This is a genomic window from Corynebacterium sp. (genome assembly GCF_030538285.1).
In the GTDB taxonomy this organism is placed as follows: Bacteria; Actinomycetota; Actinomycetes; order Mycobacteriales; family Mycobacteriaceae; genus Corynebacterium.
Window position 1 is genome coordinate 1 of the sequence record NZ_JAUNUG010000020.1, and the last position, 52,587, is coordinate 52,587.

The following is a 52,587-nucleotide window of genomic DNA, read 5'->3' on the forward strand; positions in this document are numbered from 1 at the left end:
CGAGCTCCTCCTCGATGATCTCGTTGCACAGCTCGATGCACTCGTCGCAGATGTACACACCGCCGCCAGCGATGAGCTTCTTCACCTGCTTCTGGCTCTTTCCGCAGAAGGAGCACTTGAGCAGGTCGGCGCTTTCTTGCATGCGTGCCATGAGGGTTATCTATCTCGCTTTGCTCTACGCGGACTTCGAACAGGTTCCCCACCACTGTAGTCGGCGGGTCAAGCCAGGAGCGGTTGCCACGGGGCGATGCTTATCGACGCCCGCCGCCTCAAAAGCGCCCGCCTCCCCCGGGGGCGGGGAAACGGGCGCTTTGTAAGGTTTTCAGGGCCGGGCCGCACAGGCGGGGCTAAAACCCCAGGTCGCGGAAAGCGAAATCGCTCCGGGCCCGGAAAATCTCACCAGACCTAGAGGCCCTCGGCGACCTTGAAAGGTGCCTCAGTGACCTCGCGGACGGACTCGACGGTCTCGCCCTCGGCGCACTGCACCAGAGTGAGGCCCTCGACCGCGTCGACGGTGAATACGGCGTAGTTGGTGACGATCATGTCGACGCACTTCGCGCCGGTCAGCGGCAGAACACACGCGGGCAGGACCTTGGAGTCGCCCTTCTTGGTGGTGTGGTCCATCATGACGATGATCTGCTGGGCGCCGTGGACGAGGTCCATGGCGCCGCCCATGCCCTTGACCATTTTGCCGGGGATCATCCAGTTGGCCAGGTCGCCGAACTGGGAGACCTCCATGGCGCCGAGGACGGCGACGTCGACGGCGCGGGAGCGGATCATGGCGAAGGAGTCGGAGGAGGAGAAGTAGGAGCCACCCTCGGTGATGGTGATGGTCTCCTTGCCGGCGTTGATGAGCTCGGGGTCGAGCTCGTCCTCGGTGGGGTACGGGCCGACACCGAGGATGCCGTTCTCGGAGTGGAGGACGACCTCGAGGCCTGCGGGCAGGTAGCCGGGGATGAGGGTCGGCATGCCGATGCCGAGGTTGACGTACTGGCCGTTCTCGAGCTCTTCCGCGACGCGGGCGGCCATCTGTTCCTTGTTCCAGGTCATTACTGGGTCACCGTCCTGTTCTCGATACCGGTCTCCTGCTTGCCGACCTCGACGACGCGGTCGACGAAGATGCCGGGGAGGTCGACGTCTTCGGGGTCGATGACGTCGACAAGCTCTTCCACCTGGGCGATGGTGACCTTGCCGCTCATGGCGGCGTCGGGGTTGAAGTTCATGGCGGTCTTGTTGAAGACCAGGTTGCCGTAGCGGTCACCCTTGGCGGCGTGGACCAGGGCGAAGTCCGCGCGGATGGATTCCTCGAGGACGTAGAGCTGGCCGCCAAACTCGCGGGTTTCCTTGGGCTTGGAGGTCACGGCGACGGTGCCGTCTTCGTTGTAGCGCTGCGGGAGGCCACCTTCGGCGACCTGGGTGCCCACACCGGCGGTGGTGTAGAAGGCGGGGATGCCGGCGCCGCCGGCGCGCATGCGCTCGGCGAGGGTGCCCTGCGGGGTGAATTCGACGGTGAGCTCACCGGCGAGGTACTGGCGGGCGTATTCCTTGTTGGATCCGAGGTAGGAGCCGATGGACTTGGAGATGCGCTTGTCCGCCAGCAGCAGGCCGAGGCCGAAGCCGTCGGTGCCGAGGTTGTTGGACACGATGGTGAGGTCGGTGGCGCCCTGCTCGCGGAGGGCATCGATGAGTCGGGCGGGGATGCCGACCAGTCCGAATCCGCCGACGGCGATGGTCACGCTGTCGGGGATGTCGGCGACGGCCGCATCAACTGAGGGGAGGGTCTTGTCAAGCATGGCTCAGACTGTACACTGGTGTTCAGATAATGCACAAGGGTTCACATTGTGAACCTCCCGAGGAGAAAGGAGCCGACCATGGCCAGCCCTGAGACACCGAATGTCCAGTCGCTCGTCCGCGGTCTGGCGGTGATCCGCACGTTCAACGCTGATCGCCCCCGCCAGACGCTCGCCCAGGTCGCTGAGGCCACCGGACTGGCCCGCGCTACCGCCCGGCGTTTCCTGCACACACTGGTCACCGTCGGTTATGCCTCCACCGACGGCACTGAATTCTGGCTCACCCCCCGGGTCCTGGAACTCGGTTACAGCTACATGTCAGGCCTGGGGCTGCCCGCGATTGCGCAGCCGCGCCTGGAGGAGCTCTCCCGCCACATCGGTGAATCCTCCTCCCTGTCGGTGCTCGACGGACATGAGGTCGTCTATGTCAACCGCGTCCCGGTGCGTCGCATCATGACCGTCTCCATCACCATCGGCACCCGCTTCCCCGCGTACGCCACGTCCATGGGCCGCGTCATCCTGGCAGGCTTGCCCGCCGATGAGCTGGAGCGATACCTGGATACGGTGGAGTTTGAGGCTTTCACTCCGTCCACGCTTACCGACGCCGCCGCCCTCTACACCGAGCTCTCCCGCACCCGGGAGCAGGGCTTTTCCATCGTGGACCAGGAGCTGGAGCCCGGATTGCGGTCCTTGGCAGCACCGGTGCACTCCCCTGCTGGGAAGGTGGTGGCGGCGGTCAACGTCTCGACGCAGACCGCCGTCCATGACCTGGAGGAGCTGCACAACCGTTTCCTCCCGGCACTTATTGATACCGCTGAACTGATCACCGCCGACCTGGCGGCCACGGAACTTTTCTAGGAAGGACTACCCCTTATGACTAACCCCACTGACATCGTCATCTGCACCCCGCTGCGTACCGCCGTCGGCGCTTATGGCGGACAGTTCGTCGGCGTGCCCGTCCAGCAGCTGGCCGCCACCGTGGTCAAGGCCGTCATGGAGCGCTCTGGCCTGAAGGCAGAAGACGTCGATGACCTCATCCTCGGCCAGGCCTCCCCCAACGGCGCCGCCCCGGCACTGGGCCGCGTCGTGGCACTGGACGCCGGCCTCGGCGAGACCGTCCCGGGCATGCAGCTGGACCGTCGTTGTGGTTCCGGCCTGCAGGCCGTGGTCACCGCCGCCGCGCACGTCGCCGCCGGTGCTGCTGATGTCATCATCGCTGGTGGCGCCGAGTCCATGTCGCGCACCGAGTACACCGTCGACGCCGACGTCCGCTGGGGCAAGAAGGGCGGCAACATGGTCTTCCGCGACCGCCTCGCCGAGGCCCGTGAGACCGCCGGCGGCAAGAACCACCCGATCCCGGGCGGCATGATTGAGACGGCCGAGAACCTCCGTGAGGAGTACTCCATCGCCCGCGAGGCCCAGGATGAGATGGCCGTGGAATCCCACCGCCGTGCCGTCGCCGCGCAGGAAGGCGGCATCTTCGCCGAGGAGATCGTGCCGGTTGAGGTCCCGCAGCGCAAGGGTGACCCGCTGGTCATTGACAAGGATGAGCACCCGCGCCCGGATTCCACCCTGGAGAAGCTGGCCAAGCTGCGCCCGATCATGGGCCGCCAGGACGCCGACGCCACCGTCACCGCAGGCAACGCCTCCGGCCAGAACGACGGTGCCGCCGCGATGATCGTCACCACCCGCGCGAAGGCCGAGGAGCTGGGCTTGACCCCGTCCGTCGTGCTGCGCGGCTGGGCCGTGGCCGGTGTCGCCCCGGAGACCATGGGTATCGGCCCGGTCCCGGCCACCAAGAAGGTCCTCGACCGCCTTGGCCTGACCCTGGAGGACATGGACCTCATCGAGCTCAACGAGGCCTTCGCCGCCCAGGCACTGTCCGTGCTCTCCGAGTGGGGCATCGCCGCCGACGACTCCCGCCTCAACCCGCTGGGCTCCGGCATTTCGCTGGGCCACCCGGTCGGCGCGACCGGCGCCCGCATGCTCGTCACCGCTTCCCACCAGCTGGCCCGCACCGATGCCAAGACCGCTCTGGTCACCATGTGCATCGGCGGCGGCCAGGGCCTTGCGGCGGTCATCGAGAAGGTGGAGGCTTAAACCATGATCCTGCACTCCGTTTCCTACGGCCCCGAGTCCGATGCCGAGCCGGTCGTCTTCCTCGGCTCCATCGCCTCCACCACCGACATGTGGCTCCCGCAGCTCGACGAGCTGTCCAAGACCCGTCGTGTCATCGCCCTCGACCACCGCGGCCACGGCCAGTCCCCCGACCCGGATGTCGCGCCTGGTGACACCACCTTCGACCACCTGGCCGAGGATGTGCTGAGCACGCTGGACCAGCTCGGCGTCGATAAGTTCCAGGTTGTCGGCCTGTCCCTGGGCGGTGCCATCGCCCAGTACATGGCGCTAACATCCCCGCGTGTGACCCGCGCTGGTTTCCTGTGCACCGCCGCCTACTTCGGGGGTCCGGAGAAGTGGAACCCGCGCGCCGAACTCACCCGTGCGGAAGGCTTGGAACCCATGGCCGACGGGGTTATCGATTTCTGGCTGACCAAGGACTTCCAGGCCGCCCACCCCGCGACCACTGCCCGCTACCGCCGCATGGTGGTATCCACCCGCGGTTCCGGTTACGCCTCCGCCTCCGACGCGTTGGCCCACTGGGACATTCGCGAGCGCCTTGCCGAGATCACCGTCCCGGTCCTCGTCCTGGCGGCCTCGGACGATCAGTCCACTCCCCCTTCCGCGCTGAAGGCCATCGCCGAGGGTGTTACCGGCGAGGCGACCTTCGTCGAGGTCTCCCCCGGCGCACATGTGCCGACCATCGAGGTGCCCGAGCAGGTCACCCAGGCCCTGGTCGAGTTCTTCGGCTAAACCGCCGCTTATCGACGCCGCCGCCTCCTCGTTTCCGGGGAGGCGGCGGTGTTGTTAAGTGCGGATGTTGAAGGTCTCCGGAGGGTGCCCGGTGGTGAGGCATGCGACCTCACTAACTGCGTCCTCGAGTTCGGCAAGCGTGCGGGCCTGTGTTGTCTGTTGGAGTGTGGGAATATCAGCGATCCACCAATCGCCTTCCTGGCGGATCTCCACGTCCAGGGTCTGCGTTTTACTCACCACTCCAACTCCTCCGATCCGGCCGCAGGGCCTTCCTCACGGGCCTGCCGAACGGACTCGACCAATCCAGGAATCTGCACCAGCCGTTCCGTTTCCCGGCTGCCCCAATCGTCCAGGTCCGACACTTTGCCCACCTTCCCTGACAAGCGATCTTTTCGACTGACGATACCCTCGCACGGACGCCCAGTACATGGGGCGGCGACAGATGGGACTAATCCCATGGATAACCCAAAATGCGCCTTAAACATCCCCAGAAAAGCCAGGGCATGCGTCCCCGGCAGCTCATGCGCCCAGGCACGGCCCCCAGCTTGCCTACCCTGAATCGGACTCCATCTTCGCCGATCTCGTTTCCGACCTTGACGATGAGGAACATCCCTAGAGCGAGGAGAGCCCAGGCCCCTCTCGTCTGACACTCGCCACATTTCCCCGCGGCTGCCGACCCATCGACACACCCCGCTTGGCCATGACAGACCGATAAACACAGCGCCTTGGGAAGCTCTAAGTGGTCTACCGTGCACCTGTGTTCATTGCCTACCAATCGCCCATTCCCCCCGTCCGACCTGGCCTAATATCCAGTCACACAGACTGTGTACATAGGTAGGGTTGACACAACCTGTGTACATAGGCTAATCTCTAAATCAGTTCAAACGAACAAACACAAAAAAGATAGAAGGAAACACCATGTACGTACGACGCCTCGTCCTCATCGATGTTGAGAACTTCAACGGAGGACCTGTCCAGACCCCTGCCCAGGCCCGTTGGTGCCGACGAATGATTGACAACTGGATTAAGCCCAAGGATGGCGACATTGTCGTCCTGGCCGCAGACGTCACCACGGTGACCAACGTATATGCCGGATGGCCCTCCCACCGAGTCCTTCCCGGATACGGAGACAACGGTGCAGACCTCCAGCTCCTGGGGGTCATGGAGGAGGACCTCGCTACCAGGTTCACCGAAATGCTCCTTGTCTCCGGAGACCGAATCTTCGCCGAGAAGGTGTCTTGGCTGGCCGGCCAGGGCCTCCACACCACCGTGTACGCCCATCAGACCCGCCTCGCCAAGCGACTCGCGTTCGCCGCCGCCGCGGTGATCACCACCACGGCCCCCTCCACTTCCACAGTCGACTCTCTCCCCGTTCCCCGAAAGGTTCATTAAATGACCGCCCCCGCTGGCCGCCTGGCTATCAAGGACATCGCCGCGCTGGCAGACGTCACCCGCGCCGCCGTGAGCAACTGGCGAGCTCGGCACGAAGACTTCCCCTCTTCCACTGCGGACTCCAATGCCCGTCGCCCTTTGTTTGACTTCGACGAGGTGATCGTCTGGCTGGAATCCAAGGATCTCCTCCCGGAGGGGGCAGCCAAGAAGCAGACCCAGGTTCAGCTCTTGGCTCTTGCAAATACCCTGCGAGGTGTTCTCCCCCCTACCGAGATCTCCCCGGTCTTCCTCTACCTGCTAGCCCTGCGTAAGCAAGCCACCACCGGCACGAACTCGACGACCTGGCAGTCCGTCGTCGCTGCAACCAGCGGGGATGAGCTGGCGCAGATTCTGGAGGACGTTCCCTCCCCTACGGGAACACCGCTCGTTCACGATCTGCACATTGCCGACCGTATCAGGGACACCTTCTCTGATGAGCATGTCTCGAGTCTGACGCTCGGTATCGACAATCTGAGAATCGAGGATTACGGGCACGCTGCCCAGCTGATCATTGATGCCTTTCTCGGTCTCGGCGGCCGAGGCAAGGACAGCGAATTCGGCACCTCGAAATCGACCTCATCCACCCTCCTCGTCAACGCCGCGAATACCACCCTTGCTGACGGAGATACTCTGTTCGACCCAGCGTGCGGCATCGGAGGGACCCTTCTCGCGCTGAGTCGGGAGGCCGAGAGGCTGACCATTACTGGCAGTGACATCAACCCCTGGGCAGTAGCCATCGCGGAGCTCCACGCTTACCTCGCTGATGTCCCTGCTTCGTTCACCCGGGCGGACTCTCTGGCACAAGATCCCCACGAACACCTGCAGGCCACCAGCATCGTGATGGAACCCCCCTTTGCCATGAGGGTGGATCGATCCATCCAGCAGGATCTGTTGGCGAGAGCAGGTATTGATGTGTCTGGCAGCTTTTACAGCGAGGACGCCTTCCTCCTCTACGCATTGACTCACCTTGCCCCCGGTGGGCACGCGTATGTTCTGACCCCGACAGCATCTGCCTACCGACGTCAGTCGGTTCAACTACGGCAGACATTCGTAGCCCATGGCGTTGTGGAAGCGGTGATCCAAATGCCTCCGAGGTTGCTGTCCTACTCCGTTATCCCCACCGTGCTGTGGGTTTTGCGGGCCCCGGAGTCGACACCAGACACCACGGTGTTGATCGCCGACGCCAGCAACGCAACCTTCCCCGAAACCCAAGTCGGAGAGTGGCTGGCGGACATGCGGTCAGGTCGCGACACTTCGATCCCCAGTAAGCAGCTCACCCTCGCCGAATTGATCACGAACGAAGGCACGTTGCTTCCAGCCCAGCTGCTGCGCGAAGTACCCGACCAGCAGGAAGTCCGGGACAACCTCCACCAGTCAGTGTCCGACATGATCGCGACCCTGGGATCTCTCCAAGGCATGGTGCAGGTCCGTGAGGGGCTTTTCGAATCGCTACCTAACTCCACGCGCACGGCAAGTCTTCAGCAGCTCATCGAGGCCGGTCTCATCACTCGTCTCCGCGGCACCTACAGGCCCTCCAAGAGCGAGACTCCTGACACGGGTGTTCCCGCCAGCCTCGCGCATGCCCGGGCTCAGCACCGCAACATCGAGGAAGTCCAGGTGCCGAAGGACTCCTTGTGGTTGGAGGACCGGGACATCCTTGTTCCGGACCTGGCCGGAGTGCCCGCCTGGGTCTTCCATGCTGACGGTTCCCGCTGGGTTGTTTCCGACAATGTAACGATCCTACGAATTACCGAACCCGAGCTTGACCCCCACTACTTGGCTGCCTGCATCAACGCCTCGTTCAATGAGGCAGCCGACCTCGGAACAACGATCCAGCGCCGAGACTTCCGACAGATCGAGATCCCGAACCTCGACAGCACACGTCAGACCGAGATTGCTGACTCACTGCACAGGTTGGCAGCTCTCCAAGCCGCAGCTGAGACGCTTTCTCAGCAGGTCAACACGGCAGTGGATGCAGCGATGAATCTGGTCCGCTATGGCGGCGACACCACCTAGATCCGCCGCACACCGCAGCGCCCGGCTCACACACGGGCGTTCGACCAAAGCGCAGGGTGTCGGCAGCCATGTCGGTACCTGCCCTTAAGCTACATAAACCACCTCAATATAAGGAAAAGACTTTGACCCCGAAGACCACGGGCGAGGCTCTGCCCTCGACCATGAAGGAACTGAAGGACACTCTCTGGAAGGCCGCCGATAGGCTCCGCGGCTCGATGGACGCCTCCCAGTACAAGGACGTCATCCTTGGCCTGGTGTTCCTCAAGTACGTCTCTGACGCTTTCACCGAACGTCGAGCCCAAATCCGCAAGGAACTCGCAGCGAACGGCATGACGGAAGAGCAGATCGACATGCTCATTGACGATGTCGACGAATACACCGGCCACGGCGTGTTCTGGGTTTCAGCAGAAGCCCGCTGGGAGTACCTGGCCAACAACGCCAAGGGACTCCCGGCCATGAACGGTCAGGCGCCGAAGAGCATCGGTGAGCTGGTCGACACCGCCATGAACCTGGTCATGGACCACAACCCCACCCTCGCCGGCACATTGCCGCGCATCTTCAACCGCGACAACGTCGACCAGCGCCGCCTCGGCGGGCTGATTGATCTGTTCAACACCACCCGCTTCACCGGACAGGGCCCCGCCCGTGCTCGAGATCTCCTCGGTGAGGTCTACGAGTACTTCCTGGAGAAGTTCGCTCGCGCGGAGGGCAAGCGCGGCGGCGAGTTCTACACCCCGGCCGATGTTGTCCGGGTTCTCGTTGAGGTTCTGGAGCCGACCAGCGGACGGGTCTACGACCCCTGCTGTGGTTCGGGCGGCATGTTCGTCCAGACGGAGAAGTTCCTCGATGCCCACAACGAGGACCGCACCGCTATCTCGGTCTACGGCCAGGAACTCAATGAACGCACCTGGCGGATGGCCAAGATGAACCTGGCCATCCACGGACTCAACGGCAACCTCGCTCCCCGCTGGGGAGACACCTTCGCCCGAGACCAGCACGCGGACATGCAGGCCGACTACACCCTGGCCAACCCCCCGTTCAACATCAAGGACTGGGCACGCAACGAGGAAGACCCCCGCTGGCGCTACGGTGTGCCCCCGAAGAACAACGCCAACTACGCCTGGATCCAGCACATCATCTCCAAGCTGGCCCCCGGCGGCTCCGCCGGCGTGGTCATGGCCAACGGATCCATGTCCTCCAACACCGGTGGCGAAGGCAAGATCCGTGCCGAGCTGGTGGAAGCCAACCTTGTCTCCTGCATGGTGGCACTTCCCACCCAGCTGTTCAGATCCACCGGCATCCCGGTGTGCGTCTGGTTCTTCGCCAAGGACAAAACCACTGGTGAGCAAGGTTCCAACGACCGCACTGACCAGGTCCTTTTCATTGACGCCCGCAACCTCGGCACAATGATCGACCGCGCGGAACGAGAGCTCACCACCGAGGACATCGCCAAGATCGCCGACACCTTCCACGCATGGCGCGGCACCCCATCCGCCGAGAGTAAGACCTACGAGGATGAAGCCGGTTTCTGCTACTCAGCCACCCTGGAAGAAATCAGGGACGCTGACTACGCCTTGACACCCGGGCGCTACGTGGGTGTAACCGACGTCGAGGACGATGGCGAACCGATTGAAGAGAAGATCTCTCGTCTGAAGAAGGAACTCTTTGAGCAGTTCAAAGAATCCGAGCGGCTGGCTGCCGTGGTGCGTGAGCAATTAAGGAAGATTCACTGATGTTTCCCCGTAATTGGAACCTACGCACTGTTGAAGACCTCTGTCTCCGAATTACCAGCGGGGGCACTCCAAAGCGCTCAAACCCTAACTACTATGAGCCTGGCACAATACCGTGGATTAAAACAGCAGATCTAAACGATGCTTATATTCACCAATACAGCGAGTATATATCGGAAGCGGGACTTCGAGAATCCTCTGCAAAGCTGCTCCCTGCAAACACAGTGCTTATGGCTATGTACGGCGCTACGGTCGGAATGCTCGGCATGCTCACTGAAGAAGCAACCTGTAACCAAGCTTCCTGTGCATTAATTGCGGATCCAGCCGTTTGTGACCACCGGTGGTTATTTTATGCACTGTTAAATGATAGAGATTTCATTATTTCGCAGGCTACAGGAGCTGCTCAGCAAAATTTGAGTGGAAAAACTATTCGTCAGTTCCAATACCCCACTCCCCCCCTCAAAGAACAGCAGGCCATCGCAGAAGTTCTCGGGGCTCTCGACGACAAGATCGCAACCAACATCAAATTGGGTCGCAGTGTAGAAGATCTAGGAGCGGCCCATTTCTCCGGCTTAGGACTAGATGTCGAACCAGCCGGGGAGGGCATCTCGTTGGATAGTCTGTTCGATTTTAACCCTCGCAGAACCGTTTCGTCCGAGAACCCGACCATCATCGCTATGAAAGATCTCCCCACAGCCACCCCACTGGTGGAGGAGTGGACCACCGGTTCCCGAAAAGGTGGAGCTCGATTTAAGAACGGCGACACTCTCATCGCCAGGATCACCCCCTGCCTCGAGAACCGTAAGACCGCTTTTGTCGATTTCTTGGGTGACGGGGAGGTCGGCATTGGATCAACCGAATTCATCGTCATGAGGTCAAAGAACAATCTTCCACTCGGAGTGTCTTACTTCATGGCGATCAGCGAGCGCTTTCGTGATTTTGCAATCCAAAACCTTATAGGCACCTCCGGCAGACAACGAGTATCAGCCGCGGATCTCGCCAGACACACCATATCCCCGGTCGACGCAACTAAACTGCAGGAATTCGGCAGTTGGGCAGACGATAATCTCGCGTTCTTGGGGACCCTGCGCGAAGAAAACCGCACTCTCGCAGAGATCCGCGATGCCCTCCTGCCTCCGTTGATGTCGGGCAAGCTCCGGGTGAAGGACGCAGAAAAGGTTGTCGAGGACGCAGTCTGATCCGCATCTAGCGTCGACTGGGCTCCTTCATGGCCTGAGCAGCAGCCGGCGCTGGATAGAGTTAAGTCAACGACCTAACAGAAGAAAGCAGGAAGGGCATGCAGAGCAGCTTCTCCGAGGCCGACTGGGAAATCCTCGTCCTCGACCAGCTCGGGGAGCACAGCTGGCTCCCCACCCATGGTGATGCCATCGCCCCGGGTACCGGGGAGCGTGACTCCTGGGCGGAGTTGCTCATCCGCCCCCGCCTACTGGTTGCTCTGCGCCGGCTGAACCCTGATGTGCCAGATCAGTACCTCCAGCAGGCGTGCGCTGAGATCGCCGCCCCAACGTCGCAAGACGCGATCACCGAGAACCATCGCATCCACAAGATGTTCGTCGACGGCTACCGCATCTCCTACCTTGATGACGACGGCATCGAGCACAACCCCACCCTGCGGATCATCGGCTCAGAGGAGTACGGCAACGACTTCCTCGCCGTCAACCAGGTCACCCTCGTCCACGGTGACTACCGCCGTCGCTTCGACGTGGTGCTGTACTGCAACGGCATGCCCGTGAGCATCATGGAACTGAAGAAGGCTGGTGCCCACACTGCGGATGTGGCTGCTGCCCACGCCCAGCTGCAGACCTACCTGCGCGAGTTTCCCATGGCGTTCCGGTTCTGCGTGTTCACCTTCGCCTCCGACGGCCTGGACGCGAAGTACGGCACCCCGTTCACCCCGCTCAACCACTTCTCTCCCTGGAACGTCGACGATGACGGCAACCCCGTCCCTGCTGGTAGCACCAGCAATGGTCAGGCAGTGCTGCCGATTGAAACCGCCATCGACGGCCTGTACAACCCCACCCGGTTCCTCCAACTCCTACGCTCCTACACCGCCTTCGACGCCGGCGCGGACGGCCTGGTCAAGCGGATCGCCAAGCCACACCAGTACTTCGCCGTCACCAAGGCTGTGGGTTCCACGATTGAAGCTGTGCGGACCAACGGTAAGGCCGGCGTAGTGTGGCACACGCAGGGCTCGGGCAAATCCATGGAAATGGAGCTCTACACCGCCGCTGTCATGCGCCAACCGGAGCTGAAAAACCCCACCATCGTTCTGGTCACCGACCGCACCGAACTCGACGGGCAGCTCTACTCGGGCTTTGCCCGCTCCCAGCTGCTTCCCGACACCCCGCAGCAGGTTGCGACTAGAGCACAGCTGCGCGAGGAGCTGACCGGGCGGGGCACCGGCGGCATCTACTTCACCACCCTGCAGAAGTTCGGCCTGACCAAAGAAGAAAAGGATTCCGGCACCGAACACCCGCTGCTCAGCGACCGTAAGAACATCATCGTCATCGTCGATGAGGCTCACCGCAGCCACTACGACGACCTAGACGGCTACGCCCGTCACCTCCGCGATGCCCTGCCCCATGCCACGCTCATCGCTTTTACCGGCACCCCAATCTCGTTCGAGGACCGCAACACCCGCGAAGTCTTCGGTGACTACATCGACATCTACGACCTGTCCCGCGCGGTCGAAGACGGTGCCACCGTCCCCGTCTACTTCGAACCTCGACTGATCAAAGTCCAACTGGCCACGGACGTCACCACCGATGACCTGGATTCCGCGGCTGCTGAGGCCACCGCCGGCCTGGCCGACGAAGACAAAGCCAAGATCGAGCAGTCCGTGGCCGTGGTCAACGCCGTCTACGGCGCCCCCGACCGACTGGCTACCCTCGCCAAGGATCTCGTCACCCACTGGGAGCAGCGCCGTGACGCGGTAGCACCGTTCATCGCTGACCCCGACGGGACACCCATTTTCGGCAAGGCCCTGATCGTCGGGGCCACCCGAGAGATCTGCGCCAACATCTACACCGCGATCACCACCCTGCGTCCCAACTGGCATTCCGACGAGCTCGACAAAGGCAAGATCAAGGTCGTCTACTCCGGTTCCGCATCCGACGCTCCCCCGGTCTCGGACCATGTGCGCCGCCCGTCAGCCAACAACACCATCAAGGAACGGTTGAAAGACCCGGAGGATGAACTCGAGCTCGTCATCGTCAAGGACATGATGCTCACCGGCTTCGACGCCCCTCCCCTACACACCCTCTACCTCGACCGGCCGCTCAAGGGTGCGCTGCTGATGCAGACCCTTGCCCGCGTCAACCGCACCTTCCGAGGGAAAACCGACGGTCTCCTTGTCGCCTATGCCCCGCTGGCGGACAACCTTGCCCGGGCCCTGGCCGAGTACTCCCACACGGACCAGGCCCGCAAGCCTGTCGGCAAGAACATCGAGGAAGCTGCCGCCCTGGTCAAGGTCCTCGTCTTCCGGATCCGGGAACTGCTCATCGGTTACGACTGGCGGGCTGTCCTCAACCAGCCAGGGCCCAAATCGTTCCTCAATGCGGTCACCGGCGCAGTGAACTTCCTCCGCGATCCATCCAACCCCGGCAATGCCACCGCAGAGGACGAATCAGAGAAGCTGTCCGTCCGCTACCGGCACACCGCCGGACAACTCGCCCGCGCCTGGGCACTGTGCACCGGGTCCGGACAGTTGGAGGAGCTTCGCCCCGAGATCCAGGTGTATGAGGAAATTCGGGTGTGGATGGGCAAGTACGACGCCCAGGACCGCGCCAGCCGAGGTGAGCCCGTTCCCGAGGACGTCCAACGCATGCTCGGACAACTCATCGCCTCCGCCACAGACGCCACTGGCGAGGTCCTGGACATTTACGCCGCAGCCGGCATGCCGAACCCGTCACTGGATGACCTGACACCGGAGTTCATCGCCAAGACACAGCAGGCACGCAACCCCCAGCTGGCGATCGAGGCCCTGCGGGCGTTGATCGCGGAGGAATCACGTCGGTCAACACGTAACAACGTCATTCGGCAGCGGGCGTTTTCCGAGCGGATCACCGAGCTGATGAACAAGTACACCAACCAACAGTTGACCTCGGCGGAGGTCATCGCCGAGCTGGTGGCCCTGGCCAAGGAAGTCGCGGAGGAAGCCAACCGGGGAAAGCAGTTTGATCCCCCGCTCAACGGTGAAGAGCTGGCCTTCTACGATGCTGTGGTCCTAAATGAGTCTGCCTTCAATGGTCAGGGGCCGAGCGTCCTCGCCGAGATCGCTCGACAGTTGGTTGCAGTCATGCGGCGCGACGTGCGTACCGACTGGACCGTCCGAGAGGATGTTCGCGCCAAACTGAGGTCTTCGGTGAAACGCATCCTCGTCCTCAACGGGTATCCGCGGGACAAGCAGCCGGAGGCAATTAAGCAGGTAATCGAGCAGATGGAGATGATGACGCAGGCTGCATAGCCCAAGACAGATCGAGATCTCGTGCCCACACGAGTACTGTTCGCCGCGAATCAAGCTATCGGCGAACACCCGTTGTTTGACGCGCGCCGCGAGTTGGCTGCACCATGGCCGCAAGTGGGGGCCGCTTGTTTCCCGTGACGGGATCGATTCGTCGAGGATCCACAGGGACGCCGGATGAGTCCAGCTTTTTGCCGTGGATCTGCGACATGGTCGACCAGTAGCGAACCCGTGCCTTCTCCTCCGTCACCGGGCTGTCATACTCGTCCGCAAGGTCTCTGGAGAGTTTATAGTACTTCCATACTTTGATTTCTCCCGTCAGTCGATCTGTCATTTGGGCCTCCTCTGCTCCATACTTCCCTCCGCCAAGTGTTCCAGCCAACGCGAGACTTCACCCGCAGCCATGGAATCATGCAGCGCATTCGGAGAATAGAACGCCGGAGTATCGATGGTCAGTGCAATTGCAGCCAAGATCTGTTCCTTGGATGCCCCAGCGACACCGTCGGCAGTCTTCAAACTCAGGAGGTCGCTGCCTTCGAGCGCAGAGCCGGGATTCTCCGGACGGTAGACTTGGAACGCCTCCACGAACTGAATACGAAGGGACTCGCTGTCCCCCGGGGAGATGTCGGGACGGGCAAACTCATCGTCGATTAGTTCTTTGAAAACAACCAGCTCATCGAAGGGTGACTCCGACCCGGAATCCGTCTCGTTCGTCTCCTCGTCAGATTTCGTTCGTCGCAGAGTGAACACAAGTTCTTCCGTATCCAGTCCCAGGAAATCGAAAATGCGTCGCAACTCCTTCATCTTCGACCAGGTTGAGCTTGCAACGAAGACGCCCAAGGCGTTGTCGACTCGCACAACACCCTGCGGCTCCGAATTGTCGGGATCTAGTATCACGAGGGCAGCGGAGCCGGCCATCGCATAATTGATCAGTTCACTCCGATGCTCGTCGAGAAGCACGCGGAGGAGTCGCGGCATAAGATCGGCCCAGCTGGTCACCGGGATCTTCACATCTTCATACTCGAAGGACATCACCGTGCGGCCGGTGAAGTCTGTGTCATCGCCCATCGGCTCAGTTGGGGGAGCCACCCGAACCGGCTCGTACGACGTTTCAGGGAAGCGCCAGTAGTTCAGTGCGTCCGCCAGCAGCTTGTCGGTGCGCTGCCGGATCGCTTCCTCGTCCCACATTTCGCGGTCACGAACGTCATTATTCAGGCGGTAGGCAGTCTCCCGCAGTCCGTTCTCTCGATCACGCTTCTGCAGGAACGGCAGATTGGAATAACTCGAGTTGTAACCAGTGACCGTCAAATTGCCGACACGATTCAGCCAGGTTCGGTGAATCTCTTCGGCCCTAGCCCCCAACTCCTCGCGCCATTGGGAGCTGAGAGTTTGAGGCATGATGTGCTCGATGCTGACCACCTGGTTTTCCAGAGCTGAGGCAATGTCCTTGGTGTCATTGGAATCGCCGTTCTCCAGAACATCAAAGAGATAGCGAGTTGTCGCTTTGTTGAGCCGGAACATGTTCCTCGTAGTGAAAGCCTCACTGAATTCATCATTGTCAGGAATCCGGCCCGAAGTTTCATCCCTTCTACGGAGAAGGTAGACAATGACGTCGAAGGTACTGTCACCGTCACGCCGCAGCTTTCGCACCTCGTTGTACATGGTCGCGTAGATCTTATTGAGAGCATTCGCGCCCACCGAAGAGATGGTTCGACGGAATGTGTGCGTCTCCAGGAGCCGGATGATGCGCGCAAATTCTTCCTCGCTGATAAGTCCCTGCTTGACCTCCTTGTACAGCGGGAGGAGCAACGGTATTAGCACGTCACCGCGGATGAGATTGAAGCGGCCGAGAACTCGATCCAACTTCGCGTTACCCGTCTCCGGATGATCGAGCTCCCGGAACAACTCCGAGTAGTCGTGCAACTCGCGGAGTGTATCGGCAACCGGCTCCTTTTTCTTGCCCAGAAGTGTCTTGAACTCGTCGTAAACAGCGTTCTGATTCGGGGTGCGAAACAGACGGATTGTCAGGTACCAGCGGATGAACCAGTCCGTGCGGTACCCGACATTCCGCTCCATCGTGTTCCAATAGTTCTCATAGAGAAACTCCTGCGTTGCAGAATCCAGTCCCATGAGCACAAGGTTGCGGATCTTGTCAGCTTCGCTGAGTGCGAGCCCGGTAGAGTTGAGCGACTCAAAAATCCGTTGCGGATCGTCGTGCGCCTCAAGATCGAGGATCATGAGATCCAGGCGTTCGATCGCATTCCATATTTCATCGCCGGTCAGCGATGTACGCGCGAGCCGGTCCATGAAATAGCGGTAGTTGGAAGTGAGGTTGGAGTCCTCGATGAAGTGCTTCTCGTCAAGGTAGAGCCGACGATATGCATCGGCGTCGTTCTTCACTGGTTTTAACTTGAACTTCGGGTCGCTCGACCTCTCGCTGATGAGGAGGAAGCTGCGCCGAATTCGATCGGCGAGTTCTTCATCAGTGGTCTCCAGTACGCCGGCATCCAGTGAGCGGGTCAACGCCAACATCAGCAGACTCAACGTGGTCAGCCGCTGCTGGCCGTCGATGACGATCCACAGAAAGGAGGTCTCAGGATTACCCACTATGGAACCGAAGAAATGCTTGGGTCGGCCCTGGGTGATCAGATCCTCGAGATCGTCAAAGAGACGTTCACACTGCTTCCTCGACCAATCGTAATTGCGCTGGTACACCGGCACGATGAGCCGCTTTTCCACACTGTCGAAAATCTTGGTGGCGCTCTTTACTTCTCCCCGCACCGTTTCGTGCCCTTTCGCAGATTCGCTGAGTTCTACCGGGGATTATACGGAGAGCACACATCGCTGCGAGGTGGATTACGAACGGAGTGTCGAACCCTACCCCTCCCACACCTCCGGACGGAGCAGTTCCCGCGCGCCGTCGATCTTCATGCCGATGATGCGGCCGTAGGGGTCGAGGTCGAAGATGACCTCGCCGTTCATGCCCTGGAGGGTTAAACCGCCTACCACACGGTGGCTGGGCTTTTCCGGGGTGCCGAGGGTGAGGTAGGCGGAGTTGCCATGGGGGTCGTAGGTGAGGTCCATGGCTTAAAGGTAGCGTCGATAAGCTCCTAGAACGGGAACTTGGCGTTGCCGGGGGCGACGCCGACCCAGTGCTCGGTGGTGAAGGCCTCGATGGCCCACTCGCCGTTGAAGCGGCCGAGGCCGGAGTTCTTCTCGCCGCCGAACATGACGTGTGGCTCGTCGTTGACGGTGATGTCGTTGACGTGGGTCATGCCGGCCTCGACGCGGCGGGCGAACGCCATGCCGCGGGCGAGGTCGCGGGTGTAGACGGCGGAGGAGAGTCCGAACTCGGTGTCGTTGGCCAGCTCGAGGGCGTGCTCTTCGTTGTCGGCCTTGATGATGCCCACGACGGGGCCGAAGATCTCCTCGCGGAACAGCTCCATGTCCGGGGTGACGTCGGCGAAGACGTGCGGGGCGATGACGCGGCCCTCGATCGGGCCGGCGAGCAGCTCGCGGGCGCCCTCCTCGCGGGCCTTGTCGATCTTGGCGGTGACGGACTCAACCTGCTGGTCGTTGATGAGCGGGCCGACGATGGTGGAATGGTCGAGCTGGTCGCCGTAGCTGAGCCCACGCACGCGCTCGGTGAACTTCCCGACGAAGTCGTCGTACACCTCAGCCTGCACGATAATACGGTTGACGGCCATGCAGATCTGGCCCTGGTGGAGGAATTTGCCGAGGGTGGCGCCGCCGACGGCTTGGTCGAGGTCGGCGTCGTCAAGCACGACGAGCGGGGCGTTGCCGCCGAGTTCGAGGGAGACCTTCTTTATCCGTTTCCCGCCGATCGCCTTGACGCCGACGTTCTGACCGACCGGGGTGGAGCCGGTGAAGGAGATGGCCGAGGGAACCTCGTTCTCGACGAAGTGATCGCCGATCTCGGAACCCGCACCGACCACGACACCCAGCACGCCCTCCGGCAGGCCCGCGGCCTCGAAGATCCTGGCCAGCAGCAAGCCGCCAACGAGGGGGGTGTCCGAGGCCGGCTTGAGCACCACCGCGTTACCGCAGGCCAGAGCCGGTGCCACCGAACGCATCGACAGCGTGAAGGGGAAGTTCCACGGGCTGATCACCCCGACGACACCGAGTGGCTCACGGAAGACATAATTCGTCTTGCCCGGGGTGTTCGACGGGAGGATGGTGCCGGTGATGCGGGTCGGGAACTGCGCCGCCTCGCGCAGGGATCCGATCGCCAGCCCGGCCTCGGTACGTGCCTTCGCGATCGTCGATCCCGTCTCCGCCTGAATGAGCGCCACGACGGCGTCGAAATTCTGCTTGATGTAATCCGCGGCCTTGGTCATCACGGCCGCGCGCCGCTTCGGCGGCAGCTCCGCCCAGGCGGGCTGCTTCTGCTGCGCGACGTCATAAGCCTTATCGACGTCCGCCTGCGACGCCTGGCGGATCGTCGCGATGGGCTCATCATTGAAGGGGTTGACGGTGGTGGCCTCGCGCTCTGAGGTGCCGTCGACCCAGCCGTCGATATAAAGCTGGGAGGAAATGAGGTGGGAGTAATCGGTCACGGGGTGCTCCTTTGTTCGCGTGGTCCTTAACCCACCACCATGCCAAAAGTGACGCCACGGGGGCGTCGAGAAGCCGGGGCGGACGCCTGGTCGTCAGCAAGCGAAGCCCACTGTCCAGGTGGGCGGGCACAATGTCGTGGAGCTACCCCTCGACCGCGGGTTTATTGCGCATGCTAGTCCATCATGCCGACGAGACTAAGCCACCCCGCTCCAACTCACCGGTATCCTTTAACCCACCATGACCTCCCAGTACCTGCGGCACATCCACCGCCGCCTGCTGCACCGCGCCGCGCTACATGTGGCGGCGGCGGGCGCGGGGTCGGTGCTGCTCATCCAGGGTCCGGAGGGTGCGGACCGGAAGGGGGCGCTGGAGGCGGTCCTCGCCCGCCTGGGTGCGCAGCATCAACATCGGGTGGCGTTGTTCCCGTGGAATCGGGATGAGCCGGGGGCGCTGGCGGCGTTGTTGCCCACTCCCCTGGCGGACACGCTGGTGGTGGTTGATGATCTGCAGCATGCGGATCAGCGTTCGCTGCAGCAGCTGATTTCGACGGCACGGCATCCGGAGTCGACGGTGTCCGTGATCGCGACGGTGGATGGGCCCGGCCTGGATCACCTGTCCACGGAGGTTCTGCACCTGCCGCCGCTCACCCTGGCGGAAACCGCCGGCTACCTGCATGCGATGACGGGTCGGCGGATCCCGGTGGCGCGGGTGGCGCAGGTCCACGCCGAGACCGGCGGCTGGCCCGGCGCGATCAACGCGCTGCTGACGGTGATGGAGGAGGGGGAGTTGTGGCGAGGCGTCGATAAGCGGGACCATTTGGCGCTGGCCCGCGAGCTGGCGGCCGCCGGCGAACTGCCCACCGCCGAGCTCCACCTCAACGAGTGCGCCCCCGACTACGAGCGGGCCGAGCAGGACAGTCTGCGCGGCTACCTCGCGCTCAACCGCGGGTTGCGCCGCCGCGCTCACGAGTATCTCGCCGACCCGGGCCCCGATCCGCATCACCGCGTGCGCAGCGCCCTTCTACACTTGGCGGAGTGGGATCTGCCGGCCGTGCAGGCCACCACCTCCGGATTGCTTATCGACGAAGCCCGCATCCTCCAACTCTTCGCCGACACCGCCTTATCCGGCCGGATGCCGGCACTGGATCTGGTGCCCGAGGCGGCGGTGGATAAGCAGCGGCTGGCTATGGTGCACGGGTGGCTGGCGCTGAGTTTTGATGATCCGCTCACCGCCCGCGAACGCCTGCAGCACCTGCCGGGGCAATCCCCGATCACTGGTGTGTGGCAGGACGCGTGGCTCTCGCGCACCCTTTATGTGCTGGGCGAATGGACCACCGCGGCGCGGGTGGTGGAGCGCGGCCTGTCCGCCAGCGAGGCCCACGGCATGGAACTGCTGGAGCCGATGCTGCTGTGGTCGGGTGTGCAGATCGCCGCCATGCAGGGCGATGACCTGCTGGCACGCAACTACCTCCAGCGGTTGTCGTTGAGCGCGGATGCCTTCCTGCTGCAGTCGCTGCCCGCGGCGATGGGGCGGATGATCGTCGCCGCGAACTCCGCTGACCTGACCGCCGCGCTCCGCGCCGGGGCACAGCTGGCCCGGACTGTCTCCGCGGCCGACACCCAACATCCCGGGTTCTGGCCCTGGGAAGACGTCTACGCGCAGACGCTCATCCGGGCCGGGCGTATCGACGCCGCCGATGACCTCATCACCGCCACCGAAGCCCGCCACTCCCCCTCCGGGCTGGTGTCGTTGATGGCGAAAAACGCCGTGCCCCGCGCGACAATTCAGATCCAGCGCGGCGATGTCAGCGCCGGGCTGCGCACCTTCGAGGACGCTGTCGACGCCATCCTGGACACCCCCATGCCCGCCTACCAGTCGCGCATTCTCTTCGAGTACGGCAAGGTGCTGCGTCGTCACGGGCGTCGGCAACGCGCCGACGAGATCCTCTCGCACGCCGCGGAGATCTTCGCCCAGATGGGTGCCAGCGTCATGGTCGAGCGCTGCGCCGCGGAACGCCGGGTCGGCGGAGTCGGCCTGGTGCAACACACCAACCCCCACGGGCTGACGCCCCAGGAAGAGCAGATCGCCGCGCTCGTCGCCGAGGGGGCGACGAACGCGGCGGTGGCCCGCGAGCTGTCCCTGTCCACCAAGACCGTGGAGTATCACCTCACGCGGGTGTACAAGAAGCTCGGGGTGCGCACGCGGCAGGAACTGCGCGGGCGGCTGGGCTGATGTATATCACCCGAGGTATATCTCCCAAGGTATAGGTCGAGTAGTCCGGGGCTTTCGTCCCCGGCCTACTCGACCTATCTATGCCGTGATATACCTGCCGAGATATACCTACCGGCGGTACACGGGGCGAGTCAGCGAGAAGATGATCGCACCGAGCAGGCCGACGGCGGCGTAGGCGAAGAAGCCCCACGGGTGTGCCAGGCCGAGGCTGATGAGCAGGCCACCGAGCATCGGGCCGGAGATCGCACCGAGGCGACCGATGCCGGCGGAGAAGCCCATGGCGGTGGCGCGCATGTTGGACGGGTGGTTCTCACCGACGAAGGCGTAGACGAGATTCTGCGAGGAGAACACGAACACACCGGTGATGAACACGATGACGTACAGCGCGACGAGCGGCAGCTTGATAGCCATGAGCGCGAGGAAGATCGCGGACATGACGAACCACAGCAGGCCGGTCTTGCGCGGCGAGTGGGTATCGGAGACCTTGCCGGCGATGATGAGGCCGACGACGGCACCGACGTTGAGCACCAGCAGGAAACCGAGCGAGTTGCCCAGGTCGTAGTCGGCGGCGCGCATGATCTGCGGCAGCCAGGTGTTGAGTCCATAGACCAGGAGCAGGCCCATGAAGGAGGTCGCCCAGATGGCCAGGGAGTTGCGGCGGTACTTCGGCGCCAGAACAGAGGCCAGGGAGCTGCGCTGTTTGTCGGCCTGGGCGGCCTCAGCGGCGGAGCGGTCGAGCTCGTCGGACAGTTCCATGCCGTAGCGCCCGGCGATCTCCTCGGCCTCGGCGACGCGGCCCTTGGCCAGGAGGTACTGCGGGGATTCCGGCAGCAGGAAGTACATGATCGGTGCCAGGATGAGCCCCGGGACGGCACCGACGATGAACAGGGAGTGCCAGCCGAAGGGTTCGATCATGACGATGGCCAGCAGCGCGGTGAGCACAGCACCGACGTGGTAGCCGGTCATGACGGTGGTGGTGGAGGATCCGGCCTTGGCGCGGCCCCGGAACTCGGTGACCATGGAGATCGCTGTCGGCAGACAACCGCCGAGGCCGACGCCGGCGAGGAAGCGCAGGAGCATGAGCATCCACACCGAGCCCGCGAAGCCCATGCCCAGGGTGAGCAGGGAGAAGGCGAAGACGGAGACGATCATCACCCAGCGGCGGCCGAGTTTGTCGGTCAGTGTGCCGATCGCCAGGGCGCCGATGGTCATGCCGACCAGGCCGGCGGTGACGATCTGGGTGCCCTCGGCGGGGGTGACCTGCCAGGTGGGATCCTCAATCATGGAGGGCAGGACGGCTCCGATGACGACCATGTCGAAGCCGTCGAGAAGCACGGCAATCCACAGCAGGAGCGTGACGGTGAAGGTGGAGCGCACGCCCGCCGACGAGGGGGTCTGAACAGAAGTGCTCATCTATACCTCAAACTTCGGCAGGTCAAGGCCGACGTACTGCTGCGCCAGGTAGGTGCGGCCAGCTTCGGTGGACAACACGGAACGCAGTTCGGCGCGGGAACGCTCGGTCTGGAAGTAGGGCTGCTCAGGAACGGTGTGCAGCATGGAGGACATCCAGTAGGAGAAGTGCTGGGCCTTCCACACGCGCGGGACGGCGAGTGCGGAGTATTGGTCGAGCAGGTCGGTGTTGTTCTTCTTGATGGCGCGCGCCAGGCCCGGGGCCAGGACGGAGACATCGGCGACGGCCAGGTTGAGGCCCTTCGCGCCGGTCGGCGGCACGGTGTGAGCGGCATCGCCGGCGAGGAAGAGGCGTCCGCGCTGCATCGGGTCGGTGACGGCGGAGCGGAAGCGCAGGACGGCCTTGTCGAAGATCTCGCCCTCGGATACGCGCAGGTCATCGGTGGAGACACGCTTGTGCAGCTCAGACCAGATGCGCTCATCCGACCACATGTCGACGGTGTCGTCGGGGTTGCACTGCAGGTAGTAACGCTGGATTTCCGGGGTGCGGGTGGAGATGAGCGCGAAGCCGTGCTCGGAGTTGGCGTAGATGAGCTCCTTCTGGGTCTGCGGAGCGTTAACCAGGATGCCGAACCAGGCGTAGGGGTATTCATGCTTGGAGCGCACGGCACCGGGCAGCTCGGTGATGAGCTTGCGGCGCGGGGAGGCCGAGCCGTCGCCGGCCATGACGTAGTCGGCGGTCAGCGTGTGCTGCTGGCCGTCCTTGGTGGTGTAGGTGACGGTGACCAGGTCATCGTCGTAACCGGTGACGTCGTTGACCTCGGTCTCGAAGTAGATGGTCTGGCCGGCGTCGAGACGCGCGGCGATGAAGTCCTTGAGGTACTCGTGCTGCGGGTAGACGGCCATGTGGTGGCCGGTCAGCCCGGCGAGGTCGATGCGGGTGCGCTCGCCGTCGATGGCCAGCTCAATGGCGTCGTCGATGTCGGCTTCGGCGTCCATGCGCTCGCCGACACCAGTCTCACGCATGAGGTTCATGGTGCCCTGCTCGAGGACGCCGGCGCGGACGGTTTCCTCGACATCCGCGCGGGAACGGGACTCGAAGATGACGGACTCGATGCCGTAGTTGACGTGGAGCAGGTGGGCCAGGGTAAGGCCGGCGGGGCCGGCACCGATGATGGCTACGGGAGTGTGCGACATTTACTTGTTTCCTTCAAGGTCGGTGACGGCGTTCTGCAGGAGCTTGAAGCCGTGGTTGGAGTTGGGGACACCGGCGTAGACGGCGGTGTGGAGCAGGACCTCGCCGATGAGGTCGGAATCCACGCCCGCCCGCAGCGCGGCGCGGATGTGCATGTCGAGCTCGCCGTCATTGCCCACGGCGGTGAGGATGGCGATGGTGAGCAGGCGGCGCTGCGTGTGGTCGAGCGCTTCACGGTTCCAGATATCACCCCAGGCGGTGCGGGTGATGAAGTCCTGGAACTTCTCGGTTACCGGGGTTTGCTTTGCGACGGCCGCGTCCACGTGCGCATCTCCCAGCACCGCGCGGCGGTTGCGCATGCCGGTCTCATGGGCCGCGGTACGGCCCTCTTCGTAGCTAGTCATGGGTGTCCCCTTCCAGGATGAGGTCGGTGATCTCGGCGGCGTGTCCGGTGTGGTGGCCGGTGACACGCTGCGCCATGGTGTCGGTGTGGACGCGCAGCCCGTCGAGGCTGGCGTGAATGCGATTCACGGCCGAGGCGGTCGTGGCGAGCAGCTCGCGGATGGTCTGCCATTCGGCGTGCCAGCTGCCGACGCCGCGCTGCCAGCGGGAGTCGAGGGTGTCGAGCATGCTCGCCGCCAGGCCGGGGGTGCGGCGGGCGTAGCCGTCGCAGGCCACGGCCGCGGCCGGGTTCGCCTTGTGCGGCATCGAGGAGCTGCCGCCCGGGGTGGCTTCGGCCAGTTCCGTGATCTCGGAGGCCGAGTAGGCGATGATGTCCCCGGCGATCTTGCGGACGGCCCCGGCGACCTGCGCGGCGGCCAGGCCGACGCTCACGATGGGCAGGCGGTTGGTGTGCCACACCAGCGGCCGGGAGGCCAGGCCGAGCGAGGCGGCGAGGCGGTCGTGGACATCGATGCCCCGCGGGTGGGTGGCCACCAGGTTGCCGGTGGCGCCGGCGTACTGCACCGGCAGGGCTTCGAGTGCCGCGCCGAGCTGGCGGGCGGATTCGTGGACGGCCTCCCACCAGCCAGCGGCGATGACGCCGAAGGTGGTCGGCAGGGCCTGCTGCCCCAGGGTGCGACCCATGACGGGCGTGTCCCGGTGGGTGGTGGCCAGTTCAGCAAGCAGCTTCTCGACGTCGCCGAGCTGCCCGTCGAGCACCCGTCCAGCGCGACGCAGGCACAGGACCACCGCGGTGTCGATGGCGTCCTGGCTGGTCGCGCCGACGTGGATGCCGGCGGCATCCCCGGCGCGCTTCTTCAACTCCGCGACGATCGGGATCGTCGGGTTGCCACCGGCGGCCGAGGCAGCGGCGATAGCCTCGACGTCAATCTCATAGCTGTCGATGACATCGTTCGCGGTACGGGCTGCTTCGTCGGTGATGTGTCCGGCGGCTGCGGCGGCGTCGGCAAGCATCTTCTCGAACTCGCAGATCGCCGCAAGGAACGCGCGATCCGAGAGGTGAGCGTGAACGGCCGTGTCGCCGGAGGCGACGTCACTGTAGCTGTTGCGGCTGAGATCAGACACGGAAGAAGGGGGTCTCCTTCTCCGGATCCGTGTGCTGCATGACGATGGTCTTCCGGTAACCACCGTCGACGGGCTCGGCGATGAGGAGCTCGCGGCGCGGGGCGTCGACAAGCTCCAGAACCGGGTCGGAGGAGTTGTCGTTCTCCGGGAAGTACAGCCGGGTGTAGAGGCGCTCGAGCATGCCGCGGGCGAAGATGCCGACCTTGAGGTGCGCGGCCTCCTCCTCGGTGGCGCCGGGCCGCAGGGTGGTGAAGGTGACGGAACCGGTCTCATCACACATGCCACGGCCCAGGCCGCGGAAGCCCTCGGCGGTCTCGGTGTTGTAGGTGCCGTCCGGGCGGTTCTGCCAGATCTCGATCATGGCATCGGCCACCGGGGTGCCGTCGCCGTCGACGACGCTGAAGGTGACCTCGATGGTGTCGCCCTCGGTGGCGATGATCTCGGAATCCTCCAGGGTCAGGCCAATGTGGACGTAGGGTCCGACGGTCTGGGAGGGGGTGATGCCGAACTCGGCCCCATCCTGGTCGGTGATGTTGGAGACCTCGTAACGGAACTCGCCGGTCTTGTGAGTGTCAATCATGTCTATATCTCGCTTTACTCGAAGGGGGTGGCGTTGGAGCCGCGGAGGACGATGTCGAACTTGTAGCCCAGGGCGTAGTTCGGGCGGGTCTCGTCGTAGTCGAAGACGGCGATCATGCGCTCGCGGGCACCGGCCGGGACCGAGTTGTAGATCGGATCCTGGAAGAACATCGGGTCGTTCGGGAAGTACATCTGGGTGACCAGGCGCTCAGTGAACTGGCGGCCGTAGAGCGAGAAGTGGATGTGTGCCGGGCGCCACGCGTTGTGGTGATTGCCCCACGGGTACATGCCGGGCATGACGGTGAGGAAGTTGTAGTGACCATTCTCGTCAGTCATGGTGCGGGCGACGCCGTTGAAGTGCGGGTCGAGCGGCGCGGGCCAGGAGTCGTTCTTGTGACGGTAGCGGCCGGCGGCGTTGGCCTGCCAGGCCTCGACGAGGGTGTGCGGGACCGGCTTACCGTCCCAGCCGAGGACGCGGCCGTGGACGAAAATGCGCTGGCCGATGGCCTCGCCGCCGTTGGCCTGGGTCATGTCGTTGTCGATGCCGCCGAGATCGCGGTCACCGAGGACCGGGCCGGAGATCTCTCCGAGACGCTCCGGGACCATGATGAGGTCATTGCTGGGGTTGCGCTTGATGGTGGTGCGGTACTCCGGGAAGTGGAGCGGCGCGAAGAAGCCGTCGGTGGGGGCGTTGAGAGCTGAGCTCATGGGGTGGTCCTCCTGCTGTTCCTGATGAGGTGATAGACACACGGTAGAGACGTGGTTCACACAAAAGCAAGGGGTTCGCATATCGAACTCGAGCTGCCTGAATGAAACGGCGCTGGCCAGCGGGTTTGGGGACATGTCACGAGCCAGGGGTTAGTTAGGGGTGTGCGCCAGGGATTCAGGGACAGCGGCTACGGTGTGGACCTTGCAAGTGTTACCCCCATCACCCCCGCGCCACACATATGACCCGCGACATACCTACGATCGGACACAACCACTCTCCGGAGTGCCCACACAGTTGACTGACATTCTCGCCTTAAAGGAGGCCCCATGATCCGCAAGACCCTCGCCGTCGCCGCCACCACCGCCCTCATCATGGGCGGCACCACCGCCACCGCGAACGCCCAGTCCGCCGCCCCGTACCCGAGCTCGCTCGTCCCGATCGACGCCGGCATCGTCCAGGCTGTCCAGGACTTCACCCAGGCACCGGCCGACCAGGTGCACGCCGCCCTGCAGATCGGCGCCGCCTGGGCCATCTGGTCCATCGGCTCCTCCGTCCTCGGCGGCGGCTCCTCCGTCCTCGGCGCCGGTTCCGCGGCACTGTCCTCCTAAACCCCCCAGACCACTCCCCGCCCACCCGTTCTCTCGGGGCGGGGAGTTTTCACGTGCGCTGAATAAAATACCGGGAATTGTATGCACCTCGCGTAACCTCACCGTCCGTGGATATCCGGCACCTCATCGACACCAGCCGCATGAGCACCTACCAATGGTTCATCATCGGGCTGGCCAGCTTCCTCAACGCCCTCGACGGCTACGACCTCGTCGCCATGGCGTTCACCTCCTCGGCAGTCTCCGAGGAATTCGCCCTCAGCGGCGCACCCCTCGGCTGGCTCCTGTCGGCCGCCCTCATCGGCATCGGCCTTGGCTCACTATTTCTGGCCCCACTGGCCGACCGCTACGGGCGCCGCACCCTCATCCTCGCCGCCCTCGCCATAGACCTCCTCGGCCTGACCATGTCAGCCTTCGCCGACTCCTTCACCGAACTACTCATCTGGCGAGTAGTCACCGGTATCGGCGTCGGCGGCATCCTCGCGTGCGTGACCGTGGTGGTCTCCGAGTTCACCAACCTCCGCTTCCGCGGCCTGGCGATCTCCATCTACTCCGCCGGATACGGCCTCGGCGCCTCCCTCTGTGGAGTGCTCGCCGCCCAGCTCATCCCCGAGCACGGCTGGCGCTCCATCTTCGCCATCGGCGCGGCCCTCACCGCCGCCTCCCTGGTGCTCACCTTCTTCACCCTCCCCGAATCCGTCGACTACCTGCGCGGACGCGGGCAGGAAGACAAGGTGCGCGCCGTCGCACGCCGCATCGGCATCAGGGAAGGGTTTGAGGTGGGTGAGGTGGGCGTCGATAAGCAATCCGCCACCATCGCGGAACTCTTCCGCGGACCCCTGCGCGCCACCACCATCAAACTGTGGATCGCGTTCTCGCTGATCACCGCCGGTTTCCAATTCGCCAACCAATGGACCCCGAAGCTACTCACCGAGTACGGGCTCTCCGCCCAGCAGGGCATCATCGGCGGCATTATGCTGTCGTTCGGCGGCACCCTCGGCTCGCTGCTGTTCGGCTCCCTGACCACGCGTATCGACTCCCGCCGCGTCCTCACCATCTTCACCCTCCTCTCCGCCATCGTGCTCGTCGCCTTCGTCACCGCCGCCACCTGGCCGACCTTGATGTTCGCCCTCGGCGTGGGCGTCGGCATGCTGCTCAACGGCTGCATCACCGGCATGTACACCGTCACCCCGCAGGCCTACCCCGCTCGTCTGCGCACCACCGGCGTCGGCTCCGCCATCGGCATCGCCCGCGGTGGCGCGGTGCTCGCCCCGATCATCGTCGGCTACCTTCTCGACGCCGGCTGGTCCCCCACCGCCCTCTACTCCGCCGCCGCCGTCGTCGTGGGTGTGACGGCATTCGTGCTTGTCGGCGTGCGCGAGTACACCGCGCCCGTGGTGCAGCGGGAGGGCGCGCGGGTCTAGGCGGAGCGCCCGGCGCTCCCACTCTTACAGGGGCTTTGAGTAGTTACCTGTGGTTTGAACCACCGGTAAGTACGCAAAGCCCCTGTAACTTCTGTGACTAGCTCACTCCCCCACGAGCGCGGTGGGATCTGGGAGGCGCGCGGTGGCGAGACGTTCTTTGTGTATCGCTGTCTATTTTGTGTACCGCTGTTTATCCCCCGCCCGCCCGGCGCTCCCACTCTTACAGGGGCCTTGAGTAGTTACCTGTGGTTTGAACCACCGGTAAGTACGCAAAGCCCCTGTAACTTCTGTGACTAGCTCACTCCCCCACGAGCGGCTCCACGCTCACCTGCAGCCACGGGTGCAGCGGGAGGGCTGCCACCAGGGTGTGGGGGTCGGGGGCCTCGATTAGCGCGACCCATGTCAGCCCGCCCGGGACCCGCCACACATCACCCGGCCACTCCGACAGCAGGTCGCGGGTGCGCTGGATGAGGTCGGCGCGGACCTCCGGATCCATGTCGAGGGGGAGGTCGGCGAGAAGTCGGATGAGCCACATGGAGGCCACGATAGCGGGAGGACCTAATCCCGGGTGAAGTGGTTGATCTTGTCCCAGTCGGGCTCCAGGCCCAGGCCCGGGCCCTCGGGGAGCGTAACGACACCGTCGGCGTAGACGAGGTCTTCGGTGGTGTAGGACTCGCGCAGCAGCATCGGGCCGAAGAGCTCCGAGCCGTAGGAGATCGCCTTGGTGGAGCAGGCGAAGTGCAGCGACGCGGCGGTGCCGAAGGGGCCCTCCAGGGAGGTAGCGCCGTGGCAGGCCAGGCCGGCGGCCTCGGCGATCGCGGCGGTCTTCTTCGATTCCAGCAGGCCACCGAGCTTGGTGGTCTTCACGGCGATGACGTCGGCGGCTTCCTCGCGGACGACGGCCAGGGCATCGGCCGGGGAGCACACGGACTCATCGGCCATGACGGGCACGCCGATGCGGCGGGTGATCTCGCGGAGGGTGGCCAGGTCGTGGGCCGGGGTGGGCTGTTCGAAGAGTTCGACGCCGGCGTCGGCAAGCACGGGCAGGTACTTCAGGGAGGTGATGCGGTCCCAGCGGGCGTTGACGTCGATGCGCAGGCCGACCTTGCCGTCGAGCTCGCGGGCCAGCTCGGCGATGCGCGCGGTGTCCACAGCCGGGTCACCCGAGCCCATCTTGAGCTTGAAGGAGGTGTGGCCGTGGGAGGCGATGCGTTCCTCGATCTCATTGACGGCCTCCTCCAGCGGCAGGACGCCGAGTGCCCAGGTGACCTCGATGTCGTCGCGGACGCGGCCGCCGAGGAGGTCGCGGACGGGGATGCCCAGGGCGCGGGCCCAGGCGTCGTGCATGGCGATGTCGCAGGCGGCCTTGGCGAAGCGCATGTTGGCCACCGAGCGCTCGAAGTCGGCCATGATGCCGGCAAGGTCGCTGACGGGGCGGCCGACCATGATGGGGGCGAGGTTGCCGTCGATGATGACCTTCATGGTCTCGGCGTTCTCGCCTCCCCACCAGGCGCCACCGGGGACGACACCTTCACCGAAGCCGGTGACCCCACCCTCGAGGACGACGGAGACGAGCAGGATCGGCTGGGCGGTGGCGGTGTAGGTGGCGAAGCCGTGGGGGCGGAAGAGGGGGACGTCGAGAAGCCGGGTCTCAACTTTGGCGATAGTCAGATCAGACAAGGGGGTTACTCCTTATATACGGGGAAAGGCCCCACGCCCGTGACGGGAGTGGGGCCGGTTCAAGGAAAAGTCTAGTCTTCCTTGTCCAGGGCGAAGTTGTAGGTGACTTCCTGGGTGCCCTCAGCGTTCGGCTGCGGGTTGAGCATGAGCTCCGGCTTCACAGCGGTGGCGACGTCGTTGTCGACCCACTCGCCGCCCTCGAAGTAGAGCTGGGTGGTGATCTCGCGGTAGCCCGGGTGCTTGACCATCAGGTGCAGGTGGGCCGGGCGCCACGGGTGTCCACCGTAAGATTCGATGAACCAGCCGGTCGGGCCGTCAGCCGGGATCTGGTACGGAGCCGGGAACAGGGTGGTGATCTCGAACTCGCCGTTCTCGTTGGTGCGGATGGTGCCGCGCAGGTTCCACTCCGGGATGCCCGGTGCGAACTGTGCGTACAGGCCCTCCTCGTCGGCGTGCCACAGCTCGACGGTGGCGCCGCCCAGGCCGTTGCCCTCAACGTCGGTGACCTGGCCCTTGAAGATCAGGGACTCAGCTGCCTTGTCCTGCTCGCGCATCGGCATCTCGGCCTGCCAGGGCAGCTCCGGGGAGTTCGGCACGTAGTAGGGGCCCTCGATGGAGCCCTTGGTGCCGGTGTAGTCGTTGCGGTTGTAGTTGATCTCCTCGATCTCGTGCTCGACGAAGACGTCCAGCCACAGCGGCCACTCGCCGTACTCGCCGACCTGGATCATCCAGTTCTTCAGGACGCGGTACTCGTCGTAGGTGACCTGGTGCTTGTGGGCGACCTCGGCGATGGCGGCGAGCAGATCGGTGTAGATCGCGTTGGCGCGCTCCTTGGAGGTGTCGGACTTGACGGACTCGCCCTTGAACTTGTCAGTGGCGGCGTTGCCGGAACCCTTGGCGGTGGGGTCACCCTCGTGGGTGGAGAGGTTCTCGAAGGACATGGAGACTCCTAGTGTGTGGTGGTTCTGGAAAAGCTGAAGAGGTAGGGCCCAGGGCGGTTCGGGTGAACTGCTCGCTGGAGTGACATCACTGTGTCCCACCTCACCAGGTCGGCGCAAGGCCTTTTTGTGACACCGAAAAACAATGCTTATCGACGCCCCGCCCCCTCCCCCGCGTTCCCGCAGGTCAACCTAGGTTTCGCGGTGATGCTTCAACAAAATCGCCCACACCACCCTGGCGCAAGCCTAGGCAACCCCCTAAGGGCCACAAGAGGCGTTGGGGGTAATTTTTGAACACACTCCACCCCCGGCCACGTCGAAAAGCACTTCGCAACACCCGGCCAACGCCTCCCCAACCATCCCGAAAGCGCAGTTGGGGCCGCATTTATCCGGAAAACGCAGTGGAACGATTGACCCCGCCGGATACCCCCGGTCGCAGATTTCACAACCCCGGACGCCTCGGGAGACCCTCAGGAACATTACCGCAGGCTGTGGGCACTAAACGAACACGTTTTCATTGTTACGAACGTCAACCCCCTAACTCCCCCTAGGCGTTCCCCCGATGTGGCCCGTCCCACACGTGGCAGATGATGGGCGGCGTCACACATTCGAGCTTGATCGGAGACCCCATCATGACCACCACCACCCGCGAGATCCTCTCCCGCGCACTGGAAAACCGCCCCGAAGAGGGCATCGTCCGCGTCAACCGCGAGATCTTCACCGACCAGGAGATCTTCGACCTCGAGATGAAGTACATCTTCGAGGGCAACTGGATCTTCCTCGCCCACGAGTCCCAGATCCCCAACGTCGGCGACTACTTCACCACCAACATCGGCCGCCAGCCCGTCGTCATCACCCGCGGCAAGGACGGCGAGCTCAACTGCCTCATCAACGCCTGCTCCCACCGCGGCGCGATGCTGTGCCGCAAGAAGGTCGACAATCGCACCACCCTGACCTGCCCCTTCCACGGCTGGACCTTCTCCAACGACGGCACCCTGCTCAAGGTCAAGGATGAAAAGGACGGCGGCTACCCGGAGCAGTTCAACACCGACGGCTCCCACAACCTGCGGCGCGTGCCCAAGTTCGAGTCCTACCGCGGCTTCCTCTTCGGCTCCCTCAACGACGACGTCGTCCCGCTCGAGGAGCACCTGGGCGATGCCCGCGTCATCCTCGACATGCTCGTCGACCAGTCCCCCGAGGGCCTCGAGGTGCTCAAGGGCACCTCCACCTACACCTTCGACGGCAACTGGAAGCTCCAGGCCGAGAACGGCGCCGACGGCTACCACGTCTCCTCCACCCACTGGAACTACGCGGCCACCACCTCCCGCCGCAACACCGGTGAGTCCAAGAACGAGACCAAGGCCATGGACGCCGGCAAGTGGGGCGAGCAGGGCGGCGGCTACTTCTCCTTCCCCAACGGCCACCTCGTCCTGTGGTCTGACTGGGCCAACCCGGAGGACCGCCCCATGTACGACCGCCTCGATGAGCTCAAGGAGCTGCACGGCGAGGCCCGCGGCAACTTCATGGTCGGCGCCTCCCGCAACCTGTGCCTGTACCCGAACGTCTACATCATGGACCAGTTCTCCACCCAGATCCGCCGCCTCGAGCCGATCTCCGTGGACCAGACCGAGGTCTCCATCTGGTGCATCGCCCCCAAGGGCGAGTCCGACAAGTCCCGCGCGGCCCGCATCCGCCAGTACGAGGACTTCTTCAACGCCACCGGCATGGCCACCCCGGATGACCTGGAGGAGTTCCGCTCCTGCCAGAAGACCTACCAGGCCTCCTCCTTCCCGTGGAACGACATGACCCGTGGTCTGCACCAGCAGGTGGAGGGCCTCAACGAGAAGGCCGAGGAGCTGGGCCTGACCTCCGTGCTCTCCTCCGGTGCCAAGACCGAGGACGAGGGCCTCTACCCCATCCAGCACGCCTACTGGGAGAACGTCATGGAGGCCGCTGTCGAGGCCGAGGAGACGAACGCCGACTCCAAGCACGTCATCGACGACCGCGCCTCCGCGCAGGCGACCGCCGAGTTCGCCAAGGCCCGCGCCGCCGCCCGCCTGGCCTCCAAGGGCGATGCTCCTGCTGCTCGCCGTCGTCGCCGCACCCGCGCCTAACCCCACCCCCCACCACCTGAGAAGGAGCACATCATGACCACCGCCATCGCCGAGATCACCCGCACCGAGATCGAAGATTTCATCTTCTACGAGAACCGCCTGCTCGACGACCGCAAGTTCGAGGAGTGGCTCGAGCTCTACCGCGAGGACGCCGAGTACTGGATGCCGGCCTGGGATGTCGACGACACCCTCACCACCGACCCGCAGCGCGAGATCTCCCTGATCTATTACCCGAACCGCGGCGGCCTCGAGGACCGCGTGTTCCGTATCCGCACCGAGCGTTCCTCCGCCACCTCCATCCCGGAGCCGCGCACCGGCCACTACGCCTCCAACGTGGAGATCCTCGAGCGTCGCGAAGGTGAGGTGGATGTCCGTTACAACTGGATCTCTTACTACTTCCGCTACAACACCACCGACCACTACTTCGGCACCACCTGGCTGACCCTGGATGTCACCGGGGAGACCCCGAAGATCGCCAAGAAGAAGATCGTCCTGAAGAACGACTTCATCCACCACGTCGTCGACATCTACCAGGTCTAAGGAAGCTGACCATGACCCACCAGATTGCCCTGGCCTTCGAGGACGGCATCACCCGTTTCATCGAATGCGAGGAAGACCAGACCGTTGCGGACGCCGCATACCAGGCCCGCATCAACATCCCGTTCGACTGCCGTGACGGCGCCTGCGGCACCTGCAAGTCCTTCTGCGAGTCCGGCGACTACGACGAGGGCGAGTACATCGAGGACGCCCTGAGCGAGGACGAGGCCGCCGAGGGCTACATCCTCACGTGCCAGACCAAGCCTTTCACCGACATGGTCGTGCAGATCGCCACCACCTCCGTGCTGGCCAAGACCGGCGCCTCCACCCTCGTGGGCACCATCACCGAGCTGGAGCGCCTGTCCGAGTCGACCGTGAAGTTCGCCGTGCAGATCGAGGACCGCAAGTCCCTGAACTACCTGCCCGGCCAGTACATGAACATCTCGCCGCCGAACTCGGATTTCCACCGCTCCTACTCGTTCTCCTCCGGCCCCTCCGAGGACATCGTCACCTTCCTGGTCAAGCTCACCCGCGGTGGGCTCATGTCCGAATACCTCACGGATACCGCGAAGGTCGGCGACCGCCTCAACCTCACCGGCCCGATGGGCTCGTTCTTCCTGCGCGAGCCGGTCAACCCGATCCTGCTGCTGGCCGGCGGCACCGGCCTGGCCCCGATTATGTCGATCCTGGAGAAGTTGGCTGAGGACGAGCTTCTCGACGTCCCCGTCCGCCTCATCTACGGCGCCACCTTCGACCACGACATCGTGGAGCTGGAGAAGATCGAGTCCTTCAAGGATCGTCTGCCGGACTTCGACTACTTCACCGTGGTCTCCGACCCGGAGTCCGACAACGAGCGCAAGGGCTATGTCACCCAGCACATGACCGAGGAGCACCTGCACGACGGTGAGGCCGACGTCTACCTCTGCGGCCCGCCGCCGATGGTCGAGGCCGTGCGCACCTTCCTCAATGACCAGGAGAACCCGCCGCAGAACTTCTACTACGAGAAGTTCTCCTCGGCGGCCGGCACCACCGGTGACTCCACTGTCACCGCCGATGTGGCCACCACGGACACCTCCGCGTCGGTCACCATTTCCGCCCCGGGTGTGGAGACCGGCCAGGTCCACCGCCTGGACGACGACGCCCGCTCCATCTTCGACGCCCGCATGGCGCTCGAGCTCGGTGTGGTCACGCTCGTCGCCGACATCCTCGACGAGGAGGACTTCACCGCCTTCCGCGAGCTGGCGGAGAAGGCCAACTCCTACATCGACGGCGAGAAGCTCACCGACGTTGCCGGCTACGTGGAGGCGAACAACGCCTACCACGAGTTCCTCTTCCAGCGCTCGGGCAACGACGCCATGCTCCAGGCCTACCGCACCCTCGACGTGCCGAAGGTCATGGGCCGCGAGCTGGAGGACGCCGGCTTCATGCACGCCGACATCGCCGACGAGCACGTGCAGATCATCGACGCCCTCGAGGCGAAGGATCTGGGCCGCGTCCGCGAGCTGCTGCGCGCCCACAACGATCACGCCGTCCACACCATGGACCAGGCCGTGGCCGCGAAGGCTAGCGTATGATGCCCGAAGGTGAGGGGATCACCGGTCCCCCGGCACTGATCACCGCCGAGCGCTTCGCCGGCCAGAACGTTCTGGTCACGGGTGCTGCGCAAGGCATCGGCCAGGCTGTCGCCCACCGCATCGCCTACGAGGGTGGCTCCCTCTTCCTCGTCGACCGCTCCGAACTCGTCCACGAGGTCGCGGCGGACCTGGCGAAGGAGACCGGGGCAACCGTCGGGTCCGCGACAGCGGACCTGGAAACCTGGCAGGGCGCTGCGGACATGGTGGAGGCGGGCGTCGATAAGCTCGGGAGCCTCGACGTCGTCATCAACAACGTCGGCGGCACCATCTGGGCCAAGCCCTACGAGCACTACGCTCCGGAGGAGATCGAGGCCGAGATCCGCCGCTCGCTGTTCACCACCTTGTGGTCGGTGCGCGCGGAACTGCCCGCCCTTATCGACGCCGGCGGCGGCACCATCGTCAACGTCTCCTCCGTGGCCACCCGCGGCGTCAACCGCGTGCCCTATGCGGCAGCGAAGGGCGGGGTCAACGCCCTGGTCTCCGCGTTGGCGCTGGAGGCGGCGGAGAAGAACGTCCGCGTCGTCGCCACCGCCCCCGGCGGCACCCTCGCCCCGGCCCGCAAGGTCCAGCGCGGACCGGGTCCGGAAGGTGAGCAGGCGAAGGAGTGGTACCAGCAGATCGTCGACCAGACGATCGAGTCCTCCCTGTTCAAACGCTACGGCACCCTGGCCGAGCAGGCCGCGCCGATCGTGTTCCTGGCTTCGCGTGAAGCCAGCTACATCACCGGCACCGTCCTGCCCGTCGCCGGTGGCGACCAGGGATAAAACAGGGTTCGCCCGCACCAGCACGACTAAAGTAGGAACAATGTACTCGTCGCACACTCTCGGTCCGCAGCACGCGTCCGACAAGATCATGCGCTCCGTCGTCGACGAAGCCACCGATCTGGAGGCAGGCGGCGGCGTACTGTTCCTCATCACCGGGCCGGTCGGCTCAGGTAAGTCCTCGCTGGTGCGGGACATCGCCCGCTCCCTGCCGGGCTGGTCCGGCATCCGGGTATCCGCGCTGTCGTGGCACGCCCACGACGAGGGTGCGCTGCTCGGGCACATCCTCGACCGCGCGGACTTCCCCGATCTTTTCGCACTCGTCGACCGGGAGGGGGCCCGCACCGCGATCATCGTCGACGACGCCCACTGGGCCGATGTCACCTCCCTGCGCGCGCTCATCGAGGCCACCCGACGCCTCCAGCACGGCCGGCTCGCGGTCATCATGACCACCGCCGACACCGATGACGCCGACGATGACTTACCCATGTCGCGCCTCCGGGACATGGCTGACCATGCCATCACCCTCGCCCCCCTCGACGTGGAGGATGTCGCCGCGCTGGCCCTGTCCAGCATCGGCGCCCACCTTTCCCCCCTGGCCGCCGCTGAGCTGCGCGACCTTACGGGCGGCCGCCCGGGGCGCATCCAGGAAGTCCTGCACGCCGCGCCCGCCGACCACTGGCGGCTGTCCAACCCGCAGATCCCCATCCCGAAACCCTGGCGCGCCGCCCTGCAACGCCGCACCCGCGGCCTGGCCGTCGACGCGGTGCTCGCAGCCGTCGCCGTCCTGCCCGGCACCGGCACGGGCTCCCCCGACCTCATCCGCTTCCTCGCCGATGACCTCGACGGCTCGCTTCTCGACGCCGCCGTCAACGCCGGAATCCTCGAACTTCTCCCCAACGCCGACGCCCCCGTCCTCCGCTTCACCCACCCCACCGACCGGGCCGTCATCCGTTCCACCACCGGGCCTTCCCAGCTCACCCGCCTGCACCGCCGGGCCGCCCAGTACCACCGGGCCCAGAACAATATCGACGCCGCCCTGATCCACGAGGCCCTGGGCACCGAAGGCACCGACGACGCCACCGCCCGCCAACTGGCCGACCGCGGCGAACAACTCGGCGCCGCCGGCCAGTGGCTCGACGCCGCCGACGCCTTCGCCCTGGCCTCCAAGGTGGCCTCCCACCCCGATGTCTCCCACGACCAGCACCTCAACTCCATCGAGGCGCTCATCGCCGCGGCCGACATCCCCCGCGCCCGCCTCCACGCCGGAGCCCTGTCCCGCGTGGTCCGCGACGTCAAAGTCGACTCCATGCGCAGCTACCTCGCACTCCACGAAGGCCGCCGCTCCGAAGCCGTCACCCTCATCGACCGCGCCTGGGACACCCTCGAGGAAACCCGCTCCACCGACGCCGCCATGCGCACCCGCGTCGCCTCCCGCAAGGTACTCATACACCTGGCCAACTGGGAACCCGAGAAGGTCGTCCACTGGGCCAGCATCACCGACGACTGGGCCCCCGAAACCTCCCCGACGCGCATCGAGGCCAGCTACATCTCCATGATCGGCCGCTCCGCGCTGACCCGCTCCATCCCACCGGATGTGCCCCTGCCCGGCGAGACCCCCACCCTCGCGCAGCGCCGCAACATGGCCGCCGGCTGGATCCACCTCGTCCACGATGACCCCGTCGCCGCCCGCCGCTACCTGCAGTTCAACCCCGGTAACGAAGGCTCCGAACGCATCTCCCTGTGGATGGACGGCTGGCTCGCCCGCACATTGTTCATCCTCGGCGAATACCGCGAAGCCGAGCGCACCGTCGAACGCGGCCTGGCCCGCGCCGAACGCTTCGGCATCCGCTTCCTCGAACCCCTCTTGTTGTGGACCGGCGCGCAGATCGCCTCCTACCGCGGCGACCGCGAACTCACCCGCTCCTACCTCAACCGCCTGACCTTCAGCCACGACGCCTTCGTCATCCAGCGCATCCCCTCCGCCATGTGCCGCCTGCTCGTCGGCGGCATCGACGGCGACACCTCCGGAGTGGAGCGCGCCGGTGAAACCCTGGTCAACATCTCCAAGGAGACTGACAGCTCCCAGCCCGGCTTCTGGCCCTGGGAGGACGTCTACGCCCAGCACCTCGTCCTCGCCGGGCGCATCGAAGAAGCCGACGTGATCACCTCCGTCGCCGAGGAACGCGCCGCCGAATCCGGCATTGGGTCACTGCACGCCAAACTCGCCGTCCCGCGCGCCGGCATCCTCATGCAGCGCGGCGACATCGAGGGCGGTATCCGCCGCTTCGAGGAGGCCATCGAACTCATTGAGACCCTCGCCATGCCCACCTACCAGGCCCGCATCCTCTACGAATACGGGCGGGTGCTGCGGCGTCTGGGGCGGCGTCGACAAGCGGACGAGGCGTTCGCCCGGGCCGGGGACGTCTTCGCTGCCATGGGTGCAACCGAATTCGTCAACCGCTGCAACCGCGAACGCCGCGCCGGCGGCCTGGGTACCCGCACCACCGGCGCCGGCGGGTTGACCCCGCAGGAGCAGGAGATCGCCAAACTCGTCGCCGAGGGAGCCACCAACCGTGAGGTGGCGCGCGAGCTCTTCCTGTCCTCGAAGACCGTCGAGTACCACCTCACGCGCGTGTACCGGAAGCTCGGCGTGCGCACCCGCAACGAGCTGCCGCGGGTGTTGGACGAGTTGTAGTGAACGAGCTCGTCTCCTTCTCCCTGGGCATCGCGCCCGGGATGGCGCTCATCGTCCTGGCATATCTGTTGGTCCGCGCGGTGCGTGAACCGCTGTTGCGCATCGGCATTCTCATCCTCGGTTTCATCCTGCTGCGCGACGCGATGACCCCCGCCGGGCTGTGGTCCTTCGGGCTTGTCGACGGCATCGTCCCCTGGCTGCGGATGACCGACAACATCGTCGTCCTCCTCGGCTTCGGGCTCGGCAGTCTGGGCATCGTCGCGCTCACGCTTCTCGACGCCCCCTTACGCACCCTCCTCCCTCACGGCCGCCCGCCCCTTGTGGCCTTGCCGTGGGGCATGATCGGCGGCGTCGTCGCCGCCGCCCCCGTCCTCGCCTTGTCGACGGGTACCCCGCTTTCCGAACGCGGTGGCGAGGTCGCGCTGAGCGTCCTGCCCTTCCTGTTGTTCATGTGCCTGGCAGGCAACCTCGGTGAGGAGTTCTTCTTCCGCGGCTACCTGCAGGGGCGATTGATGCAACTGACCTCCGGCCTACGGGCCGCACTCATATCGGCGGTTCTGTTCGCCGTCTGCCACTCCTTCCTCGCCCTCAACCTCACCGACGTCGGCTGGCCCCTGCTGGCCTTCACCTTGTGGGAGGGGTTGATCTGCGCTCTGCTGCGCTGGCGCGTCGGGCTCAGCGCCGCCGTCCTGGCCCACGGGTTGGCCATCTTCCTGCTCTCCGCCGGGCTCCTCTGACACCACATCGGTACCGTGGAAAGCGACCCTCTCCCCCACCCATAAGGAGTCGTTTCCCCATGTTCGATCTGCACAACCAGACCGCCATCGTCACCGGAGGTGCCGCCGGAATCGGGCGCGGCATTGTCGAATCACTCCGCGAGGCCGGAGCCACCGTCATCATCGCCGACCTTGACCTCGCCGCCGCGGAGAAGTCCGCCTCCGAGACCGGGTCGCATGCCCGCGAACTCGACGTCACCGACCGTGAGCAGGTGCGCGCCGTGTTCGAGGACGTCGCCGAGGAGTTCGGCGGCATCCAGATCCTGTGCTCCAACGCCGGCGTCTTCCCGCAGGCCACCCTCGATGAGCTCGACGACGCCAAGTGGCAGCACATGTTCGACATCAACACCCGCGGCACCTTCGTCGTCGTGCAGGAGGTCCTGCCCTACATGCGTAAGGAACGCTACGGGCGCATCGTCATCACCACCTCCATCACCGGCTCCCACACCGGCTACCCAGGATGGTCCCACTACGGCGCCTCCAAGGCCGCCCAGCAGGGCTTCATGCGCGGAGCAGCCCTGGAGATCGCCCGCGACGGCATCACCATCAACGGCGTCCTGCCGGGCAACATCCTCACCGAAGGACTCAAGGCCCAGGGCGAGGAGTACCTCGCGCAGATGGCCCGCGGCATCCCCGCCCTGCGCCTGGGCAACCCCCGCGACATCGGCAACGCCGCCACCTTCCTGGCCACCCGCGAGGCTGGCTACATCACCGGCCAGACCCTGGTGATCGATGGCGGCCAGATCCTGCCTGAATCCCCCGAGGCAATCCTCCCGCCGCACGAGGACTGATGTCGATGCGCCCAAACGTACCGTGAAGCCCCCTCCCGTGACGATCGGGAGAGGGCTTCGCGGTACGATCTTCCGCTGGTGGGCGGGTGTGCAGATTAATAGAAATGTGCACTCGAGGGTGCGTCGATAAGCAATGAAAAAGGGGCCCCGCAGGGCCCCTCCACGACTTTTAAGCGTTGAGCTTGCGGTAGTCGAAGACCGTGTCGATGATGCCGTACTCGACAGACTCCTCGGCGGTGAGGATCTTGTCACGATCGGTGTCGAGGCGGATCTGTTCCTCCGACTTACCCGTGTGACGCGCCAGGGTGCTCTCCATGAGGCGACGCATGCGCTCGATCTCGGCGGCCTGGATCTCCAGGTCAGAGACCTGGCCCTGGGTACCCTGGGTGGCCGGCTGATGGATGAGCACGCGCGCGTTCGGCAGGGCGGCACGCTTGCCCGGGGCGCCGGCGGCCAGCAGCACGGCGGCGGCGGAGGCGGCCTGGCCGAGGCAGACGGTCTGCACGTCGGGGCGGACGTACTGCATGGTGTCGTAGATCGCCATGAGCGCGGTGAAGGAACCACCAGGGCTGTTGATGTACATGGTGATGTCGCGGTCCGGGTCGAGGCCCTCGAGCACGAGCAGCTGCGCCATGATGTCGTTGGCGGAGGTGTCATCGACCTGGGTGCCCAGGAAGATGATGCGCTCCTCGAAGAGCTTGGCGTACGGGTTGGTTTCCTTGGTGCCGTACGCGGACTGCTCGATGAAGGAGGGCAGGACGTAACGGGACTGGGGCATCTGGAAGTTGTTCATGATGTTTACTCTCATTCCCTAGTTGCTGATCGGGCCCTCAGCGTGGCTGATGACGTGGTCGACGAGCCCGTAGTCCTTGGCCTCCTGGGCAGTGAACCAGCGGTCACGGTCAGAATCCTTGGTGATCTGCTCGAAGGTCTGGCCGGTGTGCTCGGCGATGAGCTCGGCCATCTCGCGCTTGGTGGCAGCGAACTGCTCGGCCTGGATGGCGATGTCCGCCGCGGTGCCGCCGACACCGGCAGAAGGCTGGTGCATCATGATGCGGGCGTGCGGCAGGGCGAAACGCTTGCCCTTCGTGCCGCCGGAAAGCAGGAACTGCCCCATGGAGGCGGCCAGGCCCATGCCGTAGGTGGCGATGTCGCACGGGGAGTACTTCATCGTGTCGTAGATCGCCATACCGGCGGTGACGGAACCACCCGGGGAGTTGATGTACAGCGAGATATCGCGCGTGGGATCCTCCGCGGACAGCAGCAGGATCTGCGCGCAGATCTTGTTGGCGATCTCATCGTCGACCTGCTGGCCGAGGAAAATGATGCGCTCGCGCAGCAGGCGCTCGTACACCGAGTCGCCCAGGTTCATGCCCGCCCCCGGGGACGTCATCCGGATCTGATCAGTCATGTCAGTCTCACTCCTTAATAATCGTTGGATCCCAGGGTACTAGCGCTGTTCCCCGGATCGCGCTTCTGTTCGCTCACAGCGTCCCAACGCTTATCGACGCCCCCTCATTCCCGCTTTTCATTAACCTGGGACATGTCACCAATTATTGTCAAGATTTTAGGAGATTCCCATGCAGGCATGGCAGTTCACCAACACCAACGAGCCCCTGGTACTCAACGAGGTCCCCGAGCCGGTCGCCGGCGCAGGCGAGGTCGTCCTGGAGATGAAGGCCGCCGGCCTATGCCACTCCGACGTCGGCCTCATGGAGGATGAAGGCTGGTTATCGATGCTGGCCAAGCGCCCCATCACCATCGGCCACGAGAACGCCGGTGTGGTCGCCGAGATCGGTGAAGGCGTCACCGAGTTCCAGGTCGGCGACCGCGTCGGCGTGTGCCCCACCACCCCGGCTGGCGCCCCGGGATATTCCTTTGACGGCGGTTTCGCCCCGAAGATGGCGGTCGCCGCCGAGGCGCTCGTCCCCCTGCCGGATAACGTCGATTTCCTCCAAGGTGCCGCCGCCACCGACGCGGGCATGACCTCTTATGCCGCCGTGATCACCCAGGGTGGTGTCAAGGAAGGCGACACTGTGGGCATCATCGGACTCGGCGGGCTGGGCCAGATCGGAGCGGTCGTCGCTATGCTGGCCGGCGCCGACGTCTACGTCGCAGAGGTCAACGAGAAGGTCTGGCCGCTGGCCGAGGAGCTCGGCGCCAAGGGAGTGAAGAAGTCTCTCACCGAGTTCGAGGACGTCACCTTCGACGTCATCGTCGACTTCGCCGGCTTCGACACCACCACCGCCGAGGCCGTGGACATCATTCGTCGCGACGGCACCGTCGTGGTCGTCGGCATGGGCAAGCTGGAGTCGACGATTTCCACGAAGTCGCTCATCCTCAACCAGGCCCGGATCATCGGCTCCAACGGTGGCACCAAGGAAGACGTGGCCGGCGTCTATGAGTACATGTCCACCGGCAAGCTCAACCCCACCATCACCACCATCAGCTTCGACGAGATCCCCGCGGGCATCGAGAAGCTGAAGAACGGCGAGGTCGTCGGCCGCCTGGTCGCCAGCTACGAATAGCTCCCCTTCGGGGCTCGGGGTCATCCCCTCGCGATCGCTCCTTTTAGCCCCCCGTATGCTCGGGATCGCACTGACCCCTACTGCACGATCGCGAGCCCCGAGTGCAGCAGGCGGAGGCGGGGGCGGGCGGGGTGACAGCAGACGCGAACGAGCCCCCGACCAGGCTGGTCGGGGGCTCGTTGCGTGGGAGGATTAGTCCTCGGAAGCCTCGGCCTCAGCGGCCTCCGGCTCCTCGCCGAAGTACTCGGCCGGGTCGACGTCGTTGCCAGCGTCGTCCTTGACGGAGACGCGGCAGATGGCGGCGGCGAGAGCCTTGCCGCGGCGGACGTCAGAGAACAGGTTCGCGATCTGGCCGGACTGCTGCAGCTGGCCGACGAACTGGTTCGGGTCCATGCCGTAGGACTGTGCGGTGAACAGGATGTGGTCGGTGAGCTCCTGCTGGGAGACCTCCGGGTTCTCCTGCTCAGCGAGGGTGTCCAGGAACAGCTGGGTGCGCACGGCCTCCTCGGAGTCATCGCGGGCCTGGGCGTCGAACTCCTCGCGGGTCATGCCCTGGGACTTCAGCACCTCCTCGAGGGCCTTCTCGTCGTGTGCCATCTGGCCGAGCAGCTGGTGCAGCTGCTGGTGGACCTGCTCGTCGACGATGGACTCCGGGAGAGCGAAATCGGTCTTGGCCAGGGCGGCCTTGAGGACCTCGTCGCGGATGTTGGCGGCCTGCTGGGCCTTCTTGGATTCTTCGACCTGGGCCTTGGTGGCGTCGCGAAGCTCCTCGGCGGTGTCGAATTCGGAGGCGAGCTGGGCGAACTCGTCGTCGAACTCGGGAAGCTTGCGTTCCTTGGTCTGCTGGACGTGGACGGCCACGGTGGCCTCCTTGTCCTTGTGCTCGCCGGCGACGATCGTGGTGGTGAACTCGTTGTCCTCACCGGTCTTCATGCCGCGCAGAGCGGTGTCGAGGCCGTCGATGAGATCACCCTGGCCGATCTCGTAGGACAGACCCTCGGTGGTGGCCTCGTCGACGACCTCGCCGTCGACGGTGGCCTTGAGGTCGATGACGGCGAAATCGCCGGTCTTCAGCTTGCGCTTGGTGTCCTTGAGCTCACCGAAGCGGCCGCGCAGACGATCGATCTCCTCGTCGACAGCCGCGTCGTCGACCTCGACGGCCGGGACGGTGACGGACAGCTCAGAGAAGTCCGGGACCTCGAACTCGGGGCGGATGTCCACCTCGGCGGTGAACTCCACGAAGTCGTTGTCCTCGATCTTGGTGATGTCGACGCTCGGCTGGCCGATAGCGACGATCTCATTCTCCTCGACAGCCTTCTGGTACTGGGCCGGCAGCATGTCGTTGACAACCTGCTCGAGAATGGGGCCGCGGCCGTAACGGGCGTCGATAAGCTGGCGCGGTGCCTTGCCCTTACGGAAACCCGGAATGGACACCTGCTGTGCGATAGCCGAGTAGGCCTGGTCAATCTCAGTCTTGAGGTCCTCGAACGGGACGTTGACGGTGAGCTTGACGCGGGTGTCGCTCAGCTTCTCGACGGAACTCTTCACGAGTAACTCTCCTGGTTTCACGTTGAATGACAAATCACTTGGAACCCGGCCCGAAGGCCGGTCCCTACGTCGGGGCGACAGGATTTGAACCTGCGACCCCCTGCTCCCAAAGCAGGTGCGCTACCAAGCTGCGCCACGCCCCGTAGGTGTGCAGTGCAGTCTACCGGCAGCCCTTCAACGCCCGCCGCATGGGGTCGAAAAAAGGCCCCGCACTCGCCGTGCGGGGCCTTAAAACTTGGAGGGAATGACGGGAATCGAACCCGCGTCTTCAGCTTGGAAGGCTGAGGTATTAGCCACTATACGACATTCCCCTGCTGGTGCCCGACCAGTCTAACGCACCCCGACGGATTTGAGAAAACTGGAACTATGGGGCGTCGATAAGCGTTGAACAGATACACAGAAAACGAAAGGTGACACGTGGAACTTCTCCTCCTCCTGCTGCTCCTCGGTGGCGGCGCTGCCTGGTACATCAACCGCAACAAGAACCGCACGGCCGAAATTGAACAGACCAAGCTGGCCGACGCGCAGGCCGATGCTCGCCGCTGGATCGAACGCCTCGGCTCGCAGGTGCTCACCATCGCCGGCAACGACGCCGCCTCCACCCAGGCCATCGCCGACGCCTCCGAGCGCTACAACGCCGCTGCCTCCGCCATCTCCCAGGCGCAGACGGTCAAGCAGGCGGAACTGGCACGCGAATCCGCACTCGAGGGCCTGCACTACATGAACGCCGCCCGCGAGATCATGGGCATGACCCCCGGGCCGGAACTCCCGCCCCTGGAGGGCCAGCGCAACGCCGGCAAGGTCACCGAGCGCCGCACCATCGAGCACGAGGGCCAGACGCTGACCGCCTCCCCGGTGGCCACCGACGAGACCCCGAACTACTACCCTGGCGGCAACGTCGCGGGCCGCCCGGTCCCGGCCGGCTGGTACTCCCGCCCCTGGTGGGCCGACGCGATGGCCACCGGCATGTGGACCATGACGTCCATGATGATGTTCTCCATGATGTTCTCCGGCATGGCCGGCGTCGGCTACAGCGAGGATGCCTGGGCCGCCGGTTACGGCGAGGGCCTGGAGGACGGCATGGCCGGCGGTGACGCCGGCGACATGGGTGACATGGGCGGCGGCGAGGACATGGGTGGGGGTATGTTCGACGGCGGCGGCGATGGCGGCGGCCTGTTTGACGGCGGCTTCGACTTCGATTTCTAGGCTGGCTGCGCTGAGCCCGTAGCTAGACCCCCCTGCAGATGGGCATTTCTGCTGTACTTATGCACAGGGGAAATCGCCGAATGCAGGGGGGGGGATCCGGGGGCCCTACGCCAGCGTGTGCCGCGCCGAGACGCGCGCCTGGCGGGAGTTGACGGCCACCCAGCGTCCGTCGCGGAACTCCACGGCACCTTCGTCGGCGAATTTCTCCAGCCAGCCGAGCATGGGCCAAAAGCCCCAGATGTCGTGGAAGCGGGCGGCGTTGGAGAGGATGTCGTGGAAGTGTTCCCACGGCGGGTCGGAGACGGAGTGCCACTGGTGGTAGGCGTGGGCGCCGCCGACCCAGTAGAGGGGGAAGCCGTGGGCGCGGAGGTGTTGGCCGAAGTCGGTGTCCTCGGCGCCGTAGCCGGTGTAGCCCTTGTCGAAGCCGCCGAAGCTGCGGCGGATGCGGCGCCAGGTGTCGGAGGTCAGGGCGAAGGACAGGGACCAGAAGAGTTCGTAGCCGCGGGCGTCGGCCTGCTGGAGGGTCCCGGCGGGCGGGTTGGGGCGTGCGGCGTGAGGGGTGGGGTGGGTGGTGCGTAGTTCGCCGTCGCGCAGGTAGGTGACGGGCCCGGCGACGACGGCATCGGGGTGGGCGATGAGGGCGCGGCGGTAGGTGTCGATGAGTTCTTCGCTGGGCAGGCAGTCGGCGTCGAGGAAGATGATGGGGCCGTCGTAGTTCTTGGCGGCGAGGTCTCCGCCGAGGTTACGGGCGCCGGCGAGGGAGAATTCGCCGAGTGCGATGACCTCGGAGTCGGGCAGGGCGGCGGCCAGGGCCTCGGCATCGCCGAGTGCGATGACGAGGTGGCGGGTGCCGCGCGGCAGGCAGGCGGCTTGGCGGGCGACGTGCGCGAGTCGGCCTGCGTTGGCCAGGGTCACCACAGTCACAGAGTTCATTGATCTGCTACCTTCCGGATCACGTCAGCCGCGCGCTGGGCTGCACCGGCAGTCTGCCACCGTATCCATCGGCTGTCTATGGATTGAGCCTCAGAAAGTAATGCAGGCCACTCCTCCGGCTCGGGCCAGGTGTGCCGGGTGAGGGCGAGGTGGGCGTCGGCAAGCAGGTCGGCAGTGGCGTGTTGCTCGGCGAAGGGGCGCTGTTGCGGGAGGATGAGCGCTGGCGTGTCGGCCACGGCGATGTCGGCGATGGAGTTTTGTCCGCCCGCGGCGACGACCACGTTCGCGCCGGTCAGGTACGGCAGCGGGTCGGCCACGGCGGTGTCGCCGCCGAGGAAGCGGAAGCTGCGCTCCGGGCAGGCGGCTTGCACGGCGTCCCAGTGCCCAGCGCTCCAGTCGGTGCCGCCGCGGCCGCAGAGGACCACGACATCGCCGTCAATGTTCTCCCCCGGGCCCGAAAAACGCGAAATTCCGCCGACCTGTTGGACGCGCGCGCCGTGGGCGTGCAGGTGCGGGGGTAGCGGCACCCAGTTGGGCCAGGCGGCGATGATCGCGGCGGCCTGCCGGTAGCCGAGCTGGTGGGCGTGGTCATCACGCACGCCGGGCATGGCGAGGGTGATCACGGGCACGCCCATGAGGCGGACCAGCAGCGCCACCTCGACGGAGACGTCGACGTAGAACGCGCGCGGGCGGTGCTCGTCGATCCAGGCGGCGAGCTGCGCCATCCGACCCCGCAGCCCGGCATGCCCGGGTGGTGCGTAGTGCAGCGTGTCGTGGGCGGTGAGGTCGGTGCTTATCGACGCCCCCGCGTCGTCGATAAGCACCACATCCGCGGAAGGATCGGTGGACAGGAGCTGGGAGTCGCCGCCGAGGGCGGCCATGATGGTGCGGCAGCGGTGGACGTGCCCGCTGCCGTGGTGGTGGGCGTAGAAGCCGATCATCGGGCGGGTACCTCCGTGTACAGCGCGGCATAGCGGCGGGCCACCTGGTGCAGGCTGTGGTGGCGCACGACCCAGTCGCGGACCACACCGCGGTCGATCTCGGCGGCGACGTGGAGAGCGGCGGCCAGAGAATCTACGTCGTCCGGGGCGGCCAGTGCGGCGGGGGCGTGGTGGAGTTGTTCGGCGAGGCCGCCGCGTCGGAAAGCGGCGACGGGGGTGCCCGCGGCCATGGCCTCGAAGGCGACCAGGCCGAAGGGCTCCTCCCAGCGCGGGGTGACCAGGCAGACGCGGCAGTGGCCGACCAGGGACTGGAGTTCGGCGTGATCGAGTTCGCCGACCCAGGTGGCGGCGCGGCCGGTCATGCGGGGGACGATCTCGGTGGAGAAGTAGCGGTGATCGCCGATGCGCCCGGCGAAAAGCAGGGGGATCCCGGCGCGGCGGCAGGCGTCCATGGCCAGGTGGAGGCCCTTTTCCGGGACGATGCGCCCGAACCAGACGGCGGCCTCCCCGCCGGGGCCGGGTTGCCAGGAGGTGGTGTCCACGCCGTTGGGGATGACGGTGACCGGGCGCGGGAGGCGCCAGTCCGCGGCGGTGGCGGCGGAGACCGCGGCGAAGCGGCCCGCGCGGGGCCCGGCGGCGGCGATGGCGGCCTCCATCTCGGGCAGGGACGGGGTGTGCAGGGTGGTCAAAAGCGGCAGGTCATGGCCGAAAAGAACCGGGGTGAGGCTGTTGTTGTGGACCAGGTCGTAGTCGGCGCGTTCCAGGTGGCGGGCGAGGTGCCGAAAAGCAGCGTCCTCCACGGCGCGTGCCCCGGGCGGGTAGGCGGTGTCGCTGGCGGCGAGCAGGTCCCTGCCCCAGGAGATGCCGGGCAGCTCATGCTCGGTGACATGCCCGTGGGAGCCGGCGGAGGCATAGAGGTCGACGTGGTGGCCGAGTTCGCGGACGGCGGCGACCAGGGTGTGACAAAAGGCCTCGAGGCCACCGGCGTAGGGCTCGCGGATGGGGTGGCGGGCGGGTGCGATGAGCGCGATGCGCGCCCGGGTGGCCAGGGTCATCGCCCGCTCACCTCCCGGTACACCGCGCGGTGGGCGGCGCGGATCTGTTGCAGTTGCGCGGCACGGTCGCCGGTGTAGGGCAGCGGGCCTTGTTCGTGGAGGTGGATGAGCGCGCGGGCGGCGTCGAGGGGGTCGCCGGTGGCGTACTTTGCGACGCCCCGTTCATCATCCGCCTGCCCCGCGTACATGCCGCAGTCCGGCACGGCGACGACCGCGCCGAGGTCGCGGCACATCTCCAGCCAACCGGAGTGGGTGCCGCGGGTATAGGGCAGGAGCACGGTGGCGCATTGTCCGACCGCGGCGTGGAGGGTGGCATCCGACATGGGGGCGTGCAGGCGCAGGTCAATGAGGCCGCTGGACTGTTCCGCGCCCAGCGCGCGGACCAGGTGGGCGGTGCGGGCGTCCTCGTGGAGGTGGAGGCGCAGGGGTTGGCCGGTGGCGCGGTGCACGCTGCGCGCCAGGATGCGGTAGAAGACCGGGTCGGTGATGACGTTGGCGCGCAGGGACTTCAGGAACACCCCGATGGCGTCCCCGGTGGCGGTGGCGCGGGGCGGATCGGCGACCACGCGCGGGTGCCCGATGACGTGGGTGCCGGCGGGGAGGTGGGCGGCGGCGTCGGAAGTGAGGGTGATGAGGGCGGCGGCGGCGTCGATAAGCAGGCGCAGCTTGGCGTGGTGCTCACGCTGGTCCGTGAAATGCGGATTGTCCAGGTCGTGGACGGTGAGCACGAGCGGGACGCCGCGGCGGTCCAGCGCCCGGATGAGCGCGCGGGTGTCGTTGACGCTGAGGTGGTCGAAGCCGAAGTGCAGGTGGACGAGGTCGGGCAGGTCGCGGGTGGTGATCCACCAGTGGGCGTCGAGCGCCGGGTGCGGCCACCAGTTGCCGTCAATGTCCGGGTCGGGCCGGAAGGACACATCCGCAGGCTTAATTGCCTGCGTGTAGACGTGCCCGGCCGGGATGGACAGGACATCGCACATTTGTCACCTCAATTTCATTAACGCCGACTAATATCGGAACCCCCGGTCATCATATGTGGATTTTTTTATTTTGGCCGGAAAGTGTGACCATAAACATGCATGGAAGTTAATAGATGAGCGCCACGCCCACCCCACCCGACCTCCCCCGCCGCCGCCACTACGGCGACTTTTACCAGCTCAACCCCACTCCCCGCTCGCCACACCTGCCCTTTGTCATGGTGATGGGCAACTGCCAGGCCGAATCCCTGCGCATCCTCCTCGCCAGTTCCGGCGCCGTGGACTCCTTCCGCATTCCCCCGGTCCACGAATTCACCGCCGAAGATATCGCACTGCTGCGCCCCGTCCTGGCCCGCGCCGATGTGTTGATCACCCAACCCATCCGCGATAACTACCGTGACCTGCCGCTGGGCACCTCACAGCTGGCCGCACTTCTTCCCGCCGCGGCGCGCCAGATCCTGTATCCCGTCTTGCGATGGGACGGGCTCATGCCCTTCCACGCGATTATCCGCGACCCGGACGATCCCTCCCGCAACCCACCCGTGGTTCCCTACCATGACCTGCGCCTGGTGGCCGCCGCGGCCCGGGGGCTCAACAGGCCCGCGCAACCGGTGGACCCTGACTTCCGCGCGGCGGCCGCCGCCTCCATTGCCCACCTGCGCGCCCGCGAGCAGTACCACGACACCGTCCGAGTCTCCGAGCACCTTCAGACCTACCCCGTGTGGCACACCATCAACCACCCCTCCAACGAGACACTCGCCTTCATGGCGCAAAGAGTCCTCGACGAAATCACCCCGGGCAGCGTCCATCCACCCACCGACCGGGAGATGCTCGGCGGGCTGCAGGCCCCGATCGATACGGCTGCGGCGCAGGCCTTGGGCGTCGACATCACAGGGCGCGATGAGTGGAGCGCCGCCGGCGTCCCCATCGCGGGCATCGCACAGGCGCAGCTGGCCTTCTACCGCGAGAATCCCCAGGTGGTGGAGGCGGGTCTGCACCGCCACGCCGAGCGCCTGAATATCCTGGGACTGGCATGATCACCCACCTCATCGTCGGCCCAGCAGGCCACGGCGTCACCGAATACGCCCGCAGCCTGGCCACCCACTCGCCTGGTTCCCTCCTGGTGGAGGTCGGGCCCCTCCCCCCGGGTCCGGTCCACGTCACCTTCACCGACCACCTCTTCGGACCTTCCCCGGAAGCGGCGGTGGATGCGGTCCTGGCCCGCTGCGCCGGGCATCCACTCAGTGTCAGCCTGCACGATATTCCGCAGCGGGCGGAGGGGTGGGAGCGCTACGCCCGGCGCGCCCCGGCCTATCATCGGCTGGCGGATGCCGCGGACCTGGTGGTGCTCAACTCCCGGCACGAGGCGGCGTTCTTCGGCTCTGAGCTGCCGGTAGTTCCCTTGCCAGTGCCGATGATCGATTCGCCCTATGATCCGGAAGCAGCAACGGTGGGGATCCTCGGCTTCATCTACCCCGGCAAGGGACACGACGATCTGCTGCGCGCCGTCGCCGGCATCGGACTGCGCGTGCGGGCCCTGGGATCGGTCAGTTCCGGACACGAGGACTGGGCCGCGCAGCTGCAGACTTTGGCCGCTGAGCTGGACGTCGACTTCGAGATCACCGGCTGGCTCAGCGATGCCGAACTCGCCACCGAGATGGGCCGCATCGCCATCCCCGTATGCGCCCACCGCCACTACTCGGCTTCCGGATCGCTCATGGCCTGGCTCGGGGCGGGCCGAAAAGTACTGGTCAGCGACTCGCCCTATACCCAGGAGATGGCGCAGACCTGGGCGGGCATCGAGATCGTCGACGATTGGCCCACCGCCCTGGCCGCTTTCCAGCCCACCAAGCCCACGCCCGTGGACAGCTGGGACTGGCCGGATGTCGCCGCCGCCTGGCAAGAGCACTGGCGCCGCCTGTGGCCCACGGTGTCGGTAGTCATCCCCTACTACGACAATCCGACGGGCCTGGCGGAGGTGCTCGGGGGCGTCGATAAGCAGGATTACCCGGGGGACATCGAAGTCATCGTCGCCGACGACGGCTCCCCCACCCCGCCCGCGGTCGACGCAATCATCGTGCGCCAGGACGATCAGGGCTTCCGCGCCGCTGCCGCCCGCAACCTCGGCGCGGCGCGCGCCACCGGGCAGGTCCTCGCCTTCCTCGACGGCGACACCGTCCCCACCCCCGGCTACCTCACGGCCGTGGTCCCGCATGTGCTTGCCGACGCCCGCGTGGTCGTCGTCGGCACCCGACTCACCGGCCCGGACCAGCGCGAACCCGAATGGCTCGCTGAGGCCTGGGAACGCACCGGCCACCTCCAGCGCGCCGACGACACCTCCTGGCGCTTCGTCATCTCCGCCGCCTTGAGCTGCAGCGCATCCTTCTTCCGGGAGATCGGCGGCTTCGACGCCAGCCTCATCGGCTACGGCGGGGAGGACTGGGAGTTCGGCCACCGCGCCTGGCAGGCCGGGGCACGGTTGGTCCACGAACCCCGGGCGATCACCACCCACGAGGAGCCCGACTGGGGTGCCCGCGGCGCCGACCTCGCCGAGAAGAACGCCGAAACCGCCGCACTGGCCCACCGCATCACCCACCCCATCGCCCGGCCCGTGGGCGTCATCTTCGACACCGCCGACATCGAGGTCCACGTCCCCGGCTGGGCCGATCCCGGCGTGACCGAGACCGTCATCATCGGGTGGCTGCGCGCCGGGGACGTCCACGTCATCACCGCCCCCATCCCGGAACTTTTCCGCGCCGACCCCCGCGTACGCACCAAGGCCCAGGGCGCGCGCAGCACCATCTACCTCGACGCTCCCGCCATCCCCACCGGGCCCGTCGCCGACCTGCCACCCGGCCCGCAGTACCACGGTGAGCGGGTGGTGGCGCGGGTG

At 65.3% G+C, this 52,587-nt stretch carries 46 protein-coding genes and 2 tRNA genes; 22 read left to right on the forward strand and 26 right to left on the reverse strand.

Annotated elements, in window-relative coordinates; genetic code table 11:
- The 3 genes from Q4G50_RS08110 to Q4G50_RS08120 all read right to left on the reverse strand — a co-directional run.
- On the reverse strand, positions 1-151 hold a 151-nt coding region (locus tag Q4G50_RS08110), incomplete at its 3' end, for a ClpX C4-type zinc finger protein (RefSeq protein ID WP_303377192.1).
- A gap of 254 nt (positions 152-405) precedes the next feature.
- Positions 406-1,050 carry a 3-oxoacid CoA-transferase subunit B gene (locus Q4G50_RS08115; RefSeq protein ID WP_303377150.1) on the reverse strand — a complete coding sequence of 215 codons (645 nt, stop codon included), beginning with the start codon at positions 1,048-1,050 and terminating at the stop codon, positions 406-408.
- Positions 1,050-1,793: a CoA transferase subunit A gene (locus Q4G50_RS08120; RefSeq protein WP_303377151.1), complete on the reverse strand. Its 744-nt coding sequence runs from the start codon at positions 1,791-1,793 to the stop codon at positions 1,050-1,052. The genes Q4G50_RS08115 and Q4G50_RS08120 overlap by 1 nt, the downstream gene beginning before the upstream one ends.
- Positions 1,794-1,871: 78 nt before the next feature.
- Between Q4G50_RS08120 and Q4G50_RS08125 the strand changes: the two genes are divergently transcribed.
- The 3 genes from Q4G50_RS08125 to Q4G50_RS08135 are packed head-to-tail and all read left to right on the forward strand — an operon-like array spanning position 1,872 to position 4,661.
- Positions 1,872-2,648, forward strand: a complete 777-nt coding sequence (locus tag Q4G50_RS08125) for an IclR family transcriptional regulator C-terminal domain-containing protein (RefSeq protein WP_303377152.1) — start codon at positions 1,872-1,874, stop codon at positions 2,646-2,648.
- A gap of 15 nt (positions 2,649-2,663) precedes the next feature.
- On the forward strand, positions 2,664-3,890 hold the full coding sequence (locus tag Q4G50_RS08130; protein WP_303377153.1) for an acetyl-CoA C-acetyltransferase: 1,227 nt from the start codon (positions 2,664-2,666) through the stop codon (positions 3,888-3,890).
- A 3-nt stretch (positions 3,891-3,893) separates the two neighbouring features.
- Positions 3,894-4,661: an alpha/beta fold hydrolase gene (locus Q4G50_RS08135; protein WP_303377154.1), complete on the forward strand. Its 768-nt coding sequence runs from the start codon at positions 3,894-3,896 to the stop codon at positions 4,659-4,661.
- A 54-nt stretch (positions 4,662-4,715) separates the two neighbouring features.
- On the opposite strand, the gene Q4G50_RS08140 is transcribed toward Q4G50_RS08135, so the two are convergent.
- Positions 4,716-4,898 (reverse strand): hypothetical protein, encoded by a 183-nt coding sequence (locus tag Q4G50_RS08140; protein ID WP_303377155.1) that lies wholly within the window; start codon positions 4,896-4,898, stop codon positions 4,716-4,718.
- A gap of 681 nt (positions 4,899-5,579) precedes the next feature.
- Here Q4G50_RS08140 and Q4G50_RS08145 point away from each other — a divergent pair.
- The 5 genes from Q4G50_RS08145 (at position 5,580) to Q4G50_RS08165 (ending at position 14,324) form a co-directional block, all read left to right on the forward strand.
- Positions 5,580-6,053 carry an NYN domain-containing protein gene (locus tag Q4G50_RS08145; RefSeq protein WP_303377156.1) on the forward strand — a complete coding sequence of 158 codons (474 nt, stop codon included), beginning with the start codon at positions 5,580-5,582 and terminating at the stop codon, positions 6,051-6,053.
- Positions 6,054-8,108 carry an N-6 DNA methylase gene (locus tag Q4G50_RS08150; protein WP_303377157.1) on the forward strand — a complete coding sequence of 685 codons (2,055 nt, stop codon included), beginning with the start codon at positions 6,054-6,056 and terminating at the stop codon, positions 8,106-8,108.
- A 161-nt stretch (positions 8,109-8,269) separates the two neighbouring features.
- Complete coding sequence (locus Q4G50_RS08155) at positions 8,270-9,841, forward strand: class I SAM-dependent DNA methyltransferase (RefSeq protein ID WP_303377193.1); 1,572 nt, start codon at positions 8,270-8,272, stop codon at positions 9,839-9,841.
- Positions 9,841-11,037: a restriction endonuclease subunit S gene (locus Q4G50_RS08160; RefSeq protein ID WP_303377158.1), complete on the forward strand. Its 1,197-nt coding sequence runs from the start codon at positions 9,841-9,843 to the stop codon at positions 11,035-11,037. Before Q4G50_RS08155 ends, Q4G50_RS08160 begins: the two co-directional genes overlap by 1 nt.
- Positions 11,038-11,135: 98 nt before the next feature.
- Positions 11,136-14,324, forward strand: coding sequence for a type I restriction endonuclease subunit R (locus tag Q4G50_RS08165; protein ID WP_303377159.1), 3,189 nt, complete (start codon positions 11,136-11,138; stop codon positions 14,322-14,324).
- A gap of 55 nt (positions 14,325-14,379) precedes the next feature.
- Here the strand turns inward: Q4G50_RS08165 and Q4G50_RS08170 are convergent, their stop codons facing one another.
- From Q4G50_RS08170 to Q4G50_RS08185, 4 genes are all read right to left on the reverse strand, one after another.
- A complete protein-coding gene (locus Q4G50_RS08170; RefSeq protein WP_303377160.1) occupies positions 14,380-14,655 on the reverse strand; it encodes a hypothetical protein in 276 nt (91 codons plus the stop codon).
- Positions 14,652-17,102: a DUF262 domain-containing protein gene (locus Q4G50_RS08175; RefSeq protein ID WP_303377161.1), complete on the reverse strand. Its 2,451-nt coding sequence runs from the start codon at positions 17,100-17,102 to the stop codon at positions 14,652-14,654. The genes Q4G50_RS08170 and Q4G50_RS08175 overlap by 4 nt, the downstream gene beginning before the upstream one ends.
- A 96-nt stretch (positions 17,103-17,198) precedes the next feature.
- Positions 17,199-17,405, reverse strand: coding sequence for a DUF2283 domain-containing protein (locus tag Q4G50_RS08180; protein WP_303377162.1), 207 nt, complete (start codon positions 17,403-17,405; stop codon positions 17,199-17,201).
- A gap of 26 nt (positions 17,406-17,431) precedes the next feature.
- Positions 17,432-18,898 carry an aldehyde dehydrogenase family protein gene (locus Q4G50_RS08185; protein ID WP_303377163.1) on the reverse strand — a complete coding sequence of 489 codons (1,467 nt, stop codon included), beginning with the start codon at positions 18,896-18,898 and terminating at the stop codon, positions 17,432-17,434.
- Positions 18,899-19,136: 238 nt separating this feature from the next.
- Here Q4G50_RS08185 and Q4G50_RS08190 point away from each other — a divergent pair, with 238 nt between their 5' ends.
- On the forward strand, positions 19,137-21,131 hold the full coding sequence (locus tag Q4G50_RS08190) for a helix-turn-helix transcriptional regulator (RefSeq protein ID WP_303377164.1): 1,995 nt from the start codon (positions 19,137-19,139) through the stop codon (positions 21,129-21,131).
- Positions 21,132-21,239: 108 nt separating this feature from the next.
- Here the strand turns inward: Q4G50_RS08190 and Q4G50_RS08195 are convergent, their stop codons facing one another.
- Genes Q4G50_RS08195 through pcaH form a run of 6 tightly spaced genes read right to left on the reverse strand, consistent with a single transcriptional unit; the run spans position 21,240 to position 26,550 of the window.
- Positions 21,240-22,544, reverse strand: a complete 1,305-nt coding sequence (locus Q4G50_RS08195; protein ID WP_303377165.1) for an aromatic acid/H+ symport family MFS transporter — start codon at positions 22,542-22,544, stop codon at positions 21,240-21,242.
- Complete coding sequence (locus Q4G50_RS08200) at positions 22,545-23,738, reverse strand: 4-hydroxybenzoate 3-monooxygenase (protein WP_303377166.1); 1,194 nt, start codon at positions 23,736-23,738, stop codon at positions 22,545-22,547.
- Entirely contained in the window at positions 23,739-24,140 is a 402-nt protein-coding gene (pcaC, locus tag Q4G50_RS08205; RefSeq protein ID WP_303377167.1) for a 4-carboxymuconolactone decarboxylase, read from the reverse strand.
- Positions 24,133-25,263, reverse strand: a complete 1,131-nt coding sequence (pcaB, locus tag Q4G50_RS08210) for a 3-carboxy-cis,cis-muconate cycloisomerase (protein WP_303377168.1) — start codon at positions 25,261-25,263, stop codon at positions 24,133-24,135. The genes pcaC and pcaB overlap by 8 nt, the downstream gene beginning before the upstream one ends.
- On the reverse strand, positions 25,256-25,843 hold the full coding sequence (pcaG, locus tag Q4G50_RS08215) for a protocatechuate 3,4-dioxygenase subunit alpha (RefSeq protein ID WP_303377169.1): 588 nt from the start codon (positions 25,841-25,843) through the stop codon (positions 25,256-25,258). Before pcaG ends, pcaB begins: the two co-directional genes overlap by 8 nt.
- A gap of 14 nt (positions 25,844-25,857) precedes the next feature.
- On the reverse strand, positions 25,858-26,550 hold the full coding sequence (gene pcaH, locus Q4G50_RS08220) for a protocatechuate 3,4-dioxygenase subunit beta (RefSeq protein WP_303377170.1): 693 nt from the start codon (positions 26,548-26,550) through the stop codon (positions 25,858-25,860).
- A gap of 327 nt (positions 26,551-26,877) precedes the next feature.
- On the opposite strand from pcaH, the gene Q4G50_RS08225 reads away from it, so the two are divergent.
- Entirely contained in the window at positions 26,878-27,159 is a 282-nt protein-coding gene (locus Q4G50_RS08225; RefSeq protein ID WP_303377171.1) for a hypothetical protein, read from the forward strand.
- A gap of 107 nt (positions 27,160-27,266) precedes the next feature.
- Positions 27,267-28,580, forward strand: coding sequence for an MFS transporter (locus Q4G50_RS08230; protein WP_303377172.1), 1,314 nt, complete (start codon positions 27,267-27,269; stop codon positions 28,578-28,580).
- A 298-nt stretch (positions 28,581-28,878) separates the two neighbouring features.
- Here the strand turns inward: Q4G50_RS08230 and Q4G50_RS08235 are convergent, their stop codons facing one another.
- From Q4G50_RS08235 to catA, 3 genes are all read right to left on the reverse strand, one after another.
- The gene (locus tag Q4G50_RS08235; protein WP_303377173.1) at positions 28,879-29,115 is read right to left on the reverse strand and encodes a muconolactone Delta-isomerase family protein; all 237 of its coding nucleotides are present in this window, start codon (positions 29,113-29,115) and stop codon (positions 28,879-28,881) included.
- A gap of 23 nt (positions 29,116-29,138) precedes the next feature.
- Entirely contained in the window at positions 29,139-30,260 is a 1,122-nt protein-coding gene (locus Q4G50_RS08240; RefSeq protein ID WP_303377174.1) for a muconate/chloromuconate family cycloisomerase, read from the reverse strand.
- A 71-nt stretch (positions 30,261-30,331) separates the two neighbouring features.
- Complete coding sequence (gene catA / locus Q4G50_RS08245) at positions 30,332-31,201, reverse strand: catechol 1,2-dioxygenase (RefSeq protein ID WP_303377175.1); 870 nt, start codon at positions 31,199-31,201, stop codon at positions 30,332-30,334.
- A gap of 629 nt (positions 31,202-31,830) precedes the next feature.
- Between catA and benA the strand changes: the two genes are divergently transcribed.
- Genes benA through fabG form a run of 7 tightly spaced genes read left to right on the forward strand, consistent with a single transcriptional unit; the run spans position 31,831 to position 40,509 of the window.
- A complete protein-coding gene (gene benA / locus Q4G50_RS08250) occupies positions 31,831-33,312 on the forward strand; it encodes a benzoate 1,2-dioxygenase large subunit (RefSeq protein ID WP_303377176.1) in 1,482 nt (493 codons plus the stop codon).
- A 33-nt stretch (positions 33,313-33,345) separates the two neighbouring features.
- Positions 33,346-33,852 carry a benzoate 1,2-dioxygenase small subunit gene (gene benB / locus Q4G50_RS08255; protein ID WP_303377177.1) on the forward strand — a complete coding sequence of 169 codons (507 nt, stop codon included), beginning with the start codon at positions 33,346-33,348 and terminating at the stop codon, positions 33,850-33,852.
- An 11-nt stretch (positions 33,853-33,863) separates the two neighbouring features.
- The gene (gene benC / locus Q4G50_RS08260; RefSeq protein ID WP_303377178.1) at positions 33,864-35,423 is read left to right on the forward strand and encodes a benzoate 1,2-dioxygenase electron transfer component BenC; all 1,560 of its coding nucleotides are present in this window, start codon (positions 33,864-33,866) and stop codon (positions 35,421-35,423) included.
- Positions 35,420-36,247, forward strand: a complete 828-nt coding sequence (locus Q4G50_RS08265; RefSeq protein WP_303377179.1) for a 1,6-dihydroxycyclohexa-2,4-diene-1-carboxylate dehydrogenase — start codon at positions 35,420-35,422, stop codon at positions 36,245-36,247. The genes benC and Q4G50_RS08265 overlap by 4 nt, the downstream gene beginning before the upstream one ends.
- Positions 36,248-36,287: 40 nt before the next feature.
- Positions 36,288-38,942 (forward strand): LuxR family transcriptional regulator, encoded by a 2,655-nt coding sequence (locus Q4G50_RS08270; protein ID WP_303377180.1) that lies wholly within the window; start codon positions 36,288-36,290, stop codon positions 38,940-38,942.
- A complete protein-coding gene (locus tag Q4G50_RS08275; protein ID WP_303377181.1) occupies positions 38,942-39,679 on the forward strand; it encodes a CPBP family intramembrane glutamic endopeptidase in 738 nt (245 codons plus the stop codon). The genes Q4G50_RS08270 and Q4G50_RS08275 overlap by 1 nt, the downstream gene beginning before the upstream one ends.
- A gap of 59 nt (positions 39,680-39,738) precedes the next feature.
- Positions 39,739-40,509, forward strand: a complete 771-nt coding sequence (fabG, locus tag Q4G50_RS08280; RefSeq protein WP_303377182.1) for a 3-oxoacyl-ACP reductase FabG — start codon at positions 39,739-39,741, stop codon at positions 40,507-40,509.
- Positions 40,510-40,678: 169 nt separating this feature from the next.
- On the opposite strand, the gene Q4G50_RS08285 is transcribed toward fabG, so the two are convergent.
- Together Q4G50_RS08285 and Q4G50_RS08290 are read right to left on the reverse strand one after the other, a co-directional pair.
- Positions 40,679-41,305 (reverse strand): ATP-dependent Clp protease proteolytic subunit, encoded by a 627-nt coding sequence (locus tag Q4G50_RS08285; protein WP_303377194.1) that lies wholly within the window; start codon positions 41,303-41,305, stop codon positions 40,679-40,681.
- Between the two features lie 15 nt (positions 41,306-41,320).
- Positions 41,321-41,920 carry an ATP-dependent Clp protease proteolytic subunit gene (locus Q4G50_RS08290; protein ID WP_303377183.1) on the reverse strand — a complete coding sequence of 200 codons (600 nt, stop codon included), beginning with the start codon at positions 41,918-41,920 and terminating at the stop codon, positions 41,321-41,323.
- Between the two features lie 169 nt (positions 41,921-42,089).
- Between Q4G50_RS08290 and Q4G50_RS08295 the strand changes: the two genes are divergently transcribed.
- Complete coding sequence (locus Q4G50_RS08295; protein ID WP_303377184.1) at positions 42,090-43,037, forward strand: zinc-binding dehydrogenase; 948 nt, start codon at positions 42,090-42,092, stop codon at positions 43,035-43,037.
- Positions 43,038-43,229: 192 nt separating this feature from the next.
- Here the strand turns inward: Q4G50_RS08295 and tig are convergent, their stop codons facing one another.
- The 3 genes from tig to Q4G50_RS08310 form a co-directional block, all read right to left on the reverse strand.
- Complete coding sequence (gene tig, locus Q4G50_RS08300) at positions 43,230-44,585, reverse strand: trigger factor (protein WP_303377185.1); 1,356 nt, start codon at positions 44,583-44,585, stop codon at positions 43,230-43,232.
- Between the two features lie 69 nt (positions 44,586-44,654).
- Positions 44,655-44,728 (reverse strand) — tRNA-Pro (locus Q4G50_RS08305).
- Positions 44,729-44,821: 93 nt separating this feature from the next.
- Positions 44,822-44,896: transfer RNA gene (locus tag Q4G50_RS08310), tRNA-Gly, on the reverse strand.
- A gap of 157 nt (positions 44,897-45,053) precedes the next feature.
- On the opposite strand from Q4G50_RS08310, the gene Q4G50_RS08315 reads away from it, so the two are divergent.
- Complete coding sequence (locus Q4G50_RS08315; RefSeq protein WP_303377195.1) at positions 45,054-45,791, forward strand: DUF1542 domain-containing protein; 738 nt, start codon at positions 45,054-45,056, stop codon at positions 45,789-45,791.
- Between the two features lie 105 nt (positions 45,792-45,896).
- Here the strand turns inward: Q4G50_RS08315 and Q4G50_RS08320 are convergent, their stop codons facing one another.
- The 4 genes from Q4G50_RS08320 to Q4G50_RS08335 are packed head-to-tail and all read right to left on the reverse strand — an operon-like array spanning position 45,897 to position 49,697.
- The gene (locus Q4G50_RS08320) at positions 45,897-46,724 is read right to left on the reverse strand and encodes a glycosyltransferase family 2 protein (protein ID WP_303377186.1); all 828 of its coding nucleotides are present in this window, start codon (positions 46,722-46,724) and stop codon (positions 45,897-45,899) included.
- The gene (locus tag Q4G50_RS08325) at positions 46,721-47,665 is read right to left on the reverse strand and encodes a hypothetical protein (protein WP_303377187.1); all 945 of its coding nucleotides are present in this window, start codon (positions 47,663-47,665) and stop codon (positions 46,721-46,723) included. Before Q4G50_RS08325 ends, Q4G50_RS08320 begins: the two co-directional genes overlap by 4 nt.
- Positions 47,662-48,720 (reverse strand): glycosyltransferase, encoded by a 1,059-nt coding sequence (locus Q4G50_RS08330; protein WP_303377188.1) that lies wholly within the window; start codon positions 48,718-48,720, stop codon positions 47,662-47,664. Before Q4G50_RS08330 ends, Q4G50_RS08325 begins: the two co-directional genes overlap by 4 nt.
- Positions 48,717-49,697, reverse strand: a complete 981-nt coding sequence (locus Q4G50_RS08335; protein ID WP_303377189.1) for a glycosyltransferase family 1 protein — start codon at positions 49,695-49,697, stop codon at positions 48,717-48,719. The genes Q4G50_RS08330 and Q4G50_RS08335 overlap by 4 nt, the downstream gene beginning before the upstream one ends.
- 113 nt (positions 49,698-49,810) lie before the next feature.
- Here Q4G50_RS08335 and Q4G50_RS08340 point away from each other — a divergent pair, with 113 nt between their 5' ends.
- Positions 49,811-50,731, forward strand: coding sequence for a WcbI family polysaccharide biosynthesis putative acetyltransferase (locus Q4G50_RS08340; protein ID WP_303377190.1), 921 nt, complete (start codon positions 49,811-49,813; stop codon positions 50,729-50,731).
- A partial coding sequence (locus Q4G50_RS08345; protein ID WP_303377191.1) for a glycosyltransferase occupies positions 50,728-52,587 on the forward strand: 1,860 nt, incomplete at its 3' end. The genes Q4G50_RS08340 and Q4G50_RS08345, both read left to right, overlap by 4 nt.

What these genes read in the sequence shown, in the direction of transcription:
- Q4G50_RS08130 (WP_303377153.1), top strand. Translation starts at nt 2,664, where the DNA reads ATGACTAACCCCACTGACATCGTCATCTGCACCCCGCTGCGTACCGCC.
- Q4G50_RS08115 (WP_303377150.1), bottom strand. Translation starts at nt 1,050, where the DNA reads ATGACCTGGAACAAGGAACAGATGGCCGCCCGCGTCGCGGAAGAGCTC.
- Q4G50_RS08195 (WP_303377165.1), bottom strand. Translation starts at nt 22,544, where the DNA reads ATGAGCACTTCTGTTCAGACCCCCTCGTCGGCGGGCGTGCGCTCCACC.
- benB (WP_303377177.1), top strand. Translation starts at nt 33,346, where the DNA reads ATGACCACCGCCATCGCCGAGATCACCCGCACCGAGATCGAAGATTTC.
- Q4G50_RS08180 (WP_303377162.1), bottom strand. Translation starts at nt 17,405, where the DNA reads ATGGACCTCACCTACGACCCCCATGGCAACTCCGCCTACCTCACCCTC.
- Q4G50_RS08325 (WP_303377187.1), bottom strand. Translation starts at nt 47,665, where the DNA reads ATGATCGGCTTCTACGCCCACCACCACGGCAGCGGGCACGTCCACCGC.
- Q4G50_RS08225 (WP_303377171.1), top strand. Translation starts at nt 26,878, where the DNA reads ATGATCCGCAAGACCCTCGCCGTCGCCGCCACCACCGCCCTCATCATG.
- benA (WP_303377176.1), top strand. Translation starts at nt 31,831, where the DNA reads ATGACCACCACCACCCGCGAGATCCTCTCCCGCGCACTGGAAAACCGC.
- Q4G50_RS08335 (WP_303377189.1), bottom strand. Translation starts at nt 49,697, where the DNA reads ATGTGCGATGTCCTGTCCATCCCGGCCGGGCACGTCTACACGCAGGCA.
- pcaC (WP_303377167.1), bottom strand. Translation starts at nt 24,140, where the DNA reads ATGACTAGCTACGAAGAGGGCCGTACCGCGGCCCATGAGACCGGCATG.
- Q4G50_RS08150 (WP_303377157.1), top strand. Translation starts at nt 6,054, where the DNA reads ATGACCGCCCCCGCTGGCCGCCTGGCTATCAAGGACATCGCCGCGCTG.
- pcaG (WP_303377169.1), bottom strand. Translation starts at nt 25,843, where the DNA reads ATGATTGACACTCACAAGACCGGCGAGTTCCGTTACGAGGTCTCCAAC.
- Q4G50_RS08170 (WP_303377160.1), bottom strand. Translation starts at nt 14,655, where the DNA reads ATGACAGATCGACTGACGGGAGAAATCAAAGTATGGAAGTACTATAAA.
- Q4G50_RS08330 (WP_303377188.1), bottom strand. Translation starts at nt 48,720, where the DNA reads ATGACCCTGGCCACCCGGGCGCGCATCGCGCTCATCGCACCCGCCCGC.
- Q4G50_RS08155 (WP_303377193.1), top strand. Translation starts at nt 8,270, where the DNA reads ATGAAGGAACTGAAGGACACTCTCTGGAAGGCCGCCGATAGGCTCCGC.
- Q4G50_RS08190 (WP_303377164.1), top strand. Translation starts at nt 19,137, where the DNA reads ATGACCTCCCAGTACCTGCGGCACATCCACCGCCGCCTGCTGCACCGC.
- Q4G50_RS08270 (WP_303377180.1), top strand. Translation starts at nt 36,288, where the DNA reads ATGTACTCGTCGCACACTCTCGGTCCGCAGCACGCGTCCGACAAGATC.
- Q4G50_RS08200 (WP_303377166.1), bottom strand. Translation starts at nt 23,738, where the DNA reads ATGTCGCACACTCCCGTAGCCATCATCGGTGCCGGCCCCGCCGGCCTT.
- benC (WP_303377178.1), top strand. Translation starts at nt 33,864, where the DNA reads ATGACCCACCAGATTGCCCTGGCCTTCGAGGACGGCATCACCCGTTTC.
- Q4G50_RS08120 (WP_303377151.1), bottom strand. Translation starts at nt 1,793, where the DNA reads ATGCTTGACAAGACCCTCCCCTCAGTTGATGCGGCCGTCGCCGACATC.
- Q4G50_RS08145 (WP_303377156.1), top strand. Translation starts at nt 5,580, where the DNA reads ATGTACGTACGACGCCTCGTCCTCATCGATGTTGAGAACTTCAACGGA.
- Q4G50_RS08135 (WP_303377154.1), top strand. Translation starts at nt 3,894, where the DNA reads ATGATCCTGCACTCCGTTTCCTACGGCCCCGAGTCCGATGCCGAGCCG.
- Q4G50_RS08340 (WP_303377190.1), top strand. Translation starts at nt 49,811, where the DNA reads ATGAGCGCCACGCCCACCCCACCCGACCTCCCCCGCCGCCGCCACTAC.
- Q4G50_RS08295 (WP_303377184.1), top strand. Translation starts at nt 42,090, where the DNA reads ATGCAGGCATGGCAGTTCACCAACACCAACGAGCCCCTGGTACTCAAC.
- Q4G50_RS08160 (WP_303377158.1), top strand. Translation starts at nt 9,841, where the DNA reads ATGTTTCCCCGTAATTGGAACCTACGCACTGTTGAAGACCTCTGTCTC.
- pcaH (WP_303377170.1), bottom strand. Translation starts at nt 26,550, where the DNA reads ATGAGCTCAGCTCTCAACGCCCCCACCGACGGCTTCTTCGCGCCGCTC.
- Q4G50_RS08320 (WP_303377186.1), bottom strand. Translation starts at nt 46,724, where the DNA reads ATGAACTCTGTGACTGTGGTGACCCTGGCCAACGCAGGCCGACTCGCG.
- Q4G50_RS08265 (WP_303377179.1), top strand. Translation starts at nt 35,420, where the DNA reads ATGATGCCCGAAGGTGAGGGGATCACCGGTCCCCCGGCACTGATCACC.
- Q4G50_RS08165 (WP_303377159.1), top strand. Translation starts at nt 11,136, where the DNA reads ATGCAGAGCAGCTTCTCCGAGGCCGACTGGGAAATCCTCGTCCTCGAC.
- Q4G50_RS08125 (WP_303377152.1), top strand. Translation starts at nt 1,872, where the DNA reads ATGGCCAGCCCTGAGACACCGAATGTCCAGTCGCTCGTCCGCGGTCTG.
- catA (WP_303377175.1), bottom strand. Translation starts at nt 31,201, where the DNA reads ATGTCCTTCGAGAACCTCTCCACCCACGAGGGTGACCCCACCGCCAAG.
- Q4G50_RS08290 (WP_303377183.1), bottom strand. Translation starts at nt 41,920, where the DNA reads ATGACTGATCAGATCCGGATGACGTCCCCGGGGGCGGGCATGAACCTG.
- Q4G50_RS08235 (WP_303377173.1), bottom strand. Translation starts at nt 29,115, where the DNA reads ATGTGGCTCATCCGACTTCTCGCCGACCTCCCCCTCGACATGGATCCG.
- fabG (WP_303377182.1), top strand. Translation starts at nt 39,739, where the DNA reads ATGTTCGATCTGCACAACCAGACCGCCATCGTCACCGGAGGTGCCGCC.